The organism is Sphingobium anseongense (assembly GCF_037725245.1).
Lineage (GTDB): Bacteria > Pseudomonadota > Alphaproteobacteria > Sphingomonadales > Sphingomonadaceae > Sphingobium.
Window position 1 is genome coordinate 285,009 of the sequence record NZ_JBBJUL010000001.1, and the last position, 54,077, is coordinate 339,085.

At 66.3% G+C, this 54,077-nt stretch carries 59 protein-coding genes and 1 tRNA gene (2 of these 60 cut by a window edge); 31 read left to right on the plus strand and 29 right to left on the minus strand.

All coding sequences use genetic code 11. The annotated features are described in order from the left end of the window. The 3 genes in view from WG908_RS01380 to WG908_RS01390 are tightly spaced (each overlapping or abutting the next) and all read left to right on the plus strand, a layout consistent with a single transcriptional unit that may run on beyond the window. Positions 1-53, plus strand: partial view of a TPM domain-containing protein gene (locus WG908_RS01380; RefSeq protein ID WP_340184754.1) — the end only. 736 nt of this gene lie to the left of the window's left edge; 53 of the gene's 789 nt are visible here — the last part of the coding sequence; the start codon falls outside the window, past its left edge; its stop codon occupies positions 51-53. Next, the gene (locus WG908_RS01385) at positions 53-736 is read left to right on the plus strand and encodes a TPM domain-containing protein (RefSeq protein ID WP_340184755.1); all 684 of its coding nucleotides are present in this window, start codon (positions 53-55) and stop codon (positions 734-736) included. Before WG908_RS01380 ends, WG908_RS01385 begins: the two co-directional genes overlap by 1 nt. Then, complete coding sequence (locus WG908_RS01390; protein WP_340184756.1) at positions 733-1,278, plus strand: NUDIX hydrolase; 546 nt, start codon at positions 733-735, stop codon at positions 1,276-1,278. The genes WG908_RS01385 and WG908_RS01390 overlap by 4 nt, the downstream gene beginning before the upstream one ends. Before the next feature lie 56 nt (positions 1,279-1,334). Here the strand turns inward: WG908_RS01390 and WG908_RS01395 are convergent, their stop codons facing one another. Continuing rightward, positions 1,335-1,805, minus strand: a complete 471-nt coding sequence (locus WG908_RS01395; protein WP_340184757.1) for a DUF6456 domain-containing protein — start codon at positions 1,803-1,805, stop codon at positions 1,335-1,337. A gap of 91 nt (positions 1,806-1,896) precedes the next feature. On the opposite strand from WG908_RS01395, the gene WG908_RS01400 reads away from it, so the two are divergent. Together WG908_RS01400 and WG908_RS01405 are read left to right on the plus strand one after the other, a co-directional pair. Then, complete coding sequence (locus tag WG908_RS01400; RefSeq protein ID WP_340184758.1) at positions 1,897-2,460, plus strand: helix-turn-helix domain-containing protein; 564 nt, start codon at positions 1,897-1,899, stop codon at positions 2,458-2,460. A 44-nt stretch (positions 2,461-2,504) separates the two neighbouring features. Then, positions 2,505-3,677: a glycosyltransferase gene (locus WG908_RS01405; protein ID WP_340184759.1), complete on the plus strand. Its 1,173-nt coding sequence runs from the start codon at positions 2,505-2,507 to the stop codon at positions 3,675-3,677. Between the two features lie 73 nt (positions 3,678-3,750). Here WG908_RS01405 and cobA read toward each other — a convergent pair whose 3' ends face one another. The 8 genes from cobA to WG908_RS01445 all read right to left on the minus strand — a co-directional run bounded on the left by cobA (position 3,751) and on the right by WG908_RS01445 (position 14,306). Further along, on the minus strand, positions 3,751-4,542 hold the full coding sequence (cobA, locus tag WG908_RS01410; protein WP_340184760.1) for a uroporphyrinogen-III C-methyltransferase: 792 nt from the start codon (positions 4,540-4,542) through the stop codon (positions 3,751-3,753). Further along, on the minus strand, positions 4,535-7,141 hold the full coding sequence (locus WG908_RS01415) for a molybdopterin-dependent oxidoreductase (protein ID WP_340184761.1): 2,607 nt from the start codon (positions 7,139-7,141) through the stop codon (positions 4,535-4,537). The genes cobA and WG908_RS01415 overlap by 8 nt, the downstream gene beginning before the upstream one ends. A gap of 1 nt (position 7,142) precedes the next feature. Then, entirely contained in the window at positions 7,143-7,499 is a 357-nt protein-coding gene (gene nirD / locus WG908_RS01420; RefSeq protein WP_340184762.1) for a nitrite reductase small subunit NirD, read from the minus strand. Continuing rightward, positions 7,496-9,961, minus strand: a complete 2,466-nt coding sequence (nirB, locus tag WG908_RS01425) for a nitrite reductase large subunit NirB (RefSeq protein WP_340184763.1) — start codon at positions 9,959-9,961, stop codon at positions 7,496-7,498. Before nirB ends, nirD begins: the two co-directional genes overlap by 4 nt. A 35-nt stretch (positions 9,962-9,996) precedes the next feature. Further along, a complete protein-coding gene (locus WG908_RS01430; protein WP_340184764.1) occupies positions 9,997-11,205 on the minus strand; it encodes a nitrate/nitrite transporter in 1,209 nt (402 codons plus the stop codon). A 441-nt stretch (positions 11,206-11,646) separates the two neighbouring features. Continuing rightward, complete coding sequence (locus tag WG908_RS01435; RefSeq protein WP_340184765.1) at positions 11,647-12,879, minus strand: ABC transporter substrate-binding protein; 1,233 nt, start codon at positions 12,877-12,879, stop codon at positions 11,647-11,649. Next, positions 12,876-13,457: an ANTAR domain-containing response regulator gene (locus tag WG908_RS01440; protein ID WP_340184973.1), complete on the minus strand. Its 582-nt coding sequence runs from the start codon at positions 13,455-13,457 to the stop codon at positions 12,876-12,878. Before WG908_RS01440 ends, WG908_RS01435 begins: the two co-directional genes overlap by 4 nt. Positions 13,458-13,559: 102 nt before the next feature. Beyond that, a complete protein-coding gene (locus WG908_RS01445) occupies positions 13,560-14,306 on the minus strand; it encodes an HAD-IIB family hydrolase (protein ID WP_340184766.1) in 747 nt (248 codons plus the stop codon). A 184-nt stretch (positions 14,307-14,490) separates the two neighbouring features. Here WG908_RS01445 and modA point away from each other — a divergent pair, with 184 nt between their 5' ends. Genes modA through WG908_RS01460 form a run of 3 tightly spaced genes read left to right on the plus strand, consistent with a single transcriptional unit; the run spans position 14,491 to position 16,560 of the window. Further along, a complete protein-coding gene (gene modA / locus WG908_RS01450; protein ID WP_340184767.1) occupies positions 14,491-15,249 on the plus strand; it encodes a molybdate ABC transporter substrate-binding protein in 759 nt (252 codons plus the stop codon). Positions 15,250-15,251: 2 nt separating this feature from the next. Next, positions 15,252-15,953, plus strand: coding sequence for a molybdate ABC transporter permease subunit (gene modB, locus WG908_RS01455; protein WP_340184974.1), 702 nt, complete (start codon positions 15,252-15,254; stop codon positions 15,951-15,953). Next, a complete protein-coding gene (locus tag WG908_RS01460; protein WP_340184975.1) occupies positions 15,943-16,560 on the plus strand; it encodes a molybdenum ABC transporter ATP-binding protein in 618 nt (205 codons plus the stop codon). The genes modB and WG908_RS01460 overlap by 11 nt, the downstream gene beginning before the upstream one ends. Here the strand turns inward: WG908_RS01460 and WG908_RS01465 are convergent. Then, entirely contained in the window at positions 16,541-17,410 is an 870-nt protein-coding gene (locus WG908_RS01465; protein WP_340184768.1) for a metallophosphoesterase family protein, read from the minus strand. The two genes, WG908_RS01460 and WG908_RS01465, sit on opposite strands and share 20 nt — an antisense overlap. Before the next feature lie 89 nt (positions 17,411-17,499). Between WG908_RS01465 and WG908_RS01470 the strand changes: the two genes are divergently transcribed. Continuing rightward, a complete protein-coding gene (locus tag WG908_RS01470; protein ID WP_340184769.1) occupies positions 17,500-18,393 on the plus strand; it encodes a diacylglycerol/lipid kinase family protein in 894 nt (297 codons plus the stop codon). A 6-nt stretch (positions 18,394-18,399) separates the two neighbouring features. Here the strand turns inward: WG908_RS01470 and WG908_RS01475 are convergent, their stop codons facing one another. The 7 genes from WG908_RS01475 to WG908_RS01505 form a co-directional block, all read right to left on the minus strand. Beyond that, on the minus strand, positions 18,400-19,596 hold the full coding sequence (locus tag WG908_RS01475; protein ID WP_340184770.1) for a polysaccharide biosynthesis/export family protein: 1,197 nt from the start codon (positions 19,594-19,596) through the stop codon (positions 18,400-18,402). Then, the gene (locus WG908_RS01480; RefSeq protein WP_340184771.1) at positions 19,593-20,927 is read right to left on the minus strand and encodes a glycosyltransferase family 4 protein; all 1,335 of its coding nucleotides are present in this window, start codon (positions 20,925-20,927) and stop codon (positions 19,593-19,595) included. Before WG908_RS01480 ends, WG908_RS01475 begins: the two co-directional genes overlap by 4 nt. Continuing rightward, positions 20,924-22,114, minus strand: a complete 1,191-nt coding sequence (locus tag WG908_RS01485; protein ID WP_340184772.1) for a glycosyltransferase family 4 protein — start codon at positions 22,112-22,114, stop codon at positions 20,924-20,926. The genes WG908_RS01480 and WG908_RS01485 overlap by 4 nt, the downstream gene beginning before the upstream one ends. After that, entirely contained in the window at positions 22,111-22,704 is a 594-nt protein-coding gene (cofC, locus tag WG908_RS01490) for a 2-phospho-L-lactate guanylyltransferase (RefSeq protein ID WP_340184773.1), read from the minus strand. Before cofC ends, WG908_RS01485 begins: the two co-directional genes overlap by 4 nt. Beyond that, positions 22,701-23,627: a 2-phospho-L-lactate transferase gene (cofD, locus tag WG908_RS01495; protein ID WP_340184774.1), complete on the minus strand. Its 927-nt coding sequence runs from the start codon at positions 23,625-23,627 to the stop codon at positions 22,701-22,703. The genes cofC and cofD overlap by 4 nt, the downstream gene beginning before the upstream one ends. Then, positions 23,624-24,361 (minus strand): coenzyme F420-0:L-glutamate ligase, encoded by a 738-nt coding sequence (gene cofE, locus WG908_RS01500; protein WP_340184775.1) that lies wholly within the window; start codon positions 24,359-24,361, stop codon positions 23,624-23,626. The genes cofD and cofE overlap by 4 nt, the downstream gene beginning before the upstream one ends. A gap of 83 nt (positions 24,362-24,444) precedes the next feature. Next, a complete protein-coding gene (locus WG908_RS01505) occupies positions 24,445-25,842 on the minus strand; it encodes a helix-turn-helix domain-containing protein (RefSeq protein ID WP_340184776.1) in 1,398 nt (465 codons plus the stop codon). Positions 25,843-25,978: 136 nt separating this feature from the next. Between WG908_RS01505 and WG908_RS01510 the strand changes: the two genes are divergently transcribed. Continuing rightward, a complete protein-coding gene (locus tag WG908_RS01510) occupies positions 25,979-27,574 on the plus strand; it encodes an isocitrate lyase (protein WP_340184777.1) in 1,596 nt (531 codons plus the stop codon). A 154-nt stretch (positions 27,575-27,728) separates the two neighbouring features. Here the strand turns inward: WG908_RS01510 and WG908_RS01515 are convergent, their stop codons facing one another. Next, positions 27,729-28,517 (minus strand): NTP transferase domain-containing protein, encoded by a 789-nt coding sequence (locus WG908_RS01515; protein WP_340184778.1) that lies wholly within the window; start codon positions 28,515-28,517, stop codon positions 27,729-27,731. 42 nt (positions 28,518-28,559) lie between these two features. Next, positions 28,560-30,083, minus strand: coding sequence for a M23 family metallopeptidase (locus tag WG908_RS01520; protein WP_445326641.1), 1,524 nt, complete (start codon positions 30,081-30,083; stop codon positions 28,560-28,562). A gap of 215 nt (positions 30,084-30,298) precedes the next feature. Here WG908_RS01520 and WG908_RS01525 point away from each other — a divergent pair, with 215 nt between their 5' ends. The 4 genes from WG908_RS01525 (at position 30,299) to WG908_RS01540 (ending at position 34,361) form a co-directional block, all read left to right on the plus strand. After that, a complete protein-coding gene (locus tag WG908_RS01525) occupies positions 30,299-32,863 on the plus strand; it encodes a helicase-related protein (RefSeq protein ID WP_340184779.1) in 2,565 nt (854 codons plus the stop codon). Then, a complete protein-coding gene (locus WG908_RS01530; protein WP_340184780.1) occupies positions 32,856-33,143 on the plus strand; it encodes an RNA-binding S4 domain-containing protein in 288 nt (95 codons plus the stop codon). The genes WG908_RS01525 and WG908_RS01530 overlap by 8 nt, the downstream gene beginning before the upstream one ends. A 105-nt stretch (positions 33,144-33,248) precedes the next feature. Next, a complete protein-coding gene (gene fdxA / locus WG908_RS01535) occupies positions 33,249-33,587 on the plus strand; it encodes a ferredoxin FdxA (protein WP_340184781.1) in 339 nt (112 codons plus the stop codon). Positions 33,588-33,833: 246 nt separating this feature from the next. Next, positions 33,834-34,361, plus strand: coding sequence for a CarD family transcriptional regulator (locus tag WG908_RS01540; protein ID WP_340184782.1), 528 nt, complete (start codon positions 33,834-33,836; stop codon positions 34,359-34,361). 73 nt (positions 34,362-34,434) lie between these two features. On the opposite strand, the gene WG908_RS01545 is transcribed toward WG908_RS01540, so the two are convergent. Further along, positions 34,435-35,082, minus strand: a complete 648-nt coding sequence (locus WG908_RS01545) for an FMN-dependent NADH-azoreductase (protein WP_340184783.1) — start codon at positions 35,080-35,082, stop codon at positions 34,435-34,437. A 4-nt stretch (positions 35,083-35,086) separates the two neighbouring features. Beyond that, complete coding sequence (locus WG908_RS01550; protein WP_340184784.1) at positions 35,087-35,635, minus strand: RrF2 family transcriptional regulator; 549 nt, start codon at positions 35,633-35,635, stop codon at positions 35,087-35,089. A gap of 316 nt (positions 35,636-35,951) precedes the next feature. On the opposite strand from WG908_RS01550, the gene WG908_RS01555 reads away from it, so the two are divergent. From WG908_RS01555 to WG908_RS01580, 6 genes are all read left to right on the plus strand, one after another. Continuing rightward, a tRNA-Trp gene (locus WG908_RS01555) sits at positions 35,952-36,027 on the plus strand. 170 nt (positions 36,028-36,197) lie between these two features. Next, the gene (gene secE, locus WG908_RS01560) at positions 36,198-36,404 is read left to right on the plus strand and encodes a preprotein translocase subunit SecE (protein WP_340184785.1); all 207 of its coding nucleotides are present in this window, start codon (positions 36,198-36,200) and stop codon (positions 36,402-36,404) included. Between the two features lie 26 nt (positions 36,405-36,430). After that, positions 36,431-36,967: a transcription termination/antitermination protein NusG gene (gene nusG / locus WG908_RS01565; RefSeq protein WP_340184786.1), complete on the plus strand. Its 537-nt coding sequence runs from the start codon at positions 36,431-36,433 to the stop codon at positions 36,965-36,967. 182 nt (positions 36,968-37,149) lie between these two features. After that, positions 37,150-37,581: a 50S ribosomal protein L11 gene (gene rplK, locus WG908_RS01570; protein ID WP_340184787.1), complete on the plus strand. Its 432-nt coding sequence runs from the start codon at positions 37,150-37,152 to the stop codon at positions 37,579-37,581. A 4-nt stretch (positions 37,582-37,585) separates the two neighbouring features. Then, the gene (gene rplA, locus WG908_RS01575; protein WP_340184788.1) at positions 37,586-38,284 is read left to right on the plus strand and encodes a 50S ribosomal protein L1; all 699 of its coding nucleotides are present in this window, start codon (positions 37,586-37,588) and stop codon (positions 38,282-38,284) included. Between the two features lie 240 nt (positions 38,285-38,524). Continuing rightward, complete coding sequence (locus WG908_RS01580; protein WP_340184789.1) at positions 38,525-38,845, plus strand: hypothetical protein; 321 nt, start codon at positions 38,525-38,527, stop codon at positions 38,843-38,845. Positions 38,846-38,896: 51 nt separating this feature from the next. On the opposite strand, the gene WG908_RS01585 is transcribed toward WG908_RS01580, so the two are convergent. Both WG908_RS01585 and WG908_RS01590 read right to left on the minus strand, forming a co-directional pair. Beyond that, positions 38,897-40,528: a cation:proton antiporter domain-containing protein gene (locus tag WG908_RS01585; protein ID WP_340184790.1), complete on the minus strand. Its 1,632-nt coding sequence runs from the start codon at positions 40,526-40,528 to the stop codon at positions 38,897-38,899. A gap of 376 nt (positions 40,529-40,904) precedes the next feature. Next, a complete protein-coding gene (locus WG908_RS01590; RefSeq protein ID WP_340184791.1) occupies positions 40,905-41,288 on the minus strand; it encodes a hypothetical protein in 384 nt (127 codons plus the stop codon). 275 nt (positions 41,289-41,563) lie between these two features. Between WG908_RS01590 and WG908_RS01595 the strand changes: the two genes are divergently transcribed. From WG908_RS01595 to WG908_RS01625, 7 genes are all read left to right on the plus strand, one after another. Next, a complete protein-coding gene (locus WG908_RS01595; RefSeq protein ID WP_340184792.1) occupies positions 41,564-42,661 on the plus strand; it encodes a hypothetical protein in 1,098 nt (365 codons plus the stop codon). Positions 42,662-42,793: 132 nt separating this feature from the next. Beyond that, positions 42,794-43,147 carry a 50S ribosomal protein L21 gene (gene rplU, locus WG908_RS01600; RefSeq protein ID WP_340184793.1) on the plus strand — a complete coding sequence of 118 codons (354 nt, stop codon included), beginning with the start codon at positions 42,794-42,796 and terminating at the stop codon, positions 43,145-43,147. Between the two features lie 32 nt (positions 43,148-43,179). Further along, on the plus strand, positions 43,180-43,449 hold the full coding sequence (gene rpmA / locus WG908_RS01605; RefSeq protein ID WP_340184794.1) for a 50S ribosomal protein L27: 270 nt from the start codon (positions 43,180-43,182) through the stop codon (positions 43,447-43,449). 260 nt (positions 43,450-43,709) lie between these two features. Then, a complete protein-coding gene (locus tag WG908_RS01610; protein WP_340184795.1) occupies positions 43,710-44,282 on the plus strand; it encodes a GNAT family N-acetyltransferase in 573 nt (190 codons plus the stop codon). A gap of 101 nt (positions 44,283-44,383) precedes the next feature. After that, positions 44,384-45,478: a GTPase ObgE gene (gene obgE, locus WG908_RS01615; RefSeq protein WP_340184796.1), complete on the plus strand. Its 1,095-nt coding sequence runs from the start codon at positions 44,384-44,386 to the stop codon at positions 45,476-45,478. Between the two features lie 121 nt (positions 45,479-45,599). Next, positions 45,600-46,721, plus strand: a complete 1,122-nt coding sequence (gene proB / locus WG908_RS01620) for a glutamate 5-kinase (RefSeq protein WP_340184797.1) — start codon at positions 45,600-45,602, stop codon at positions 46,719-46,721. A 4-nt stretch (positions 46,722-46,725) separates the two neighbouring features. Next, the gene (locus WG908_RS01625; protein WP_340184798.1) at positions 46,726-47,640 is read left to right on the plus strand and encodes an SDR family oxidoreductase; all 915 of its coding nucleotides are present in this window, start codon (positions 46,726-46,728) and stop codon (positions 47,638-47,640) included. A gap of 89 nt (positions 47,641-47,729) precedes the next feature. On the opposite strand, the gene WG908_RS01630 is transcribed toward WG908_RS01625, so the two are convergent. Continuing rightward, positions 47,730-48,074 carry a DUF2794 domain-containing protein gene (locus WG908_RS01630; protein ID WP_340184799.1) on the minus strand — a complete coding sequence of 115 codons (345 nt, stop codon included), beginning with the start codon at positions 48,072-48,074 and terminating at the stop codon, positions 47,730-47,732. Continuing rightward, positions 48,074-48,781: a serine O-acetyltransferase EpsC gene (epsC, locus tag WG908_RS01635; RefSeq protein WP_340184800.1), complete on the minus strand. Its 708-nt coding sequence runs from the start codon at positions 48,779-48,781 to the stop codon at positions 48,074-48,076. Before epsC ends, WG908_RS01630 begins: the two co-directional genes overlap by 1 nt. A gap of 171 nt (positions 48,782-48,952) precedes the next feature. Here epsC and WG908_RS01640 point away from each other — a divergent pair, with 171 nt between their 5' ends. After that, positions 48,953-49,726: a sulfite exporter TauE/SafE family protein gene (locus WG908_RS01640; protein WP_340184801.1), complete on the plus strand. Its 774-nt coding sequence runs from the start codon at positions 48,953-48,955 to the stop codon at positions 49,724-49,726. 39 nt (positions 49,727-49,765) lie between these two features. Continuing rightward, positions 49,766-50,695, plus strand: coding sequence for a hydrogen peroxide-inducible genes activator (locus WG908_RS01645; RefSeq protein WP_340184802.1), 930 nt, complete (start codon positions 49,766-49,768; stop codon positions 50,693-50,695). Here the strand turns inward: WG908_RS01645 and WG908_RS01650 are convergent, their stop codons facing one another. Genes WG908_RS01650 through pgsA form a run of 3 tightly spaced genes read right to left on the minus strand, consistent with a single transcriptional unit; the run spans position 50,696 to position 51,966 of the window. Next, entirely contained in the window at positions 50,696-51,139 is a 444-nt protein-coding gene (locus tag WG908_RS01650; RefSeq protein ID WP_340184803.1) for a molybdenum cofactor biosynthesis protein MoaE, read from the minus strand. Then, positions 51,136-51,396, minus strand: coding sequence for a MoaD/ThiS family protein (locus WG908_RS01655; protein ID WP_340184804.1), 261 nt, complete (start codon positions 51,394-51,396; stop codon positions 51,136-51,138). Before WG908_RS01655 ends, WG908_RS01650 begins: the two co-directional genes overlap by 4 nt. 6 nt (positions 51,397-51,402) lie before the next feature. Further along, entirely contained in the window at positions 51,403-51,966 is a 564-nt protein-coding gene (pgsA, locus tag WG908_RS01660; RefSeq protein WP_340184805.1) for a CDP-diacylglycerol--glycerol-3-phosphate 3-phosphatidyltransferase, read from the minus strand. Positions 51,967-52,092: 126 nt separating this feature from the next. Here pgsA and WG908_RS01665 point away from each other — a divergent pair, with 126 nt between their 5' ends. Next, positions 52,093-53,388 (plus strand): MFS transporter, encoded by a 1,296-nt coding sequence (locus tag WG908_RS01665; protein ID WP_340184806.1) that lies wholly within the window; start codon positions 52,093-52,095, stop codon positions 53,386-53,388. 6 nt (positions 53,389-53,394) lie between these two features. Here the strand turns inward: WG908_RS01665 and WG908_RS01670 are convergent, their stop codons facing one another. Next, the gene (locus WG908_RS01670) at positions 53,395-53,601 is read right to left on the minus strand and encodes a hypothetical protein (RefSeq protein ID WP_340184807.1); all 207 of its coding nucleotides are present in this window, start codon (positions 53,599-53,601) and stop codon (positions 53,395-53,397) included. Between the two features lie 110 nt (positions 53,602-53,711). On the opposite strand from WG908_RS01670, the gene WG908_RS01675 reads away from it, so the two are divergent. Then, on the plus strand, positions 53,712-54,077 hold the 5' portion of the coding sequence (locus tag WG908_RS01675; RefSeq protein ID WP_445326642.1) for a transglycosylase domain-containing protein. It continues 1,689 nt past the right edge of the window; only the first 366 of its 2,055 coding nucleotides appear in the window; its start codon is at positions 53,712-53,714; its stop codon lies off the right edge, out of view.

The window sequence follows — 54,077 nt, forward strand, 5'->3', positions numbered from 1 at the left end:
TTTCGGGCGGCGGCGGCAGCTTCGGCGGCGGTGGCGCGTCGGGAGACTGGTGATGGCGCATATCCGATCCTTGAGCGAAGCCGATCATGCGCTGGTCACCGCCGCGGTGTCGCAGGCCGAGCGCCAGACCGACGGCGAAATCGTCACCATCGTCGCACAGAATAGCGACGCCTATCATGATGCCGGGCTGCACTGGGCGATCGGCGCGGTCTTCCTCGCGCTCTCCATCGTCGCGGTTTTCCCCGGCCACTTTCGCAATGCCTTCGCCCATCTGATCGGCAGCTGGGACCATCATATCGAAGACTGGACGTTCCTGACGCTGCTGCTGGGGCTGCTGATCGTCAAGTTCCTGGCCGTCCGCTACGCGTTGGCGTGGCGCCCCTTGCGCATGGCGCTGACGCCCCGGTCGACCAAGCGGCGGCGCGCGCGACGCCGGGCGATCCTGCTGTTCCGCGCCATGGCGCAGGGCCGCACCCGCGGGCGAACCGCCGTGCTGATCTATGTCTCGATCGATGAACATCATGCCGAACTGGTCGCCGACAGCGCGATCAATGAAAAGGTCGCGCCCGTGATATGGGGCGAAGCGATGGCGGCGCTGATCGACGGCGTACGGGCGGGCGAAGCGGGACGCGGCATGGCCGATGCCGTGGCCAAGGTGGGCGAGGTGCTGGCGCTTCACTTCCCGCGCAGCGCCGACGACAGCAACGAACTGCCCGACCGGCTGATCGAATTATGACCGACGGCCATGGCGCCGACGCGCCCGAAGAGATCATGTGGGAAGGCCGCTTCATCACCGCCAAGCGGCGTGGACGATGGGAATATGTCGGGCGTGCGCGCGGCATCCGCGCAGCCGTGATCCTGGCGATCGACGATGGCGCGGGCGATCCTCACGTCATCCTGGTCGACCAGTATCGCGTGCCGCTGGGCAAGCGCTGCATCGAACTGCCTGCCGGCCTGGTCGGCGACGATAGCGCGGATGAGGGGGCCGAAACCGCCGCCGCGCGCGAACTGGAGGAAGAAACCGGCTATCGCGCGGGCCGCATGGACAGTGCCGGCGAATATTTCAGTTCGCCCGGCATGGTGTCGGAAAGCTTCACCCTGTTCCGCGCCCATGACCTGGTGCGCGTCAGCGATGGCGGCGGCGTCGAGGGCGAAGACATCGCCGTCCACCGCGTGCCGCTGGCCTCGCTGGCGGATCGGGTCGCGCGCTGGCGGGACGAGGGCTACGCCATCGACGTGAAGCTCCTCCTGCTGCTTGGCGGCGGGCTACTGGCCTAGCCTTCGCTTCGGTCACGCCGCATCGGCCCGCGCCGCATCCGGCATGGCGGAAAGCGCTAAACCAGCCGATACCAGGTCGCGACCCGGTCGAGCGCCAGCGTCAGCACCAGCTTGCCCGCGCGCGATGGCCAGCCGAGCGACCTTTCCGCCGCGATCAGCCCCTCGCCCGCGCACGCCACCCGCCACAATATATCGGCCAGTCCCGGCCCCGCCGCGCCGATCGCGCCGTCGAAGCGTTCGCGCGCCGAAAGCTGCGCCGCGCTGGGATCGGGAGCTCGCGACGCGCCGCCGCGCCGACTGCCGCCCGTCGGCGATGCGTCCCATCGCATCGTCACCCGCGCGCCCAGGCCCGCTTTCTCCCAATCCTGGCGCAATTGCTCGCCGGCGCGATAATGGCGCTCGCTCAAGCGCCCGCGCGCATGCAGCCACGCCAGCGGCGATTCGCCCAGATTGACCATCACCTCCCGCACCGTCCCCTGCGGATCCTCGATATGCTGACGGATGAAGGTCTCGCTCCGTGACGTCATGGTCGCTCCTGTGCCCGATATTGGTCAAAACACTTGCCACGACGTCCAAATTGTAGGAAAGAAGAAAAACCATATAGGTTACTTATTCGCCATGATCACTCGCATTCGCGATGTCCGCCGTGCCAAAGGCCTGACTCTGGAACAGGTCGGTGCGCTATGCGACCCGCCTACCACCGCGCAAACGATCGGGCGGCTGGAAACGGGCACGCGCACCGTATCGGTAAATTGGCTGAACCGGATCGCGGCGGCGCTGGGCGTGACCAGCGCCGAACTCGTCGATCTTCCGGGGCAGGCGATGATGCCCGTCGCGGCGTTGCTCGGTCCTGATGGCGCGCGTGCCCCCACTCGCCCGCTGGCCTTCGCGCCCATGGTCGCGTCCGACGCCATGGTGGGGGTACAGGTCGTGGGCAGCGTTGGCGACTATCGCAGCGGCGACCAGCTATGGTGCCAACGCATCGAACCATCGGGATTTGCCGACGCGCTGAACCGCGATATCCTCGCGCCCCGCCCCTCCGGCCGCTTCGCCTTTGGCCGGCTGATCGGATGCGACGATAGCCGATTGCTGATCCTGCCGCCCGGACCAGGCAACCGTCAGCAGGTGATCGGCAATGCGCCATGGATCGCGTTGGCCGCCCAGCTCATCCGAAATCTGTGAACGGGCCTAACGCTCGGTTAACCCTGGCGTTATAGGGGATAGTGATGGCGCTCAAGGTCCTGATGCTTTCCACTTTGTTTCCCGACATCAGCCGGCCCAATTTCGGCGTCTTCGTCGAACGGCAGGCTCGTGAATTGGCCAGTCGCAGCGAAGCGCATGTCACGGTGATCGCACCCGTCGGCATTCCGCCATGGCCACTGTCGCGCGCCGCCCCCTATGCCGCGCTGCGCGCCCTGCCCCGGCATGAACGTTGGCAGAACCTGACCGTCCATCGCCCGCGCTTTCCGATCATTCCCAAGTTCGGCGGCCGCACCAATGTCACCACCATGACCCGCGCCATCCTGCCGCTGGTCCGCCGCCTGCATGGCGAACGCCCTTTCGACGTGATCGACGCCAGCTTCTTCTTTCCCGACGGCCCCGTGGCGCAGCGTCTGTCGAAAGCGATCGGCGTGCCCTATTCGGTCAAGGCCCGGGGCGCCGACATCCATTATTGGGGCAAGCGCAGGGGCACGCGGAAACTGGTCCTGGGGGCGGCCGAGGGCGCCGCCGGGCTGCTGGCGGTATCGGCGGCGATGCGACGGTCGATGATCGACATGGGGGTCGATGGCGACAAGATCCGCGTCCATTATACCGGCGTGGATCTCGACCGGTTCCAGATTTCGGATCGCGATGCGGCCAAGGCGGCGCTCGGCTTTGCCGGCAAGCCGGCGATTTTGAGCGTCGGCGCGCTGATCCCGCGCAAGGGGCAGGATCTGCTCATCCGCGCCCTGCCCGCCATTCCCGACGCAGTGCTGCTGCTGGCGGGGCATGGGCCGGACCGCACGGCGCTCGAACGACTGGGCGCGGAGCTTGGCGTCGACGACAGGCTGGGGATGCTGGGCGCGGTCGCGCATGCCGATCTGCCAGGACTCTATGCCGCCGCTGACGTGATGGCGCTGCCGTCAGCGTCCGAGGGTCTCGCCAATGCCTGGGTCGAAGCGCTGGCATGCGGTACACCCGTCGTCATCAGCGACGTTGGCGGCGCCCGCGAACTGGTCGACCGGCCCGAAGCGGGGCAGATCGTTGACCGAACGCCCGAAGCCATTGCCGATGCGATACGCACCATCCTCGCCGCCCCGCCGCCTAGGGAAGCCGTGCGCGAAACGGCGCTGCGCTTCACCTGGACCGCGAATGGCGACACGCTGCTCGACCACCTGCAACGGATCGCCGGGAAATAGACGCGACAGTCCATCGGCGTGGCCCGCAACAGCTACGGTGACGATGCAACCAGCCAAGTCCGCCGGTGCGCTGTCAGGCCGACGGACAGTCCTGTGCATCGATCCGCGCGGACTGCGGGCGATGGAGCCGGGCGCCGATGGCTTGCCCGATCAGGATCAGCGTCGGCTTGCCGTCGGCAAGCGCCTGCGCCGTCAGCGGGAGCAGATCGAGACGGGTGTGGACGAGCCGCTCCGTCGGCAGGCTGACATCGCTGGCGATCAGCACCGGCGTCGTGGGCGACAGGCCATGGGCGACCAGCATCGCGCTGATTTCGCTGGCGGCGGCGCGACCCATGTAGAAGGCCAATGTGCTTTGCGCGTCGGCGAGCGCCGCCCAGTCGAGATCGAGCGGCGTGCCGGCCATCGCGTGCGCGGTCACGAACTGCACCCGGCGGGCAAATCCCCGCAGCGACAGCGACAATGTGGCCGAAGCGGCGGCGGCGCTGGCGGCGGTGATGCCGGGGCAGATGCGCGCGCTCACGCCATGATCGGCCAGCGCGTCGACCTCTTCGGCCGAACGACCGAAGATCGACGGATCGCCGCCCTTGAGCCGCACGACCCGCTCGCCCGCCAGCGCGGCGGCGACGAGCAGGTCGTTGATGTCGTCCTGCGCCTTGCTGTGACGGCCCGACCGCTTGCCGACCGCGACCCGGCGGATATGCGCGGGGATCAGGTCAAGCACGCCTTGCCCCACCAGCGCGTCATAGAAGATGACCGTCGCGGCGCGCATCAGCTTTTCCGCCTTGCGCGTCAAAAGGTCGGGATCGCCCGGCCCCGCGCCTACCAGCCACACTTCGCCCGGTCCGATCAGGTCCTCGTCACGCATTGGCCAACTCCGCGATCTCGCCGATCATTTTGGCGATGGCGGGACGACATGACCCGCAATTGGTGCCCGCCGACAGCGCCCGGCCGACTTCGTCCACGCTGGTCAGCCGCCCGTCGCGGATCGTTTCCAGGATCGTCGTCATCCCCACGTCGAAACAGATGCAGACGATCGGCCCGCGATCGACCTGCGGCGCGGCGGGGCGGCCAGCCAACAGCTCCATCACCGGGGCGACGCTCGCTGCGGAAAGCTGGGCGACCAGCCATTCGCGCGCCGGCAGCATCGCCGCCGTACTGGAAACATAGAGCGCCGCCTGGATCCGCCCCTCGCCCACGACGGCGGCGCGCAACGTCCCGCGCGCGGGATCGCTGCTTTCGATGCGGTCGCCCCTGGGCAACAGCGCCTTGGCGAACTGGACGGGGTCGCCGGCACCTGCAATCTCGACCAGCCAGCCCTGCGGCACCCGCACCTTGGTGGCATAGAGCGCGTCGATGGCGTCGGGCGCCTCGCGCAGGATGGCAAAGCCCCGCCATTGCGCGTCCAGCTTTTCAACGCGCGCGGGGGTCGATTTGAAACCGGGCTGGCCCGAATGCGGATCGACCAGCGGCCTTGGCAACAGGCCGGTACGCCCCCCGGTCGACTGCCGGTCGGTCCAATGGATCGGGGTGAAGATTTCGCCGCGTCGCTGGCCGTCGTTGATGCTGACCCGAAAGGCGCTGTCGCCCTGCGGCGTCGCAACGCGGGCGATATCGCCATCTTCCAGGGCCAGCGCGGCGGCATCGGCCGGATGCATATCGACCAGCGGCTCCTGCCGGTGCGCCGACAGCTTCGCCGACAGGCCGGTCCGCGTCATCGTGTGCCACTGGTCGCGATAGCGGCCGGTGTTGAGCGTCATCGGCCATTGCGCCAGCGCGCCCTGCAGGTCGATCTGGCTGGCCGTGACCAGCCGGGCCTTGCCATCGGCGGTGGGAAAGCGGCCATCGTCGAACGGCACATTGCCCCAGCGCCACGGCGTCAGTTCGTCATAGGCGGGATTGGAGATGGACGAATGGCGCTTCAGGTCGAACAGCCGCTGGCCGTCATTCTGATATGCCGACAGCCGCGCATGTTCGCGATAGATATCGACCGGCCGGTCATAGGCGAATGCCTCGCGCCAGCCCATCGCGCGCGCCACTTCGGTGACGATCCACCAGTCGGGCTTCACCTCTGCGGGCAGCGGAAATATGGCGCGCTGGCGGCTGATCAGCCGGTCGGAATTGGTGACCGTGCCGTCCTTTTCGCCCCATCCGGCGGCGGGCAGCTTCACATGGGCAAAGCGCGCGGTGTCGGTATCGGCGATACAGTCCGACACCACCACGAACGGACATTTGCCGAGCGCGGCGCGCACCATGTTCGCATCGGGCAGCGACACGGCGGGATTGGTCGCCATCACCCACAGCGCCTTGACGCGGCCCTCGTCGATCTGGCGAAACAGGTCGACGGCCTTCAGCCCCGGCTTGGTCGCCATGTTGGGCGCGGCCCAGAAGCGGCCGACGCGCGCGACATTGTCCGGCGCGAAATCCATGTGCGCGGCAAGCGTGCTCGCAAGCCCGCCCACTTCGCGGCCACCCATCGCATTGGGCTGGCCGGTGATCGAAAAGGGCGCGGCGCCCGGCTTGCCGATGCGGCCGGTGGCGAGATGGACATTGATGATCGCGTTGACCTGGTCGGTGCCGCGGATCGACTGGTTGATGCCCTGGCTGAACATGGTGACCGTGCGCGGCGTGCCGACGAACATTTCGTAGAACTGCTTGAGCAGCGTGGGCGACACGTCGCAAATGCGCGCCACCGACCAGATATCATGTCCGGTGCGGATATGCTCCCAAAAGCCCTCGGGCGCATTGACGCTGTCGCGAAGGAAGGTCGGATCGGTTGCGCCCACCTGTTCGCAATAGGCGAGCAGCCCGTTCATCAGCGCGACGTCGCTGCCCGGCCGGATCGGCAGGTGCAGATCGGCTTCCTCGCAGGTTTCGGTGCGGCGCGGGTCGATGACCACCAGCCGCGTGCCGCGTGTCGCACGCGCCGCCATGATCCGCTGATACACGATGGGATGGCACCAGGCCGTGTTGGACCCTACCAGCACGATCAGGTCGGCCCGGTCCAAATCCTCATAGGTGGCGGGAACGACATCCTCGCCAAAGGCGCGTATGTGCCCCGCAACCGCGCTCGACATGCACAGCCGGCTGTTCGTGTCGATATTGGCCGATCCGATGAAGCCCTTCATCAGCTTGTTGGCGACATAATAGTCTTCGGTCAGCAGTTGCCCCGAAACATAGAAGGCAACGCTGTCCGGCCCGTGCCTGGCGATGGTGTCGCGAAAGCGCTTGGCGACGAGGCCGATCGCCTTGTCCCAGCTCGCGCGCTTGCCGCCGATCTCAGGATAAAGCAGCCGCCCCTCCATCCCCACCGTCTCGCCCAGATGGGTGCCCTTGGAACAGAGCCGGCCCTGGCTGGCGGGATGAGTTTTGTCTCCCTCGATCTGGACGCTGCGTTCGCCGGTCGGCGTCGCGCGGATGCCGCAGCCGACGCCGCAATAGGCGCAGGTAGTGCGGATCGCGCTCATCTCAGGCCGCGATCCTCAGTGTGGACTGGCGGCAGATCAGGACGCGGCCACCGCTGATCTTGACCGGAATGGTCGGCGTGCAGCCCTTGTCCTGGCCCTGCGCCTCCCCCGTTTCCAGGCTGATGACCCAGTTGTGCAGCGGGCACGCGACGCTGTTGCCATGGACGATGCCCTGGCTCAGCGGCCCCTTCTTGTGCGGACAGCTGTTGACCAGCGCATAGACATGGTCGCCGCTGGTGCGGAACACGGCGATCTCGCCCGCGCCCGCGACCGGCACGGTTCGCGCACCGCGCAGCGGTATGTCGGTGACAGGCCCGATGTCCAGCCATTCGGGGGCGATATGGTCGAGGGCGCTCATGCAAATGCTCCGGCAAGGGGACGGACCTGGGCAAGCGGCTGATGCAGTTCGCTTTCCGCGCCTTGTGCTCTTTCCGCCCACGGATCGTCCTGGCTGAAGCTCTGGCTGAACCAGAAGCGTGTCGCCAGCGCGTCGCGTCCTTCGGCATCCTCTAGCAGCCGAGCCTTGAGATAGTCCATACCCACCCGCTCGATCCATGGCGCGGTGCGCTCAAGATAGCGGGCTTCCTCGCGATAGAGCTGCACGAAGGCGGCGGCATGATGCATCGCTTCCTTCTCCGTGCCGACCTTGCACAACAGGTCGGTGGCGCGGACGTGGATGCCGCCATTGCCCCCGACATGCAGTTCATAGCCTGAATCGACGCAAACGACGCCGAAATCCTTGATCGTGGCTTCGGCGCAATTGCGCGGACAGCCCGATACCGCCATCTTGAACTTGTGGGGCATCCAGCTGCCCCAGAAGCCCTGTTCCAGCTTGACGCCAAGCCCGGTCGAATCCTGCGTACCGAAACGGCACCATTCGGAACCGACGCAGGTCTTCACCGTGCGCAGCGCCTTGCCATAGGCATGGCCCGACACCATGCCCGCGGCGTTGAGGTCGGCCCAGACGGCGGGCAGGTCCTCGCCCTTGATGCCGAAGATGTCGAGCCGCTGGCCACCGGTGACCTTGACCATCGGCGCGTCATATTTCTCGACCACGTCGGCGATCGCGCGCAGTTCCTGCGGCGTTGTCAGGCCGCCCCACATGCGCGGCACCACCGAATAGGTGCCGTCCTTCTGGATGTTGGCGTGCATCCGTTCATTGACGAAACGGCTCTGCTGATCGTCGACATATTCTCCCGGCCAGGCGCACAGCAGATAGTAATTGAGCGCGGGCCGGCAGGATGAGCAGCCGTCGGGCGTGGCCCAATGCAGTTCCTGCATCACCTGCGGAATGGCCTTCAGGCTCTTTTCCAAGATCAGCTTGCGAACATCGTCATGGCCAAAGCTGGTGCATTTGCACATCGTCTTCGGCCCGGCCTCAACCTCTTGGCCCAGCGTCAGCGCCAGCAGCGTTTCGACAAGGCCGGTGCACGATCCGCACGATGCGGACGCCTTGCATGCCCCCCGCACCGCGTCCAGGCTGGCCGCGCCGCCGGCGATGCAGGAAACCACCTGGCCCTTGCTGACGCCGTTGCAGCCGCAAATCTCGGCATCGTCCGAGAGCGCCGCAACGGCTGCCTTAGGGTCCGATTGCCCCCCTCCCGAGGCGAAAGCCTGGCCGAAGATCAGGGCGTCGCGGACATCGCTGATGTCCACCCCCTTCTTGAGCAGGTCGAAATACCAGTTGCCGTCACCCGTATCGCCATAGAGCACGGCGCCGACGATGCGGTTCTCCTTGACGATGACGCGCTTGTAGACGCCGCGCGATGCATCGCGCAGGACGATGTCCTCGCACCCTTCGCCGCCCGAAAAGTCGCCGGCGGAAAAGACGTCGATGCCGGACACCTTCAGCTTGGTCGACGTGACCGATCCCTTGTACGGACTGGGCGTCGCCACCAGCGCGTCGGCAAGGCTGCGGCACATGTCCCAGATCGGCGCGACCAGGCCATAGACATTGCCGTCATGTTCCACGCATTCGCCGACCGCCAATATGTCCGCGTCGCTTGTCACCATGTCGTCATCGACCAAGATGGCGCGATTGACCGCAAGCCCCGCCTGTTGCGCCAGCGCGACATTGGGGCGGATACCCGCCGACATGACGACCAGGCTGGCCGGGATATCCCTGCCGTCTTTCAGGCGGATACCCTCGACCTTGCCCTCTCCGTAAATCTCCGCGGTGTTGGCGCCGGTCAGGATGGTCTGCCCGCGCCCTTCCAGCGCGCTTTTGAGCAGCCAGCCGGCGCTTTCGTCCAGCTGCCGCTCCATCAGCGTGTCCATCAGGTGAATGACGGTGACCTTCATGCCCCTTAAGGACAGCCCGTGGGCCGCCTCCAGGCCAAGAAGGCCACCGCCGATCACGACGGCATCCCCCCCCAGGGACGCCGCGCGAACCATATGATCGACATCCGCCATGTCGCGGAAGGAAATGACGCCGGGCAGGTCGTGGCCCGGCACGGGGATGATGAAGGGGTTGGACCCGGTGGCGATCAGCAGCTTGTCATAACCCACGGTCGCGCCCGAACGGCTGGTGACGGTCTTGGCCGCACGGTCGATCGCGACCACCGGGTCCGACACGACCAGGTCGATGCCATGGTCGAGATACCAGCTGCGATCGTTGATGACGATCTGCTCGAAGCTCTTTTCCCCCGCCAGCACCGGCGAAAGCATGATGCGGTTGTAATTGACGTGCGGTTCCGCGCCGAAGATCGTGATCTTGTAGCGATGGGGATCGCGGGTCAGAATTTCCTCGACCGCCCGGCAACCGGCCATGCCGTTGCCGATCACGACCAGATGCTCTCTCGTGTTGATGCTGGGGGACATCGATTACCCTTTCTCTATTGTCTTTTAAGCGCCGGTCAGATCCGCGCGCCTTCCAGCGCGGTGGTCCAGGTGGCGCGCCAGCGTGCCTTGACCCCGACCATCGAGAAGAAGGCGACAAGGGCAAGGCCGGCGAAGATCAGGAAGCCCAGCTGCGGACTGCCGGTCCACTGCTTGGCAAGGCCCAGCGAAGAGGCGAGATAGAAGCCGCCGACGCCGCCGGCGAAGCCGACGAGGCCGGTCATCACGCCCATTTCCTCCTTGAACCGCTGGGGCACGAGCTGGAACACCGCGCCATTGCCGACGCCCAGCGCCAGCATGGCAAGGACGAACAGGCCGAGCGCCATGGCCACCGTGGTCGGACCGGTGCTGATCGCAATCAGCATGGCGGCAGCGAACAGATAGACACCCATCAGCGTCTTGGTCCCGCCGATCCGGTCGGCCAGCGCGCCGCCCATCGGCCGCACCAGCGATCCGGCGAACACGCAGGCCGCCGTGCAATAGCCGGCGATGACCGGGGTCAGCGCGAACTGGTCGGTGAAATAGATCGAGAGCGAAGCGGCCAGGCCGACGAAGCCGCCGAAGGTGACGCTGTAGAACAGCATGAACCACCAGGCGTCAGCCTTTTTGAGCACCGACATATAGTTGGCGAGGCTCTTGGGCGCGGGCGGATTGGGCGCATCCTTGGCCATCGCCATATAGATGACGAACACGATGGCGAGCGGGATCACGGCAAGGCCCAGCACCGCGTTCCAGCCGAACGCCTTGGCGAGCAGCGGCGCGAACAGCGACGCGAGCACGGTGCCCGAATTGCCCATGCCGGCGATGCCGTTGGCCGTCCCCTGATGTTCCGGGCCATACCAGCGGCTCGCTAGCGGCAGTGCGACGGCGAAGCTCGCCCCGGCAAAGCCCAGCACCACGCCGAGCGCGATCGTCGCGCCAAAGCTGTGCACGCCCAGCATCCAGGCGACGGTCAGGCCGACCATCACGATGACCTGGCCGATCGCGCCGGTCAGCTTGGGACCGATGCGGTCGACCAGCAGCCCGTTGACGATCCGCAGCACCGCGCCGGCCAGCGTCGGCACCGCGACCATCAACCCCTTTTGCGCGGCGTTGAGGTCCAGATCCTTGGCGATCATCGGCGCGAGCGGGCCAAGCAGCACCCACACCATGAAAGCGAGGTCGAAATAGAGGAAAGCGGCAAACAGCGTCGGGCGATGGCCCGCGCTCCAGAAACCCTTGTTCATTGAAATCCCTGACATGCGAATGGACGGAACAGGGGAACGCGACGCCCTCTTGCAACGGATGCAGGGGGGAGAAGGCTGGCGGTCCGACGGCGGTTGGAAGGCAGGCGATCCATTGCGGCGGCCATGGCGCGGCGATGGGCGAACGATGCCGCCCCCTTCGCTTCAACCATGATGCCGTTGCGTCCGCACATTGATCGCGATCCCTTCGAGCACAAAAAAAAGCCGCCAGAAACGCGATCCACGAGGATCGGTTCGGGCGGCGTCGTTGCCTGGTGCCACACACGTCCGGCTGGACGAGCGGGCGATGCGGACGGCCCGTCATTGGACCGATTGCATCTATGGATAGCCGGACTTCATCGCCCGACTGTCCTTAAACTGTCATTCTTGCAGGCAGTTGGCAAGGCCGAATTTTTCGCAATGCAGCATTTGCAATCGGCGTTGCTAAACTATTGGAATGGCGCGGGCGGTGGCTGCAAGCTGCTGCGCGGCATAGTCCATCGCCCGGTCGGGATCGAACAGCATCCCGTCGAAGAATCGATCCGGCCCCATGATGAGTCGACCGCTGACCGACGACGCCCCCAGCGGCCGGTCGATTGCGCCTTCGACCTTGGCGCTGGCATTGGGCAGGATCGCGCCGGTTCCCGCGAGCGCGGCGCGATAGACGTCCGGCCGGAACACGCTCACGGCGGCCTCGAACCCGGCGGCATCGAGCGGCGCGTGGCCCCATCGCACCATCTGCGAATAGAGCCACATCGCCTGGCTGCGCCACGGGAAGTTGGCCGCCTCGCGATGGAGGACCAGGAAATCGCGAATATGACGGACCGGCGCATCCCTGCGCGGCACCAGCCGGCCGGACAGGGCGCGCGCGATGATGTCGGCGGGCAGGCCGATATATTCCTCGCGCGCCAGCAATTTGGCGACGTCCCCCTGCTGCCCGCGATCGATGGCGAGCGCGCCGGCGGCATGCAGCGCGCGAATCAGCGCTTCCACCTCGGCGCGGCGTTCGTCCAGCAACGGCGCGCGAAAGGCGAGCAGCTTTTCGACGCCACGGTTCCATATGCCGCTGGTCGACGCCAGGATCACGCCGTCGCCCCGGTCCACCGCCACGCTGTTCCACGGCTCACCCACGCAGGACCCGTCAATGTCCCCCGCCGCCAGCGCATCGGCAACGGCGGGCGGCGGCACGACGATGATTTCGACATCATGGTCGGGGTGGCACCCACAGGCGGCCAGCCAGTAACGCAGCATGTAATTATGGCTCGAATAGCGATGGACGACACCAAAGCGCAGCTTGCGACCCTGGGCGGCGCGGCTGTGCGCGAGCGCGGCCAGCCGGTGCCCGATCGCGCCGACATCATCCCAGTCATCCTCGCCCAGCAGGTCGGCGATGGCGGTCGACACCGTTACCGTATTGCCGTTCAGGCCCAGCATGAACGGCGCGGCCAGCGGCACGGCGGGACGATCCAGCCCGAGCGAGGTCGCGATGGCGAGCGGCGCCACCAGATGCGCGGCGTCGGTGATGCCATAGGTCAGCCGGTCGCGCACCGCCGCCCAGGTGCGGTCGCGATGCAGCTCGATCCTCAGCCCCTCCTGCTTGGCCAGACCATATTCGTGCGCGATGATCGGCAGCGCGGCATCGACCAGGGGCAGGAACCCGATGCGGAACAGGCTCATCCTTCCCCTCCTAACAATGTCTCGGCCGTCACGAGCGCATCGGCAACCTCGGCCAGCCGTCGCCCACTGTCCATCGCCTGCTTGCGCAGCAGCGCATAGGCGGCGGGTTCATCGATGCCGCGGCGCTTCATCAACACCGCCTTGGCCTTGTCGATCGCGCGGCGGTCAGCCAGCGCCGACCTCGCTTCATGCAATTCGTTCTGCAACCGGGCAAAGGCGTTGAAGCGCCGCACCGCCAGCTCCAGCACCGGCTTGATCCGGTCCTTGCGCAGCCCGTCGACGACATAGGCGGAAATGCCCGCATCGACTGCCTCGGCGATCGAGCGTTCGTCCGACTGATCCACGAACATCGCGATCGGGCGCGACAGCGCGCGCGACAGCGCGAAGCTTTCCTCCAGCACGTCGCGGCCGGGATTTTCCAGGTTCATCAGCACGACGTCGGGCGACAGTTCGTGCAGCCGGCGGACCAGCCCGGTGCGCTCGACCAGCACAGTGACATCGGTCAGGCCCACTTCACGCAGGCCCTCCTCGATCACCGCAGCGCGCGCCGCGCTTTCATCGACCACCGCGATCTTCAGAAAACATCCCTCCTGGCGATTCGCCCCGGCATGGAGCGGCTCCGCATGAGCTTTGGAACAAGGCCGCGCTCCGGGGGGATGAGCGCATTCCCGCCGATAGCGCTATTTCTGGCAGGCGACAATCGCCGCGATCACGGCCAGCGTTTCCTGCGGATCGCGCACCCGCACCGTGTCCAGCCCCAATTGCTTGGCGGGATAGTCGTTGCCGCCCGGAAAGATCGCGTCGCCGATGAACATCATCGCGTCGAGCGCGATGCCGCTCGCGTCGCGCAGCTTCTTGAGGCCATAGGCCTTGTCGACGCCTTCGCGCGTGATGTCGATCGACGTCGCGCCGCCCATGTTGATCGACAGGCCCGGCAGGCGCGTGCGCAGGTCCGCCTGGATCACCTTGCGCTTGGCGAAATCGGGGTCCCAATGCTCCTTGGCCTCGATCGGCGCCTGCTGGCCGAGGGCCGAAAAGGTGATCTGGCTGCCGCGATCCTCGATCCGTTCGCCCCAGGTCTGCTCGGGCACGAACCCCGTCGCCTCCAGCGACGCATCGAACGCGGCGAAAATCGCCTGCTTCTGCGCCGCGTCGAACAGCTCGGCGAACACCGGCGACCAGGCGCCGTCGCGATGCGTGTATAATTTGGTCCCCGTGGTCGGCATCAGCCACAGCCGGGCGCGGTCCGCACGCTCGGGCAACCGGCTCGCCACCTGCTTTTCGAACTGTGGCCAGTCGCCGCCGGAAATCACCGCGACATGCGCGACGGCGAGCAGGTCGGCCAGCGCCTCGCCCATGTCCGTGCCCAACGGCTGCTTGCTTTCGGCCAGCGTGCCGTCGAGATCGAAGGCGACCAGTTCTTTCATCGGGAAACTCCACAATATCCGGCGACCAGCCGGCAGGATCAGATGGTTAGCCCCGGTCCCTAGCCATCGCGCCGACCGCAGACAAGCCGAGATTCCGTCCTGAATTCCGGCCGAAACTCCAGTGCGAACACCGTAGACGCAACCGCCTTGTGCGGGACCGGGCAAGTACGGCACAAGAGCCGCGATGATCCGATTCCTGTTGACCCTGCTGCTTGTCGCCCTGTCGTTCGCCCCTGCCAGCGCCGCCGAGCGTGGACCGCTGGTGCTGGCGGCGGCAAGCATGCAGGAAGCGATGAATGCCGCCGCCGACGCCTGGGCCGCGCAAGGCCATCCCCGCCCGATCCTGTCGTTTGCCGCCTCCTCCGCGCTCGCACGCCAGATTCAGGCCGGCGCGCCCGCGGACCTTTTCATTTCGGCCGATGAAGACTGGATGAGCGCGGTGGAAAAGGCCGGAGCGATTCGGCGGGGCACGCGCGCGAACCTGGTCGGCAACCGGCTGGTGCTGGTCGCGCCGGCGGATCGGCCGGTGCGCCTTGCCATCGCGCCCGGTTTCCCGCTCGCCCGCGCACTGGGTCAATCGCGTATCGCCATGGCCGATCCCGACACCGTGCCTGCGGGCCGCTATGGCAAGGCGGCGCTCGAACGTCTGGGGGTATGGCGGGCAGTCGCGCCAAAGGTCGCGCGCGCCGAAAATGTGCGTGCGGCGCTGGCGCTGGTCGAACGCGGCGAAACCCCGCTGGGCATCGTCTATGCGACCGACGCGCGCGCGTCGGCAAAGGTGCGGCTGGTCGGCTTCTTCCCTGCCCGAAGCCATCCCCCGATCCGCTATCCCGTCGCGCGACTGGCGCGCGGCCGCCATGCCGATGCCGAACCCTTTCGCCGCTTCCTGCTGTCGCGCACCGCTCGCGCGATATTCCTGGGCCACGGCTTCACCGCGCCTTGACCATTTTCGACCTGACGACCGACGACTGGGGCGTGATCGCGCTGTCGCTCAAGGTCAGCCTGGTCGCGGTGGGCGCCATGCTGCCGCTTGCCTTCGCGCTCGCCTGGGCACTGGCGCGCGGGCGCTTTCCCGGCAAACTGCTGCTCGATGCGCTGGTTCACCTGCCGTTGGTGGTGCCGCCGGTGGTGACCGGCTGGCTGCTGCTGCTGCTGTTCGGCGCGCGCGGGCCGGCGGGCGCCTGGCTGGAAAGCTGGTTCGGCGTCAGCGTCATGTTCCGCTGGACCGGCGCGGCGCTCGCCGCCGCGATCATGGCGATGCCATTGATGGTGCGCGCCATGCGTCTGTCGATCGAGGCGGTCGACCGCCGGCTGGAGGACGCCGCGCTGACGCTGGGCGCGGGGCGATGGCGCGCCTTCCTGACCATCACACTGCCCTTGTCGGTTCCCGGCATCGCGGCGGGCACCGTGCTCGGCTTTGCCCGGTCGATCGGCGAATTCGGCGCGACCATCACCTTCGTATCCAACATTCCCGGCGAAACCCGCACTCTCCCGCTCGCCATCTATGGCGCGTTGCAGGTGCCCGGCGGCGAAGGCGCGGTCGCCCGGCTGGCGATCATATCCATCCTGCTGTCGCTCGGTGCATTGCTGGCGTCGGAAATATTGGCGCGGCGCATGGGTGGGGGCCATGGCCGCCATGTCCTTTGAAATCAGCCTCATCCGACGCATGGGCGATCGGCGGATCGCGGTGGAGGTCCACGCCGGCCCCGGCGTGACCGCGCTGTTCGGCCCGTCGGGCGCGGGCAAGACCAGCGTCCTCAACATGGTCGCCGGGCTGTTGCGGCCCGACAGGGGGCGAATCGCCGTCGCCGGCGAAACCCTGTTCGACAGCACGGCGGGGATCGACCTGCCCCCTGCCCGGCGTCGCATCGGCTATATCTTTCAGGATGCCCGGCTTTTTCCCCACATGCGGGTGCGCGCCAACCTGACTTACGGATCGCACGGCCGCACCAGCTTGCTTTCGCTCGATGAAGCCGTTGATCTGCTAGGCATCGCGCCCTTGCTCGACCGCTGGCCAGCGACCCTGTCGGGCGGCGAGGCGCAGCGCGTCGCGATCGGGCGGGCGCTGCTCAGCGGCCCGCGCTGCCTGCTGATGGACGAACCGCTGACCTCGCTGGACGCCGCCCGGCGCGAAGAGATATTGACCCTGATCGAACGGGTGCGCGATCGCACCGCCCTGCCCATCCTCTATATCAGCCACGACCGCGCCGAAGTGGACCGACTGGCCGCGCACGTCATCGCGATGCCGCTTTAGCGGACGGCGAGTCATGCCCCACGGGTACGCCCCGCCATTCCCGCCCGTCAAAGCCGTAGCGGATATGATTGCCCCGCTGAAAGCTTTCGCCGGTCCAGGCGATGACCTGAAGCTCGACGTCATTGTTGCGATGGACATGCAGCCAGTTGAAGCTCTGCCGCTCATCGTTGCGAAACCGCGTCGATGTCGCGGTTCCCGCCTGCATCACCAGCGCCGGCCCCGCATGTTCCACCATCTTGCGCGCGGCCTGGGCATAGGTCTGGTGGAAATGCCCGGCCAGCGCGACATGAACGCCCGCGCCCGCCATCGCCATCACCGCGTCGTCATGCCGACCGACCGCTTCGCTCAGTTCCCCGCCCTTGCCGATCGGCATGGAGAAGAGCGGATGGTGCGTGACAAGGATGCGGGTCTTGTCCGGCGCCACATGAGCGAACCGGTCTTCGATCATGCGCATCTGGTCGTCGTTGATCCGCCCGTCCTTGAACGTCAGCGACCGGGCGGTGTTGATGCCGAGCACCGCCACCGACGCACTTTCGAACCAGGGGCAAAGGTCGTTGTCGATGAACCGCCGGTAGCGTCCCAGCGGCGACAGGAAGCGGCGCGCCACATTCCACAGCGGCACGTCATGATTGCCCGGCACGCACAGCAAGGGAAAGCCCATCGCCCGGATACGGTTCACATAGGCCGCCGCTTCGCGAAACTGCGCCACCCGCGCGCGCTGGGTCAGGTCGCCGCTGATGATGACAAGGTCGGGCTGGTGCTTGAGCAGCCACGCTTCGGTCGCGGCCACGACGCGCGGATCGTTGGCGCCGAAATGAATGTCGGAAAGATGGGCTATTCGCGCTGTCATGCCGGTTGAACGAGCAGGACCCACCACGGTTTCACGCCGCCGCGCAAGAAAGGCGGGACCCAAGGGGCCGGCACGGTGTTTGTTGGGACATGGAAACAAAACCCCTGCCGCGGCAAGCCGTCCTGATCGTCAACGCGCGCTCGCGCCGTGGGGAAGCGCTGTTCGAACAGGCCCGCGACAAGCTGGGGGCGGCCGGCATCACCCTTATCGCCGCGCATGGCGTCAAGGACCCGAACCGGATGGCGCCCACCGTCCGCGACGCGATCGCATCGGGCGCGCCGATGGTGATCGTGGGCGGTGGCGACGGATCGCTGTCGGGCACGGTCGATGAACTGGTGGGCAAGCCCTGCGTCTTTGCGGTGCTGCCGCTCGGCACCGCCAACAGCTTCGCGCGGACGCTCGGCCTGCCGCTCGACCTTGACCGGGCGGTCGCGGCGATCGCCACCGGCCGCCGGCGACGGATCGACCTTGGCATGATCAACGGCGATTATTTCGTCAATGCGGCCTCCATCGGCCTGTCACCGATGATCGGCGAGACGGTGCCGCACAATCTCAAAAAATATCTCGGCCGCATCGGCTATCTTGCATGGGCCGCCAAATGTTTCTTCAGCCTGCGCCCCTTCCGCCTTTCGATCAGCGACGAAACGGGCGAAAAGCGGATGTGGGCGACCGAGGTACGCATCCTCAACGGACGTTTCCATGGCGGCGTGGAATTGTCCGATGACGCCGATGTCCAGACCGGCGACATCATGATTCAGGCCGTGACGGGCCGCAGCCTGCTGCGCCTGTCGGCCGACTGGTACGCCAAATTCTTCAGGCTTCGTTCGCGCGACGCGCACACGGTCGAATTCACCGGCCGGGAATTCCGGCTCGACACACGGCCGCACCTGCCCATTTCGATCGACGGCGAAGTGCTGGCGCGCACCCCTGTAACCGTGAAGGTCGCGGCTGCGGCCATCGAAGTGGCCGTGCCGCGCGCCTGAACCGCCCTATCGTCTCGCCACCGCGCGCGCCTGAAGGATGGGCGAGAACAGCATGTTCATGACTTCCACCATCTTGCGGGTCTGGTTGAAGCGCGCATTGGCGACATACAGCACATCCTTGTCGCGCATCATGAAACGCTGCGACAGGAAATAGCTCGACGGCTTCATCAGGTCGATGCGGTAGATGACCGGGCGCTCGCCATTGGGTGCCGTGGCATCGGGCACGAACCGGAATATGAAGACGCCGGTCGGGTCCGCCGATTGTTCGCTGGGGCCACCGGCTCTCGCGACGGCGTCGGACAGCGATACATTCTCGGTCCGAAACGGCACTTCGGACACGGCGCCCGCCGCACCGAATACGGTGAAGCTTCGCTCCATATGGATGATATCGATGCGATCGCCGGGCAGCAATTGCAGGTCCGCAGCCGATCCTGGCGCGATCTTGTTGTAATAGGCTTCGGCGGTCTTGCCGTCGCGGGTGAAGCGGACCACCGCATTCTGCCAGCTTGCGGGATCCTTCAGGCCGCCCGCGCCGGCGATCGCGTCGAGCAACCGCTCGCGACCCAGCGACAGGCGCTGCCGCCCCGGTTCGGCCACCAGCCCGCCGATCAACACGGTGTTGGTGACATTCTCGACGACGCTGACCAATGCCTGCGGCGCCTGCGACTTGCCCGCCAGGCCGCGCACGACCTGCTGGCGCACCTGCTCCGTCGTCCGGCCGGCCGCGCGGATCCTGCCGATATAGGGCAGCGAAATATAGCCATCGTCGCCAACGATCACGCCCTGCATCTGCTGGCTGCGCGCGGTCGGATCGAACGTCGTGGCCTCGCTCGCCTCGCCGATGCTGGCGGCGCCGCCGAACAGCGAAACCCCGACCTCGAAAATGCTGACCTGAAGCACGTCGCCCGGCCCCAGCAGGTCGACGCGGCCAGGACGGGCCAGCGCCTCGATCGGCGCGGTCGAAACCAGCGCGGCGCGTTCCGACTCAGGGATGGTGTCGGCGGTCACGTCGATCAGGGTGAAACCCAGCGCGTTGGCCTGCTCGCGCTCGCCCTTGACGACCTGATTGGCGGTCGGACCGCTGGCGGGGAGCGAAGCGCATGCGCCCAGCGGCGCCAGCAACGCAACCGCAGCAATAGCGCGCCATGAAACGCGCCCGTCGCGTCGTGCAGCCTTCCGGGGAGCGGGGAGCATATTCTTCATCTGCTGTCTTTATCCTCAAGCAAACGCCGGTAATATTGGTCGATCCGCTGTTCAAAGCGCGGCGCCGAAAAAGCGTCCGCCCGACTGCGACCTAGAACAGCATGGTCGTGCCGCAAAGCGGAATCTCCATCCATGCGACGGATCGCACTCGCCATCGCGTCGGTGTCATAGGGGTCGACCAGCATGGCCGCATCGCCCACCAGTTCGGGCAGCGAGCTGCTGTTCGACGTGATCACCGGCGCGCCCAGCGTCATCGCTTCCAGCACCGGCAGGCCAAACCCCTCGTAAAGCGACGGAAACACCACGCTCCGCGCACCCCGGATCAACCGCATCAGCGCGGCGCGGGGCAGATAATCGACGCGCCGGATGCGCGACGCACCCTCCAGCGTCGCGCCATGCCCACCGCGCAGCAGCCGCAATTCGGCATCCGCCCGCCATCCTTCGCGCCCGACGATCACCAGCGGCGTTTCCACGCCCGACTGGAGATAGGCTTCGATCAGCCGCCCGACATTCTTCTTCGGCTCGATCGCGCCTGCGAACAGGAAATAGCCCTGATGCTCCAGCGCGAACACGGCGCGCAGCCACGTCGCCAGCGCCTCGTCGCTTTCATCAGGCCGCGCCGCGGCCATGTCCGCCGCCTGATACAGGTTGGCGATGCTGTCGGGCGCGACGCCGAACAGCCGCACGATATCCGCCTTCGACGCTTCGGACACGGTGCAGATGCCGTCGGCATGGTCGAGCAGCCAGCGGATGAGCGCCGCATAATAGCCCTTATCCTCAAGGCTGGCATAAGGCATGACCAGCGGGACCAGGTCATGCAGCGTATAGACGTTGAGCGCGCCTTCCATCTCGACCGGCACCGGATAGGTCCAGTGCATGATCGCCGGCGGATCGGGGATGCGAATGCGCAGCGGCCTGCCGTAACGGCGGAAATGCCGCACCGCCGTATCGAACAGGCCCGACCGGGTGAACAGCCGCTCGGCCGGCGGAATTTGCCCCGCAAAGTCGCGCGCGATCACCTTGCCGTCGATAGGCACGCGCAACGGCTTGCGCACCGTCGGCAACATCGTCGCGCGCACCAGCCGGCGCTTGAAGGTCATGCGCGGCTTTTCACCCAGCGCCAATTGATGCCCCAGCGCGGAATAAAAAAGCGATTCGCGCATCTGCGGCGGCGTACCGCCCGGCACCCCGACACCATAGACAAGGTCCAGCCCATGACCCAATCCGTCGATCGCGCGGCACAGCGCGCGGGCATAGCTCGCCACCCCGGTCCCGGCCGGGATAGCCAGATTATAGCCATCGACGCCTATTCTCAGTCGGTTCGCTGTCACAAGCCCTTGCCACTGGCCGATCGCGGATGACGCTCCACATCGGCATAGATCCGTTGCAACCGCTCATAATAGGCTGCGGGCGCATAGTCGACTGCTTTAGCCCAGCCTTGCTGTTGCAGCGCGGCACGCAGCCCGTCATCCTCATCCAGCCGGCGGATGGCGCGCGCCATCGCGTCGATGTCGAGCGGATCGACCAGCAGCGCCGCGCCGCCCGCCACCTCGCGCAGCGCCGGCAGGTTCGATGTCATGACCGGCGTGCCCAGCGTCATCGCTTCGGCGACCGGCAGCCCGAACCCTTCGGCCAGCGAAGGGAAAAGCAGCGCGCGCGCCCGCGCCATCAGCTCCAGCAACGCGGCGCGCCCCTGGAACGGCATGAAACGGATGCCCGCCACCGCGCCGATCGCCGCGCGCACGTCATCGGCGCGCCACCCATCCTCCCCCACGATCAGCAAGGGCCGGGCGCTGCCGCTGCGCCGATAGGCTTGCGCCAGCCGCTCCAGATTCTTGCGCGGCTCGATCGACCCGCAAAAGATGAAAGGAGCGTCGGCGCCCAGCGGCGCGCCATCGGCGGGCCTTTCGCAATCGACCGATTGCAGGCTGTTGACCACCAGCGCCGGGGGGCAGCCGAACGCGGCGATCACCTCGTCCCGCACGGCGTCGGTGACAGTGACGATCCGGTCGGCACGGCGGGCGATGGCCGCGATCAACCGGCCGATGCGCGCCGGCCTGACCGGCGACAGGCTCGCCTCCTGCAACGGGATGAGGTCATGGACGGTATAGACGTTGCGCCATCCGCGCATGATGAGGGGCACCGGATAGGTCCAGTGCATGATGCCTGGCGCACGGTCGCAGCGCACCGGCATCAACCGGCCGGTGAACTTGAAATGCAGATAGGCTTCGCGGAACAGATCGCTGCCGATCAGGCGCTCGCCGTGGGGGGTCAGGACCGTGCGCGCGAAGCGCGGCCAGGGCCGCAGCGCGTGCAACACCCGGCGCGGGTCGGACCCGCGCGCCGACGCGATCGATCCTGCCGGGGCCTGCGAATCCAGTTGCAACGGCGGTGATCCGTAGCGGGTCAGCGTGCCCGCCAGCCGGGCGGCATAATGGGACACACCCGATCGCGCCTCGTGCAACAGCCGTCCGTCGATGCAGATGGTTGACACCGGGGCGGATGCGGACACGGTCATGACCGCGTATCGTCCTCCCGCGCGCCCGCCGCGACAACGCCCGCGCGCCGCGCCTCGGCCAGGTCCTCGGCCGTATCGAGATCGCGCGCGAGGCCCGGTCGCCGGACGATGGCGGCGTCAGGCAACAGTCGCATATGCCTGGCGAAACTGTCCTCGCCAAAGGCGAACGCCACCGGCGGATCGCCCGTCAGCGCCAGCGCGTTGGTGCCCCGCCCGTGGCGGTCGGGCGCGATCGCCGCGCCCGCATCCCGCGCCGCCGCCAGCAGCGCTGAAACATCTGCCGGCGTCAGGTGGGGAAGGTCGGCATGAATGATCAGCAACGGGCCTTTTATCGTGGCGTGCGCGCGGGCCAGTTCCGCGTTCAGCCCCGCGCCTCCGTCGGCCAGCCACGCCGTGTCCAGCCCGGCTTCCGGCGCCGGTGCGAGCAGATGGACATCGCCTATCGCCTCGACATCGCGCAGGCAGTCCAGCACATGCGCGACCATCGCGTGCGCCAGCGCGACCCGCGCCGGCAGGTCGATCGCCCCCGCCAGCCGCGACTTCGTGTCCGCGCCCTGTTTCATGGGGACCAGTGCGGTCCACTGCGTCAAGGCCGCAGCCCCTCCGCCAGCGCCAGCGCCGCCCGCGCCACCCGCACCTTGTCATCCAGGCTCGACATCAGCGTGGGACAGCGCCCGATCGCCAGTCCGGCGACGCCGCAATCGTCGCCGCTGTCGATCAGCAGGCCGTCGATCACGCCGGCATAATGGCGCGCGATGGCGTCATTATCGACCGCAATGCCCAATTCGCCCATCAGCTTGGCGGTCGGTCCCTTGACCGCCTGCCCGCCGACCAGCGGCGACACCGCCACCACCGGCGCGGCCGTGCGCGCCAGCGCCGCGCGGATGGCGGGCACCGCCAGCAGCGGATCGACGCTCAGGAAGGGATTGGACGGCGCGACGATCACCGCATCGGCGGCCAGTATCGCTTCCTCGACCCCCCCGGCCGGCACGGCGGAGGACGCCCCGGCAAAATCGATGGCACTGACTGCCGGGGCGCAGCGCCGCTCGACGAAATAGCGCTGGAACGCCAGCCTGCCCTCGTCGGTGTCCAGCATCGTCGCCACCGGGTCGTCGCTCATCGGCAATATGCGCGTGCCGATTCCCCATCGCGCCGCAAAGCCCGCCGTGATCTGCGACAATGTTTCGCCCCGCGCCAGCGCGTCGCTCCGCAGCACATGCAGCGCCAGGTCGCCATCGCCCAGCAGGAACCAGTCCTCGCCGCCCAATTCGCGCAGCGCCTCCATGAACGCCCAGCTTTCGCCCTCGCGTCCCCAGCCCTGCTGCGCATTGGCCTTGCCCGACAGGGTGTAGAGCAGCGTGTCGATATCGGGCGACACATGCAGCCCCAGGTGCCGGAAATCATCGCCGGTATTGACGATCGCGGTCAGGTCCGCGCCCGCAACGATATGCGACAGGCCCAGCACCAGCTTGGCGCCGCCGACGCCGCCGGTCAGCACGACGACCTTGCTCACCGGAACAGGTCCTCGTGACCGGGCCGCACCAGATCGGCGGCGGGGCGCGAAGGACCGTCGAGCGGGCATCCGCGCAGCAGCGCGGCGGGGATGCCCTCTGCCCCTTCGCCGGTGGCGAGGCAGGCGGCGGTGGCGACGATGTCGGCCAGCGCCACCTGCGTGACTTCCAGTATCCGCCCGTCGCGGTCCATCTCGCCCCGCCGGTCGTGCAGCGCGGGCAGACCGGCCGCGCCGATCGCCACCGCCACCACGCCCATGCGCCAGGGCCTGCCGAAACTGTCGGAAATAACCACGGGAAAGCCCAGTTCGGCATGGAGCCTCGCCGCGCTCGCGTCGGGATCGACCGGCAGCAGCAGCGCCCGGTCTTCATCGCCCGCGCCGATATTGGACCGGTCGATGCCGGCATTGGCCATGACATGGCCCAACCGATGGCGCGCAATCAACACATGCGGAACGGCGCGCACGATGTCGCTGGATTCGTCCAGCACCAGTTGCACCAGCTGCGGGTCCTTGCGCGTGATATCGGCCAGCCTCAGCGCTTCCTCGCCCGGCGCCACCGCGCCCAGCGCAACGAAGCGGCCTTCCGCCTTGGACACGATCTTCTGCGTCACCACCAGCACGTCGCCCGCACGGCGGGTCAGGTCCGCGCGCTCCAGCGCCATGCGCAGCGTCGCGGCCAGATCGTCGCCCGGCTGGACTTCGCCTATGCCTGTCAGCGGAACAATCTCGATCATTGCAGGGGAAAACCTCATTGCCTCGGCGAAACGTCCCCCTGTGATAGGAATGCCTATGCCGTCAACCCTTCCGCGCGACCGGTTCAACTATCGCTGAACCCGAACGGCGCGTGCGTCCGGCGAAAATCGTCGGGCAGCATTTCGCGTCCGATCGGCGGGGCCGCGCGCGCCATGCACCGGGTGCGATGGCACAGCCGGCACGTCACCCCGATCGGCGTGGGTTCGGAACGCGCCATCCCCTGCGTATAGATCAGCCGGTCGGCATGTTCGGCGGCACAGCACAGCGCGATCGCGCGGTCGATCCGTTCGGCCCCCCAACCGCCGCCGCCCGCCGTCACCGTGCGCGCGATCGAAAAGAAGCGCTGGCCGTCGGGCAGCTCCAGCCATTGCGTCACCACCTCGCGCGGCCGTTCGAACACGCGATGCACCGACCATAGCGGGCATGACCCGCCATGGCGCGCGAACGGGAACCCCGCCCCGTCCAGCCGCTTGCTGACATTGCCCGCCGGATCGACCCGGATAAAGAAGAACGGCACCCGCTCCTGCCCCGGCTTTTGCAGCGTGGTCAGCCGATGCGCGGTCTGTTCGAAACTCGTGCCGAACTGCCGCGCCAGCGCCTCGACATCATAGCGACGCGCCTCGACGGCCTTGGCGAACGGCGAATAGGGCATCAGGATCGCCGCCGCGCCATAGCCGGCAAGAGCGCGCCGCGTCAGCCGCCGCCCGCTCTCGCTGGCGAACTGCCCCTCTTTGAGAATCGCGTCGAAATTCTTGCGCAACTCCAGATAGGCGATCTGCAAGGCGAGCTGGAACTGCGCGCTCGCGCCATCGAGCGCATCGTCGAGCAACACCGAGTCGCGGTGCCGGTCCAGCCGCCGCATCGACCCCGCCATCACCTCCGACGGCAGGCGGCGCACGCGCAGATTGTGCCGCGCCTTGAACCATCCGGTCAGTCCGCCCTGCGCCTCGGCTTCCGCCGCCAGCCTTTCGGCCGCTTCGTCCAGCAGCGGAAAGCTGTTGCGCCGCGCCGCGATGAAGCGGCGCGATTCGGCCACCGGGTCGGGCGCATCGGCCGGCCCCTCGCGCTCCGCGCCCCGATCGGCGAGCGCCAGATGCTCCTCGCGATAGGCGGTATGGAGCCGCAGCAGCGCTTCGGTGATGCCGGGATAATTGATCGCCACGTCGCCGGTCGCCAGTTGGGGCAGGTCGATGTCGACGAACATCGGATCTTTCAGCACCGCGTGCAGCCGCGCCGCCTGCTCCGCACCGCCGTCGCCGGCAATTTCGGCCATATCCATGCGATAGGCACGCGCCAGCCGCAACAGCATATCGGCGGTCAACGGGCGCTGGTTGCGCTCCAGCAGCGCCACATAGCTTGCCGAAATTTCCAGGTCCGCCGCCATGTCGGCCTGGGTCAGGCCCAGCTCGCGCCGCAACCGCCGCAAACGCGGCCCCATATAGACGGGACGATCCTTGGCCATATCCGCGATTCCTGTACAGTCTTTACAACTTTACACCAGATAATTGTAAAGATCGACAACTGGACTTTACAGGCCCTGCCATCCTGTCAAGCGCCGGATTAGGGCGCGGCATCACATCATGTCGAAGGAAACGCCCATGTCCTACCAGGAAACCATCGCCAAGGCGCAATCGCTGATCGGCAGCCATCCCGGCACCTGGGACGGCATCAACGCCGAGTCGGTCGCGCGCATGAAGCTCCAGAACCGCTTCAACACCGGTCTCGACATCGCCAAATATACCGCCGGCATCATGCGCCGCGACATGGCGGCCTATGACCTTGATCCCGCCAACTACACCCAGTCGCTCGGTTGCTGGCACGGCTTTATCGGCCAGCAGAAGCTGATCGCGATCAAGAAGCATTTCGGCACGACCAAGCAGAAGTACCTGTACCTGTCGGGCTGGATGGTCGCCGCGCTGCGTTCCGACTTCGGCCCGCTGCCCGACCAGTCGATGCATGAAAAGACCAGCGTTCCCGCGCTGATCGAGGAACTCTACACCTTCCTCAAGCAGGCCGACGCCCGCGAACTGGGCCTGATGTTCAAGGAACTCGACGCTGCCCGCGATGCCGGCAACGCGGTCGAAGTCGCGCGCATCACCCACGCGATCGACAATTATGAAACCCATGTCGTTCCCATCATCGCCGACATCGACGCCGGCTTTGGCAATGCCGAAGCGACCTATCTGCTCGCCAAGAAGATGATCGAAGCGGGCGCCTGCGCGCTCCAGATCGAAAATCAGGTTTCGGACGAAAAGCAGTGCGGTCATCAGGACGGCAAGGTCACCGTCCCGCATGAGGACTTCCTCGCCAAGATCCGCGCCTGCCGCTACGCCTTCCTCGAACTGGGCATCGACGACGGCATCATCGTCAGCCGCACCGACTCGCTCGGCGCCGGCCTCACCAAGCAGATCGCCTATTCCAAGACGCCCGGCGACATCGGCGACCAGTATAACAGCTTCCTCGACTGCGAAGAGATCACCGACATCGCCCAGGCCAATGGCGACGTGATCATCAACCGCGGTGGCAAGCTGCTGCGGCCTAAGCGCCTGCCGTCGAACCTGTTCCAGTTCCGCGAAGGCACCGGCGCGGACCGCTGCGTCCTCGACTGCATCACCTCGCTTCAGAACGGCGCGGACCTTTTGTGGATCGAAACCGAAAAGCCGCACATCGAACAGATCGCCTCGATGGTCGACCGCATCCGCGACGTCATCCCCAACGCCAAGCTCGTCTATAACAACTCGCCCAGCTTCAACTGGACGCTGAACTTCCGCCAGCAAGTCTATGATGCATGGGTCGAAGCGGGCAAGGATGTCAGCGCCTATGACCGCGCGAAGCTGATGAGCGTCGATTATGACGATAGCGATCTGGGCCGCGAAGCCGACGACAGGATCCGCACCTTCCAGCGCGACGCCGCTGCGCGCGCGGGCATCTTCCATCACCTGATCACCTTGCCGACCTACCACACGGCGGCGCTCAGCACCGACAATCTCGCCAAGGAATATTTCGGCGACGCCGGCATGCTGGGCTATGTCGAGGGCGTCCAGCGCAAGGAAATCCGCCAGGGCATCGCCTGCGTCAAGCATCAGAATATGTCGGGCAGCGACATTGGTGACGACCACAAGGATTATTTCGCCGGTGAAGCCGCGCTCAAGGCCGGCGGCGCCCACAACACGATGAACCAGTTCGCGGCCTAAAGGCCGCAGGGGAACCAGTTCGCGGCCTAAAGGCCGCAGGGGAACCAGTTCGCGGCCTAAAGGCCTCGAAAAAGCCGGCTCGCCGGGGCGTTAAGCCCCGCGATACGGGATGGAAAACTGAACAGCCCGGTGCACCAAGCACCGGGCTGCTTTTTTATCTTTCGCGTAATATCCGCTCGATCAGGACGATGTCGTCGGGCTTGTCGGCGTCGATGCATGCCTCCGCCCGCGCCATCGCCACCAGCCGGGCGGTCAGGCCCAGCCGCCGGCCCATCCGCGCGATCCCGCCGCGCAGGCTGCTGATCCGCAACAGCGCGCCAAGCAGCGCCAGCGGCCCGAAGGCGGCCAATATCTTCCACCCCTTCTTGCGGTCCTGCTCGACCTCCTGCCACAGCGCGATCGCCGGTCGCGCCTTCGCGCTGCCGAACCAGAAGAGATTGGCCCCCGACCACGCGCCGTCGCGAAATTTGAGCCACGTCCGGCGCGACCCCGGATAGGACGCCAGCAAGGCGCGCCGCTCGACCATGGCGACGGCGATGTCCGCGCCCCGCGCCTCGGCTACGAACTGGTCGAGCATCGCCTCGTCCAGCAGCACATGATCGGCTGTCGTGACCAGCAGGGGAAAGCGCATGTCGGGCCGGTCGATCAGGGCGAGCAGGCTGCTCGCGATCCCGCTGCCGCTGCCGATGAAGGTGACGCGCGGATCATGCGCCAACCATGCCGTGCCCGCATCCCTGGCGAACATCCCCGCATCCTGCGTCAAGACCACCAGCCGTTCGATCGCGCGATGGGCGAGCAGCGCGCGTGCGGGCCGGTTGATCATCGCTTCGCCCGCAACCGGGATCAGCGTCTTGAGCGGCACGCCTGCCGCCTGCGCCAGCGGATCGACGCCGGGCCTGACGCCCGCTAGCAATATGGCGGTAACGCCGCTCTGATCTGTCATGCTCGCGCGGTTAGCCCAAAGCGCGTGTCCCGCAAAGCCGCTTTACTTGCCGCGCGCCGCCGCGCCGCTCGCCGCCGCCGCGCTGTCCTGCCCGCCGATCCGCACGCCCTTGAGCTGCGCCAGCCGCGCGCGGAACGCGGCGAGGTCCGCCCCGGCCAGTTGCGACGTGGTGGTAAAGCTGATCGAACCGGGATCGACCGTCGCGCCATTGCGATAAAGTTCATAATGAAGGTGCGGACCTGTCGACAGCCCGCTCGACCCGACATAGCCGATCACCTGCCCGCGTCGCACCCTCTGGCCCGGCACCGCCGCGATCCGGCTCATATGCGCATAGCCGGTGGCCAGCGCGCCGCTATGCTGGATCTTGACATAATTGCCATGCCCGCCATGCCGCCCGGCATAGGCGACGATGCCGTCGGTCACCGCATAGATCGGCGAACCGTAGCGCGCGGCGAAATCGATACCGGCATGCATCCGCCGATATCCAAGGATCGGGTGCCGCCGCATCCCGTATCCCGACGAACGCCGGCCCGCGACCGGCTGCGCCAGCACGCCGCGCCGCTCGCCCACGCCCGACGCCTCGAACCATTCGGTCCGCCCGCCGATCGTCCATTTGAGCATGTCCACCGCCTTGCCCCGCGCCCGGCGGAAACCGGCATAGAGCAGGTCGCCGACCTCGACGTCGCCCGTCTCGGCGCGGCGATGCTCGACGATGATGTCGTAACGGTCGCCTGCCCCGATCGACCCCAGGTCGACCTGTTGGGTGATGACGCGCAGAAACGCCTGGATCGCCTTGGCCGGCGCCCCCGCCGCGCGCGCGGACCGATAGATGCTGTCGCCGATGACGCCCTGCACCCGCAGCGGGGTGTTGTCGACATGGATCGGAATGCGCCTGACCTGCAACGCTCCGCCCGCCCGGTCGATTTCGACCGCCAGGTCGAGCCGCGCGCGAAAAGCCAGATGGTCCAGCGGTCGGGGCCGGTCGCGGCTGGCGCGACGGCCCAGCACGATGTCGAGCCGGGTGCCGGGCTTGACCCCGCCCGCAATGTCGCCGCCGACCAGATCCATGACCGTCGCGGTATCGGCGCTGCTGATGCCCGCGCGCGAAAGGGCGCGGCTCAAACTGTCGCTGCTGCCCACCTGTGCGCTAAGCTCGATCTGCGGTCGCTCGGGCGTTTCGCGCAGCGGCTGCACCGCGTCGGTCGCGCCCATATGATGTCCGCTGTCGGCGCCCAGCGCCAGCGGCGTGATCATCTGGCTGCGCACCTCGTCGAACTGCGCGTCGCTCATCAGCGGCGTCGGCGCACCGGGCACGGCCTGGAAACCGGGGGACATGTAAAGGACGCTGGCGATCAGGCCGAAACAGGTGGCGAGGCCGCGAAACCAGGTGCGGCTGCCGATCTGCTGGCCAAGGTCGGGTGTCAGGTCGACGTCGTTGGCCCATTCGCTGATGCGCGTGCGCCAGTCGGTTGGCGCGGGCTGGCGGGGACGGGCAAGCGCGTCGGTCATCCACAGGGATACGGCCGCACCGCCCTGCTGGCTGTCGAACTGGCTTTCCTGGAACAAGACCGGCGACCCCCCGGAACCCACAATCTGGCAAGACGCCACGGCCCCCGCGCCGCGCGATGCCGCCCCTGTTGTGGATGAACAGGGTTAAAGTCAAACTAATGACTGCGCGCGCCCGATGGCCCTGCGGTGAAGCGTTCCGCGTGACGGATGACGCGCAAGGACACCGATCGCCCCTTGCGGATGCCCGGCCGCTGCCCGACATAGGACAGGTCATGGTCCAGTTCGCGCGATCGCCCATCACCGCCGTGCTCGGGCCAACAAATACCGGCAAGACCCATCTCGCGGTCGAGCGGATGTGCGGCCATTCCAGCGGCATGATGGGCTTTCCCCTGCGGCTGCTGGCCCGCGAGGTCTATGATCGTGTGGTGGTGATCAAGGGCCGCGATCAGGTCGCGCTGATCACCGGCGAGGAAAAGATCGCCCCGCCCAACGCTCGCTATGTCCTGTGCACCGCCGAATCGATGCCCGTCGATGGAGATTATGCCTTCGTCGCGCTCGACGAAGCGCAACTCGCCGCCGACCCGGAGCGCGGCCATATCTTCACCGACCGCCTGCTGCGCGCGCGCGGGCGCGAGGAAACCATGATCCTGGGATCCGCCAGCATCAGCCGTCTGGTCCGCAGGCTGGTGCCCGAAGCCGAAATCATCGGCCGCCCGCGCTTCTCGACCCTTTCCTACGCCGGCGCGAAAAAGCTTTCCCGCCTGCCGCGCCGCTCGGCGGTCGTCGCCTTTTCGGCCGAGGAAGTCTATGCCGTGGCCGAAATGCTGCGGCGCTTTCGCGGCGGCGCGGCAGTGGTGATGGGCGCGCTCTCGCCCAGCACTCGCAATGCCCAGGTCCAGATGTTCCTCAATGGCGATGTCGATTATCTGGTCGCCACCGACGCCATCGGCATGGGTCTCAATCTGGACGTCGCCCATGTCGCCTTCGCCTCGCTGCACAAGTTCGACGGTCATCGCACCCGCCGCCTGACGGTGGCGGAAATGGCGCAGATCGCGGGGCGCGCCGGGCGGCATCATCGCGACGGCACCTTCGGCAGCCTGGGCGGCGATGACAGCGGCGCCACCTTCACGCCAGAGGAAATCGAGGCGATCGAAGGCCATCGCTTTCCTCCGCTAGACTTTCTCTACTGGCGCGACGGCACGCCGCGCTGCGACAGCATCGACCTGCTGATCGCCGACCTGGAGGAAAAGCCCGACCGCCCCGAACTGCGCGCCGCGCCGCAAGCGATCGACCTGGCGGTGCTGCGCAAGCTCGCCGCCGATCCGCTGGTCGTCGAGCGCGGCCAAAGGCAGGTCGCACGGCTGTGGGCGGCCTGCGGTCTCCCCGATTTCCAGAAGCTGGGCGCGGACCATCACGCCCGCATGGTGTCGCGCATCTGGCGCTTCCTGTCGGAAGGCGACGGCCATATCCCGCGCGACTGGTTCGCGAGCCATGTCGCCCGACTCGATTCGATCCAGGGCGACATCGCCACTCTGTCGGGTCGCATCGCCGCCGCGCGCACCTGGTCCTATATCGCTCATCGCCCCGACTGGCTCGCCTTTCCCGCCGAAATGGCCGAGCGCACGCGGGCGCTGGAAGAAAAGCTGTCCGATGCGCTTCATGCGGCGCTGCGCCAGCGTTTCGTCGACCGGCGCACATCGGTCCTGCTGCGCGACATCGGCCAGAATGCGTCGGCGCTGCCGGTCGACGTCCAGCCTGACGGCCAGGTCGCGGTCGACGGCGAATCGATCGGACGGCTTGACGGATTTCGATTCTCGGTCGATCCCGATGCCCGCGCGCAGGACCGCAAAATGCTGCTGGCCGCTGCCGAACGCCATTTGGGGAGGATATTGCGGGTGAAGGCTGACGAGTTACTGAAGGCGCCGGACACGGAATTCACCCTGCGCGACCTGCCGGGCGAAGCGCCGGGCATCGCCTGGGGCGATCATGTCGTCGCCACGCTGCTGGCCGGCCCTTCGCTGCTCGCGCCTGCGATCCGCCTCGACCGTGCGCTGATGGAGCTTGGCCAGGATCAGCAGAAGCAGATCGTCACGCGCCTGTCCGCCTGGGCCGACGCGCAAAAACAGCGCCACCTGCTGCCGCTCGTCAAGATGGCGCAAAGCGCGGCGGACCCGGCCGTGCCGCCGGTGGTTCGCGCCGTCTTCGCGCAATTGGGCGAACAGGGCGGCCTGGTCGCGCGCACCGATCTCGATTCGGCTCTCGCCCATCTCGACAAGGACCAGCGCCACCTGCTGCGCCGCGCCGGCATCGATATCGGCGTGCTCGACATCTATCATCCGGGGCTGTTGAAGCCGGGCGCGGCGCGCTGGCGCTCGGCGCTGCTGGCCGCACGCCTCGCCAAGCCCTGCCTGCCCCTGCCCCTGCCCGGCCTCACCCTGCTGCCTGCGGGGGAACGTACGGACCAGATGGGCGCGCGCATCGCCGGCTTTCGCGGCTTTGGCCCACAGATGCTGCGCGTCGACATGGCCGAACGCATGGCGCGCGCCGCGCATGAGGCGATCGCCAAGGGTGAGGCTTTTACCGCACTCAGCCCGCAGATCGTGTCGCTCGGGCTTGGCGAACCAGCGTTTCTACAGCTGATGCGCGATGCGGGCTTCCGGGCCGTCGATCCGGCGGCGGAAGGTGCGGCCAACTGGGCGTTTCGCGGGCGGCAAAAGGCGCGCCCGCGCCCCGCGCCCCGCCAGCAGCGCGCGACGCCCGCCCCCGCCGCGCCCGCCGCACCCGCCACCCACGGGGCCTTTGCCGGCCTCGCCGACCTGCTTGGACGCAATGGCTGATCCGGGCGGTGCCGCGCCGTCCCAGCGCATCGACAAGTTCCTGTGGTTCACGCACCTCGCCAAAAGCCGGTCGGCGGCGCAGAAGCTGGCGCAGGACGGGCATATCCGCCTCAACGGCCGCCGCATCGAACGCGCCCATGCGGCGGTGCGCACCGGCGATCTCGTCACCTTTCCCCATTCGCTTGGCGTCCGCGTGGTGCGGATCGTGGCGCTGCCCGCGCGGCGCGGCCCCGCCCTCGAAGCGCGGGACTGCTATGAGGAATTGAAGACCGGGCATTGATGCGCGGACTTTGTCCGACCCAACAATATCCTCATTGACCTTGGGCGGGGCCGGGCATAGCAGGAGCGCCGCCGCACCACCTTCGCAACTTAAGAGTGCCTGACAATGACCTATGTCGTGACCGACGCCTGCATCCGCTGCAAATATATGGATTGCGTCGAGGTCTGCCCCGTGGACTGTTTCTACGAGGGCGAGAATATGCTGGTCATCAATCCGTCCGAATGCATTGATTGCGGCGTGTGCGAACCCGAATGCCCGGCCGAGGCGATCCTGCCGGACACCGAAAACGGGCTTGAACAGTGGCTCGAACTCAACGCGAAATATTCGGCTGAATGGCCCAATATCACGGTCAAGGGCGATGCGCCGGCGGATGCCGACGACATGAAGGGCGTGGAAGGCAAGCTGGAGAAGTATTTCTCCCCCGAACCCGGCTCCGGCAACTAGCTCGCGGGCGCAGCAAAGCGCGCTTTTCCGCGCCACACCGGGGTTTCGGACGGGCCTTTATGTCCGGGGCTGGCAATTTTGTTACGAATCTGCTAAAGAAGCCGGCAGCTGGTGCGTATGATCCGCGCCTCTGGAGGTTTCGTTTCATGATTTTGCGGTGACGCCGCGGCCCTGACCTTATGCAACCCCCTATTGCATATGCACCGCGACGCAACCGTTCCCCGGTTGATTTTGGAAAGGTATCAAATGGCTGCCAAGGCGCTGTCCTTTGACGTTGGCGATTATGTCGTTTACCCCAAGCACGGCGTCGGCCGTGTGGTCGAGCTCCAGAAGGAGCAGATCGCGGGCATGGATCTGGAGCTGTACGTGCTCCGTTTCGAAAAGGAGCGCATGACGCTCCGCGTCCCCACCAACAAGGCCGAAGGCGTGGGCATGCGGAAGCTGTCGTCCAACAAGACGCTCGAAGAAGCGATGGAAACGCTCAAGGGCAAGCCCAAGGTCAAGCGCACCATGTGGTCGCGCCGCGCGCAGGAATATGAAGCGAAGATCAATTCGGGCGACCTGGTGTCGATCGCCGAAGTGACCCGCGACCTGTTCCGCGCCGACGACCAGCCCGAACAAAGCTATTCCGAACGCCAGATCTTCGAGGCCGCATCCAGCCGCCTGGCGCGCGAACTGGCGGCGATGGAAGAAACCGACGAGCCGAGCGCGCTCCAGAAGATCCTGCGCATCCTCAACGAGGCCGCGCCCAAATATAACCGCACCGAAGCCTGATTTCCGGTGACGTGACGTAAAGAAGGGGCGCCGGCGACGGCGCCCCTTTTTCGTCGCCTGGCGGCGGTCGGCGTCAGGCGGCTTCGCTCATCACGTCCGCGGCCCAGCGGTCCGCCACCATCGCCAGTTCGGCCTGCGCCCGCGCCAGCCCGGCGGCGCGTTCCTCGGGCTGCGCGAACTGAAGCGGCTGCGCATCCACGAACCACGGGTCGCGCACCCCGATGAACCCGAATCCGTGGGTCAGCGCCGGGGTCAGCGCGTCCATGCCGGCAAAGGGCGACCCGTCCCGCAGGTCAGCGCCCCTGGTCGTCAGGAACAGCACCTTGTGCCGGGCCAGTTGCCCCGCATAGCCGTCCGGCCCGGCGATATAGGTGACGCCCCCCCGCACGATCAGGTCAAGGAACGCCTTGAAGCTGGACGGCATGCTCCAATTATACATGGGCATCGCGAACAGCAGCGCGTCGGCCGCCAGCACGCGGCGACACATCGCATCGGACGGCTCCAGCAGCGCGCGCATCTGCGGCGTCCGCTCCTCCTCTGGCGTATAGATGGCGCGCGCGAAATCGCCCGACACATGCGGCGGCGGGTCCTGCGCCAGGTCGAGATAGTCGACCGACAGGGCGGGAATCCGTTCGCGCAGCATCTCGACGAACTGCCCGCTCAGCATCCGCGAATTGGACTTGGCGCCCTTGGGGCTGGCATCGACGTGCATCAATTTCATGGGACTACTCCTGCTTGTCCAACGGGCGCGTGGGGCGCCCCGGTTTCCTGCGCGCGGCGCGATCCGACAACCATTGCGCCGCCATCGTGCCCAGTTCGACCGGCGCGTTGGCCGCGACCCGGCCGGCGATATCGGCCAGGCTGTGCGCGGCGAGCGCCGCCTTCGCCTTGCGTTCCGCCTCGATCATCACCGCATGGATCGAACAGGTGCCGCGCGTCGCCCATGCCGGGGGCGCATCGCCGAACAGCGCGCAACGCCCGCGAATTTCCTGACAGTCGAAAAAGGCCCGGTCGCCGTCGATCGCCACGACCACATCCAGCACGCTGATGTCCGCCGCCGCCCGCGCCAGCCGCACGCCGCCCATCGCGCCTTCGCGACTGACGATCAGGTCCGCCTGCTGCAGCCGCGTGAACAACTTGGCCAGATAGTCGGCCGAAACGCCCTGCAATACCGCCAGGTCCCGCGTGCTTGGCGGGGTCGCGCCGTCCGGCTGGTCGATCAGGAACAGCAGGCAGTGCAGCGCATATTCCACCCCTGTGCTGATATAGCTCATATTAACTCCGACTCACTTGATCCTAGATATAATGGATCGTGGATGATGGCAATGGTGCAGGAAATTCCCGGACCTCTTTTGCGGTCTTGCGGAAATTTCCCCGACGCCGGGCGCGCGTCGTCGCGAGGGCTGGCAGGGGGACTATGTGGTTACTACCGCCGCCCGGCCGATCCATGCCGAAGCGGAACGAGCGCCGCCGCCGCCATGCGGGCCGACGAGCGGCTCGACCGCTGACCCGCCCCACGGCTTAATCCCCTTGCCCTCCCCCTTGGCCCACGCTAAAGCGCCCTCCTTCGCGGGCCACAGGCCAATGCACAGGAGTGTAGCTCAGCTGGTAGAGCGTCGGTCTCCAAAACCGAATGCCGGGGGTTCGAATCCCTCCACTCCTGCCATCCGCCACCGCGCCCGAGCTTGCCTCAGGCGCGTGGCGCGTATATGGGCCGCGCAGGATTTGGGTCGCGGAGCGGCGGCCGCACCCCGGGACGCCGACATGGCGGGGTCCGGAGGGCGGACTGTTGCTTCGCGGTTTGGCGTTTGATTTATTTAGGTTGAGCAGGAAAAGATGGCCAAGACATCCCCTGGCGAATTCGTCAACCAGGTGAAGACCGAAGCGAACAAGATCGTTTGGCCCACCGGCCGCGAAACGATGATGACCGCTGTCATGGTGCTCATCATGACATCGCTTCTGGGCATGTTCTTCTTCGGCATCGACACCTTCTTCGGCGCCATCGTCCGCTGGCTCCTCGCCTTCGCGGCGGGTCAGTCATAAGTATTAACGGAGTTAGAAACGGCAACATGGCGCGCTGGTATATCATCCACGCCTATTCGGGCTTCGAAAACAAGGTGCGCGATTCGATCGTGGCCGAAGCCGATCGCATGGGCCTCTCGCAACTCGTCGAATCGGTCGAAGTGCCGACCGAAACCGTGACCGAGGTTCGTCGCGGCAAGAAGGTGCAGTCGGAACGGAAATTCTTCCCCGGCTATGTCCTGGCAAAGCTGGCGATGAACGACGACGTCTATCACCTCGTCAAGAACACGCCCAAGGTCACCGGTTTCCTGGGGTCGATGGGCAAGCCCCAGGCGATCAGCGAAGCCGAAGCCGCGCGCATCCTCAACACCAAGGAAGAAGCCGCCGCCGCGCCCAAGCACAAGATCAGCATCGATTACGAGATCGGCGACGCGGTCAAGGTGCTCGACGGCCCCTTTGCCAGCTTCAACGGCACGGTCGAGGAACTGGATTTCGAAAAGAACCGGGTCAAGGTGTCGGTGTCGATCTTCGGCCGCGCCACCCCGGTCGAACTGGATTTCGAACAGGTCGAACTGTCGAAGTGATTGCGTCATTCCGGCGAAGGCCGGGATCGCGTGGCTCAAGCCGTTCCCTTGCGGCCTGAGACGCCAGCCTTGGCTGGCATGACGACAAGGGATGAGTGCGGGAGGAGGCCTTGCCTTCGCTTGAACCGCTAAACTTGAACCGGGCGCGCCTCACCGCACGCCCAGCAACAGAGTGAGTAACAATGGCCAAGAAAATTACGGGCTATATCAAGCTCCAGGTGCCCGCCGGAGCCGCCAACCCCTCGCCGCCGATCGGCCCTGCCCTGGGTCAGCGCGGCGTCAACATCATGGAATTCTGCAAGGCGTTCAACGCGTCGACCGACAAGGTCGAAAAGGGCACCCCGCTGCCCACGATCATCACCGTCTATGCCGACCGCAGCTTTTCCTTCACCACCAAGCAGCCGCCGGCGACCTATCTGATCAAGAAGGCGGTGGGCCTCAAGGCGGGTTCCAAGGAACCCGGCAAGGTCGTCGCCGGCAAGATCACCCGCGCCCAGCTCGCCGAAATCGCGCAGGCCAAGATGGCCGATCTGAACGCGAACGACATCGACGCTGCAACGAAGATTATCGAAGGCTCCGCTCGCGCGATGGGCCTCGAAGTGGTGGAGGGCTGATATCATGGCAAAGCTGACCAAGAAGGCAAAGGCGCTCGCAACCGCCATCGACCGCGAAAAGCTGCATGGCGTCGATGAAGCGCTGGCGCTGATCAAGGCCCACGCCACCGCCAAGTTCGACGAAAGCGTCGAAGTCGCGATCAATCTGGGCGTCGATCCGCGTCACGCAGACCAGATGGTCCGTGGCGTCGTCACCCTGCCCGCCGGCACCGGCAAGGACGTTCGCGTCGCCGTGTTCGCTCGCGGCGACAAGGCCGAAGCCGCAACCGCCGCCGGCGCCGACATCGTGGGCGCCGAGGATCTGCTCGAAAGCATCCAGGCCGGCAATATCGACTTCCAGCGCGTCATCGCCACGCCCGACATGATGGGCCTCGTCGGCCGTCTGGGCAAGGTGCTGGGTCCCAAGGGCCTGATGCCCAACCCCAAGCTGGGCACCGTGACCCCCAATGTCGCCGAAGCCGTGAAGGCCGCCAAGGGCGGACAGATCGAATTCCGCGTCGAAAAGGCCGGCATCATCCATGCGGGCCTGGGCAAGTCGAGCTTCAGCCAGGAAGATCTGCGCCGCAACTTCGACGCCTTTGTCGATGCGATCGTCAAGGCCAAGCCGTCGGGTTCGAAGGGCAAATATGTCCGCAAGATCGCCCTGTCCTCCTCGATGGGTCCGGGCGTGAAGGTCGACGTGGCGCAGGTCGCCGCCGTCTGAACCCCCTGACATCTTGAAAAAAGGCCCGCCCCGGCAACTGGGCGGGCCTTTTTGTTTCCCCGATCAAGGCCGCTCATCCAAAGCCTGCACTGCCGCCGACGGGCCGGAGCATGCGCGGACATGCGGACACCCGCTTTCCGCCGACTATGACGCGATAGAAAAAGGGCCCGATCGCACCAGGTGTCGGAATGCACGCAGCGCGCTCTGGCTTGCTGCCCCGAACATGCTATGCCCGCCGCCATGCTTCATTCCCCCAGCCATGCCGGAACCGTCGATGTCGACGGCCTTACATATGACTGGGAACTTCGGCGTGAACCGCAGTGGAGCGATGTCGACGGCTGGCAGGGCATGACCGTGTCGTTGATGCGGAAAGATACGCAGCGCGGCGCACTGATCGAATTTCCTCCGCCCAGGCGCCTGATGAAAGGCATGCAACGCGGCCGCCTCCAGATCAACGACGCCATCGTCGCCAGGGGCGTTCGCGCAGCGTTGCTGGCGGGCTGGGAACCCTCGTCACGCGGCAGGCCAATGGTGTTCACGGTCGACGCCGACGGCAATTGACGATCGCTTCCCGGCAAGCCGATACCGCGTTTCACTCAAGGGGCCGCCGCCCTATCGCCCCCCGCACAGCTCCAGCATCCGCGCCGCCAGGGCCCGCTCGCCCATGACGATATGCGGCACGCTCAGCCGCTCCAGATATTCGACTTCGGCATCGCTATGCGCGCGCGCGATCACCGATATGGCCGGATTGAGCGCCCGCGCATGTTCGAAGATCGCGCCGCACTCGAACCCCTCGGGCACCGCGATCAGCATCCGGCCGGCACATTCGATGCCGGCGGCGATCAGATAGCGGTCGTTCAGCGCGTTGCCGCGCACGACCTTGAGGCCCGCCGCTTCCGCTTGCCCCGCGCGCTCCGCGTCGCCTTCGATGATGACCAGCGGCTTGGCCAGAATCGCCAGTTCCCCGGCGATCAGCTTGCCGACCCGGCCATAGCCGATCAGGATGATGTGCCCCGCCGGTGACATCGACGTCGCGTGCGGCTCGGCCGCGACATCGTTCCGCTTGTCGCGCCGGACCGCCATATTGAACAGGAAGGGATTGAGGAAGATCGACACGATCGCGCCCGCCAGGATCAGGTCGCGCCCCTCGGCCGGCAACACGCCCAGCCCGGTGCCGAGCGACGCCAGGATGAAGGAAAATTCGCCGATCTGCGCCAGGCTGGCGGCGATGGTCAGCGCGGTATCGGCGGGATGGCGAAACGCACGCACGATCAGGAAAGCCGCGATCGACTTGCCGACGACGATGATCGCCACCGTCGCCAGCAACGGCAACGGCTGGTCGATCAGCACGCGCGGATTGAACAACATCCCCACCGACACGAAGAACAGCACCGCAAAGGCGTCGCGCAACGGCAGCGTTTCTTCGGTCGCGCGGCGGCTGAGCGGCGTTTCGCCCAGGATCATGCCGGCGAAAAAGGCGCCCAGCGCGAACGATACGTCGAACGCCACCGCCGCACCGAACGCGACACCCAGCGCAATCGCGAGCACCGCCAGCCGGAACAGCTCGCGCGACCCGCTATGGACGACCCAGTGCAGCGCCCATGGGATCACCCGCCGCCCGACGATCAGCATCAGCGCGACGAACCCCGCCACCTTGAGCAATGTGCCAAGCAGCGGTGCCAGCATCGCGCTTGCGCCGCCCGGCCCGTCAGCGGTGTTCATGACCCCCGCCAGCGCGGGCAGCAGGACGAGCGCCAGCACCATCACCAGGTCCTCGACGATCAACCAGCCGACCGCGATCCGCCCGCGCTGCGTCTCGACCAGACCATGGCCCTCCAGCGCGCGCAGCAGCACCACCGTGCTCGCCACCGACAACGCCAGCCCGAACACCAGCCCGCCCAGCAAAGGCCAGCCCATCCAATGCGCCAGCGCCATGCCCAGCACCGTCGCCACGCTGATCTGGACGATCGCGCCCGGCACCGCGATCGCCCTGACCGACAGCAGGTCTTTCAGCGAAAAATGCAGGCCGACCCCGAACATCAGCAGGATGACGCCGATTTCGGCCAGTTCGTTCGCCAGGCTCGCGTCGGCGACGAAGCCGGGGGTGAAGGGGCCGACGATGATTCCCGCGAGCAGATAGCCCACCAGCGGCGACAATTTCAGGCGATGGGCGATGGCGCCCATCGCGAATGCGACGACCAGGCCAGCGACGATGGTGCCGATCAGCGGCGTATGATGGAGCATAGGCGTTGCTGTTCCTTATGAGGGTGAGCGCACGAGCGTCGGACGATCCTCGCCCGCGCGCCGATAGGGTTTGAACCTGATGATGTGGTGGATCTGAAATCCATGAACCACATCAAAATCAGATGGTTGCTGGTGGTCCTTGAGAATCTGAAGTTCGTTCGGCGCCTGCACAATGGCATGACGAACTTCAGATCCGGGCCATCAGGCCGCGCTTTTGAGCACGGCGGACATCAGGATGACGGCGCCGCCCAGGCCCGCCATCACCGCCGGCATGAACCACCAGGGCGGCCGCCGGCGCGATTTTCCACGTCTGCGCATGGATGCTCTCCTTGTCGTGTCGGCCGCGCGACAGGCGTCGGCCGCTGTCAAAGGCGGGTCAATCCATCAAGGCGGGCGGCGCGCGGGCGCGGCGGGACCGGACCAGCGCCGAACCGGGCACGCGAGCCGGACCCGAACCGCGCAACGGCACGAGAGCGATCAGCAGGACGATCAAGGCGAGACTTGGGACCGTCGCGACCGCCGCTGGCGGATCGGCGGGCGGTGGGACAATGCGCATATACATGACGACAGGGACGGCGGCGCGCGCCTTTATCGCCACGGCGGTCGTCGCGGGACTGAATGCGGACCCCGTCGTCCGGCTGGCGGGAGGCCCCAGCGGCATCAGCGCGCTCAGCATGACCACGGCCAGGATCAGCCACAGGACCGGAATGAAGGGGCGCCGCTGCGCCCGATGGCTGCCAGTGTTTCCTTGGGCGGTCATGCGAACACCCTATCGCAATCGTCACAGCGGCGCAAAGCCCGACTTCACCCTTGCCAACGGGCAAAAGCCTGTCGGCGTCCCGGCCGCGCATCCGCCCGGCCTCTTTCTTTTCTATGGGGACGCAGCTATCTGACGCCCCTGTCGTTCAGCATAGGCTGTATCGCAGCGGGTCGGCGCGCATGTCGATCGCATCGTCGCAAGGGGCGTGCAAAGATCGCTTGCGACCAGCGAAACGGGCATTTTGCACATGCCGATTTTGAGGATCAGGGGCCTTCATGCAGGTTACTTTCATTCAGACGTCCGATGCGCTGTTCTACTATCCGATGCTGCTCGAAACATCCAAGACCGTGCGGGAATTCTGCATCCGCAACGGCATTTCCTATCAACAGTTCGTGGGCACCAAACGCGGCCACATGCCCTGGCATTCGACCTATAACCGCATCTACATGCTCAAGGAGATGCTCGATCGCGGTTACGAAGGCTGGGTCTTCTACATGGATGCCGACGCCTATATCGTCGACCTCGATTTCGACCTGCGCGCCTATCTGTCCGACAAGGGGCAATATGGCGGAATTTTCGCAGGTTATATCAATAACGTCATCCATGATATCAACGCCGGCGGGTTCGCCGTCAATCTGTCGCACCCCGCCGGCAAGGGTCTGGTGATCGACTATTTCAACGCGGTCGAAGCGATTGCCGACGCCGATTTCGACCGGTCGATCTACTGGGATGGCGAAATCCGCAACGACCAGCATCTGCTGATGGTGATCCTGGAAGACTATGCCCGCACCATCGACCTCGCCTCGACCTTCCTGTTCGAACGCACCAATCAAAGCCATGTGAACAACGGCCCGTTCATCCGCCAGCATCTGCGCACCATGCACGCCGATTTCGCCACGCGGGTCGGTTCCATCAGCGATGACGTCGCCACCGTCATGAACGGCGCCACGCCCCATTTCGCCGATGGCCCCGGCATCTACATCCCCGCGTCCCATCCCAGGGTGCTTGCGGGCGTCGGCGACAAGGGGCCGTTCGGCATCGTCAGCAGGGGCGAGGTGGGCGGGCTGATCTACGGCCCCTATATGCGGCTCGCTGCCGGGGACTATATCGTCCGCATCTACGGCGAAACGGGCGACAGCAAGAGGTACAAGATCACCAGCGACGTGTGCGCCGCCCGCGGCGAACGGGCTTTCTCCCGCTCCAAAACCGTTCTCCCCGCCCGGATGAAGGGGGTGCTCGCGGAACATCATGTCTCGCTGGACGAAGATGTGGACGACCTCGAAGTGAGGCTGTTCGATCAGGGTTCGGTGGATCTGCGCGTCCACGCCGTTCAGTTGATGAAGGTTTCGGGCGCCACCCCGCACCTCGCCTGAGCGTGTCCCGATCGGCCTTTCGCCGTTGACAGCCGCTGTTCATTCCACTAACGGGCCACTTTCCCGCGCGGGTCCAAAAGGCATGGCCTTGACGAACTGCGTAAAGCAGATTTGAACGAGAAGAGACAAGCCATGTTCGCTATCGTGCGCACGGGCGGCAAGCAGTATCGCGTTGCCGCAGGAGACAAGATCGTGATCGAGAAGATCGCTGGCGAAGCCGGCGACCAGATCACGCTGGACGACGTCCTGTTGGCGGGCGAAGGCAGCGAGCTCAAGGACACCGCGGGCCTCACCGTCGCGGCCGAGATCATCGCGCAGGCGAAGGGCGAAAAGGTCATCGTCTTCAAGAAGCGCCGCCGTCATAACTATCGCCGCAAGAACGGCCATCGCCAGCGCCACACCATTCTTCGCATTCTCGCCGTCGGCGGCGAAGCGAAGAAGGCCGCCAAGACACAAGACGCGGCGCCGGCCGCCGCCGAAGCCTGATCGCTTCGCAGAGCATTCGAGGAGTTTAGACAATGGCACATAAGAAAGCAGGCGGTTCGTCGCGCAACGGTCGCGATTCGGCCGGCCGTCGCCTTGGCGTCAAGAAGTTCGGCGGTCAGGAAGTGATCGGCGGCAACATCATCATTCGCCAGCGCGGCACCCGCGTCTATCCCGGCCGCAATGTCGGCATGGGCAAGGACCACACGCTGTTCGCCCTGATCGAAGGCCGCGTCGTGTTCCACGACGGCAAGCTTGGCCGCAAATATGTGTCGGTGGACATGGCGGCCCAGGCGGCCGAATAAACGGACGATCATGCACGGATCGTCCCTTGGGGCGATCCTCTCCTGCGGCGGCTGTCATGGCCGCCAACGGGGTTCGAGGGAAACGGGACGCCCCATCAGGGAGCGTCCCTTTTTTCTTGGGCGCTGCTCTCAACTATTTCCCTCAAGCCTCTGGAACCACAGCCTCTTTCGCGCGTCGTGCGGGCGGGCCTGATCCAAAAAAACTGTCGCCATGCCGTAACAGAAAGCGGTCATAGGCGCGTTCGAGAGAGGAGACACGCATGTTCGCCCGTACCCCCCGCCTGCTGCTGCGGCCCGGCTGGATCGAAGACGCCCCCGCGCTTGCCCGCGCGATCGGCGACCAGGGCATCGTGCGCAATCTGACGCGCGCGCCCTGGCCCTATGGCCCGGACGATGCGCAGGCGTTCCTCGCGAGCCGCGCCGGACAGTCCCTGCCCCATTGCCTTATCTTCACCCGCACGCTCGGCGCCCCTCGCCTTGTCGGCGGCTGCGGCCTGTCGGCGGACGCCGATGGCGCGCCCGAACTTGGCTACTGGATCGCGCGCGCCTATTGGGGCCTGGGTTTCGCCACCGAAGCCAGCCGCGCCTTGCTCCAGGCGGCGCGCGCTGCCGGCATCACCGGCATCGGCGCGATGCACTTTGCCGACAATCCCGCGTCCGGCAATGTCCTGCGCAAACTTGGCTTTCGCCCCACCGGCCGGACCGGTCAGCGCCACAGCGTCGCACGCGGCGGCATGGTCGATTGCCAGTTCTTCGAAGAGGGCGAGGAAGCGCGAATGCGTCCCGACAGCGCCTTTGAACTCTATGACGACGCCCCCCCGCTAGCCGCCTGAGCGGGATCGGGCAGGCGCGCGCGGCCCTCGCCGCCGCGCTTGCCCGTTCCCGGCCACCGCAACGGTTTAACTTTCCCCCATATGCCGCTATGGGCGGCCCCATGCATTTTCTCGATCAAGCCAAGATATATATCAAGTCCGGCTGGGGCGGCCCCGGCGCGGTCAGTTTTCGCCGCGAAAAATATGAAGAATATGGCGGTCCCGACGGCGGCAACGGCGGCAAGGGCGGCGACATCATCTTCGAAGCGGTGGCGGGCCTCAACACCCTCATCGACTTTCGCTATACCCAGCATTTCAAGGCGCAGCGCGGCACGCCCGGCATGGGCAAGAATCGCTATGGCGCCGGCGGCGAAGACCTGGTCATCAAGGTGCCGGTCGGCACGCAGATCCTGTCCGATCCCCTGCCGATCGACGGCAGCGAGGATGAGGACGGTGTGCCCGACTATGAGGAGCAGGAGATTCTCGCCGATTTCACCCAGGTCGGCCAGCGGATAACCTTTCTGCGCGGCGGCGACGGCGGCCGCGGCAACATGTCCTACAAAAGCAGCACGAACCGGGCGCCGCGGCAGCACGGCACCGGCTGGCCGGGCGAGGAACGCTGGGTCTGGCTGCGGCTCAAGCTGCTCGCCGATGTCGGGCTGGTGGGCATGCCCAACGCCGGCAAGTCGACGCTCATCAACCAGATCACCAATACCAAGGCCAAGGTCGGGGCCTATGCCTTCACCACCACCAAGCCGCAATTGGGCGTCGTGCTGCACAAGGGCCGTGAGTTCGTGCTGGCCGACATTCCGGGGCTGATCGAGGGCGCCGCCGAAGGCGCGGGCATCGGCGACCGTTTCCTTGGCCATATCGAACGGTGCCGCGTGCTGCTCCACCTGATCGACGCTACCGGCGACGATCCGGTCGCCGCATGGCGCATCGTTCAGGACGAACTGGCCAATTACGGCGCGGGGCTGGACGAAAAGCCGCAATTGCTGGCGCTCAACAAGGGCGACCTGCTGGGCGCGGAATTGATGGAGGACATCGCGTCGCAACTGCGCGCGGCGGGGGCGGAGGACATCTTCATCATTTCGGGCGCAACCGGCGAAGGCATGGGAAAACTGCTCGACGCGGTGATCCCGATGCTGAGCGATGCCGTGGCGGCGGAAAAGGCGGATGGCGGGGAAGAGGACGACGGAACATGGTCGCCGCTCTGATCGCCTCCTCGACCGGAGGATGGGGCCAAGACGCAGGCCGACGGTGCGGGCGCGCTGCTCGATCCATTTTACGCCTCCACAGCGCCGTGGCGGCGGCCCCCGCCATGCCGGGGATGATGTGATGCAGCCCGGCTTTCCCCCTTCCCAGATCCGCCGCCTGGTCATCAAGATCGGCTCGGCGCTGCTGGTCGACCCCGCCGGCCAGGTGCGCGAGGCGTGGCTGCGCACGCTCGTCGCCGACATTGCCGCGCGAAAGGCGGCGGGACAGCAGATCATCGTCGTGTCCTCAGGCGCGGTCGCACTCGGCGCGCGCCGGCTCAAACTGCCCAAGGGCGGGCGCGGCAGCCTGGAAGACGCGCAGGCCGCCGCCGCCACCGGACAGATCGCCCTGTCGCAATGCTGGGCGGGACTGCTGGCGGAACAGGGCATCATCGCCGCACAGATATTGGTGACGCTCGACGATCTCGAACATCGCCGCCGCTATCTCAATGCGTCGGCGACGCTCGATCGGCTGATGGCGCTGGGCGTGGTCCCGGTGGTGAATGAAAATGACAGCGTCGCCACCGCCGAAATTCGCTTCGGCGACAATGACCGGCTCGCCGCCCGCATCGGCCAGGCCGCTCGGGCTGACGCGACAGTGCTTCTGTCGGACGTGGACGGGCTTTACACCGCCAATCCGCACGCCGATGCGAACGCCATGCTGATACCGACGATCGAACGCATTGACGCCCGCATCATGGCCATGGCCGATGGCGGCTCCGCGTCCGGCATGGGGTCGGGCGGCATGACCTCCAAGATAGAGGCGGCCAGGATCGCGACCGGCGCGGGCGCGCACCTTGCCATCATTTCGGGCAAGGTCGATGCGCCGCTCACCCATTGGGAACGGGGCGGTCCAGGCTCCATCTTCCTTGCCGCGCCGGCAAAGCGCGCCCGCAAGGGCTGGTTGGCCGGTCGCCTGACCGTGCGGGGCCGAATCACCGTGGATGCGGGCGCGGAAAGGGCGCTGGGGCGCGGCAACAGCCTGCTGCCCGCCGGCGTCGCGCGGGTAGAGGGGCTGTTCGCGCGGGGCGACGTGATCGACATCGTCGCCGCCGATGGCCGCGTGATCGCGCGCGGCCTGTCCGAATATGACAGCGACGACGCTGCGAAGATCGCCGGTCGGCGCAGCGAGGACATCGCCGCGCTGCTTGGCACCATGCCCCGGTCGGTGCTGGTTCACCGCGACCATATGGCAATGGTCTGATCCCATGGCGATGAAGATTGCGATGACGGGCGCGACGGGTTTCGTCGGCGCGGAAGTGCTGGCGCAGGCGCTGGGCGCGGGGATGAGCGTCCAGGCACTCGCGCGCAAGGCCCGCCCGCCGCAGGCGCGGCTCAAATGGGTTCATGGCTCGCTGGAGGATGGCCGCGCGCTCGACCGGCTGGTGCGTGATGTCGACGCCGTGATCCACATCGCCGGCGTCGTCAACGCGCCCGATCGCGCGGGTTTCGAAGCGGGCAATGCGCTCGGCACGATGGCGCTGATCGACGCGATGCGCCGCCAGGGCGTGCGTCGGCTGGTCCATGTCTCGTCGCTGGCCGCGCGCGAACCGGCGCTATCGGACTATGGCTGGTCAAAGGAACTGGCCGAACGCCATGTCAAGGCCAGCGGCCTCGACTGGACCATCGTCCGCCCGCCCGCCATCTACGGCCCCGGCGACCGCGAGATGCTCGACCTGTTTCGCATGGCGCGGCGGGGCTTCATGCTGTTGCCGCCCGGCGGACGCCTGTCGGTCATCGAAGTCGGCGATCTCGCCAGGCTGCTGCTCGCGCTTGCCGATGACCGCCACGTCAGCCTGACCCAGATGTATGAAGTCGATGACGGCACGCCGGACGGCTGGGATCACCGGGATTTCGGGCTGGCTCTGGGCCAGGCGCTGGGACGGCGGGTCAAAACCTGGTCGATGCCGCGATGGCTGCTGAACATCGGCGCCACGCTCGATCGCACGATGCGGGGCAGGAACGCCAAGCTGACCCCGGACAGGGTTCGCTATTTCTGCCACCCCGACTGGGTCAGCACGCCGGCTGCTTTCCCGCCCGCGGACCTGTGGAAGCCCGGCGTCGCAACGGCGGCGGGCCTCAAAGCCACCGCCGCCGCCTATCGCAGAAATGGCTGGCTATAGTATCGGCTATGCCGCCGTGGCGACCGGAGCGATCGCCTTGCCAGCCGTCCCTGTCGACGCGCCGGGGGTCGTCGACCCCGGCGGCGACGTCATTCCTCGACGATCCGCAGCAGTTTGCGTTCGACCGGCGCCAGCACGCCGGCCAGGTCCTGCCCGCGCTTGAGCACCGCCCCGGCCTCGCCGATCAGCGCCCACATGCCCTGCCGCTGGCGCAGCGCCGGGCGCTTTTCGATGCGATATTCGGGTCGCTCGGCCGCACGGCGAAAGGCGGAGAATATGGCGGCGTCGCGGCCCAGGTCGATCGCATAATCGCGCCAATGGCCGGCCGACACCATCCGGCCGTACAGGTTCATGATCCTTTGCAGTTCCTGCCGCTCGAACCCGATCTGGTTGGGCCTGCCGCTACCGGCCGGGAACGGCGTGACGTTGTTCATCAGGCGCGGTCACGCTCCTCGAACGACAGCGACTCGGGGCCGGGCGTGGCGCGCTGCTCCAGCAGGCTCGTCAACCGGCGCTGCAACTGTTCGACCTCGGCCCGCAACGCTTCGATCTTCTGCTTTTCGGGGTCCGGGCATTCGCTGCACACCGTGCCATAGGGCAGGAATTCGCGCTGATAGGCGGTCACGTCGACCAGCATTTGCCGCGCGGGAATGCCCACCATCGTCGCCCCCTCGGGCACCGACTTGGTCACCACCGCATTCGCGCCGATCCTGGCCCTTGGCCCGACGACGATCGGACCCAGCACCTGCGCGCCCGACCCGACGATCACCCCGTCGCCCAGCGTCGGGTGACGCTTGCCCGCTATGCCATTGGCCGGATCGGTGCCGCCCAGGGTGACATTCTGGTACAGCGTCACATCGTCGCCGATCTCTGCGGTCTCGCCGATGACGGTAAAGCCATGATCGATAAAGAATCGCTTGCCGATCCTGGCGCCGGGATGAATGTCGTTGCCGGTAAGGAAACGCGAGAAATGATTGACCGCGCGCGCCAGGAAAAACAGCCGCAGGCGATACAGGCGGTGCGCGACGCGATGGAAGGCAAGCGACCAGACCCCAGGATAGATCAGGATTTCCGCGCGCGAACGGGGCGCGGGGTCGCGGGACTTGACCGAGTCCAGATAAGCAATGAGATTGCGCACCATAAACACCCTGAACTCTCGTGACGGCCCGAAGCCTCAGTTGCGATACATAGGGCAGAACCGCCCGAATTTCCAGATGGACGGTATTTCACCTTTCGAACGCCCAAAAGAAACTTTCCCGGTGCCCTGATAAATTCCTATTCAGACGATAGACAAATTAGCTAAGGCCGCTGCATGATCGACGTCCTGACCAACCATGCCGATGACATCTGGCCGTTCATCCTGATCGGCTTTGGCGCGCAGATCGTCGACGGCGCGTTGGGCATGGCCTATGGCGTGATCTCCAGCACCCTGCTGCTCGCGCTCGGCGTATCGCCCAGCCGCGCCTCGGCCAGCGTCCATGTTGCCGAAACCTTCACCACGGCGGTATCGGCGATCAGCCATATCCTGCACAAGAATGTCGACTGGCGGCTGTTTGCGCGGCTCATCATCCCCGGCGTCATCGGCGGCGTGGCGGGCGCCTATCTTCTTTCCAACATCGACGGGGCCGTCATCAAGCCGTTCGTCCAGATCTATCTGGCCTTGATCGGCGTCTATCTCATCTGGCGCGGCTTCCACCTGCCGCCCAAGGCGCGCGACCCCAAGCTGGTCGCGCCGCTGGGTCTGGTCGGCGGCTTCATGGATGCGTCGGGCGGCGGCGGCTGGGGGCCGATCGTAACCTCCAACCTGCTGTTGCAGGGCGCCAGTCCGCGCCACACCATCGGCACGGTCAACAGCGTCGAATTCTTCCTGACCCTTTCGATCAGCATCACCTTCCTGCTGCATCTGGGCTGGGAAGCGTTCACGGCCTACACGGCCGGGCTGCTGATCGGCGGCGTGGTGGCGGCGCCCTTTGGCGCGATGCTCGCTCGCCGCGTCGCGCCACGCATCCTGTTCACGGCGGTCGGCATCATCCTGACGCTGACGTCGCTGTTCGGCGTGGTCAAACAGCTTGGTTTCATCGGCTGATCCACTTATATAAGCGCTTCTGATCGAGGAAGCCGATATATGTCCAGCTATCTGCCAACGCTCAAACAGCTGCAATATCTGGTCGCGCTCAAGGAACATGGTCATTTCGGCCGTGCCGCCGAAAGCTGCTACGTCACGCAATCGACTTTGTCCGCCGGCATTCGCGAGCTTGAAACGCTGATCGGCGTCACCCTGGTCGAACGCACCCGGCGCGTGGTGCGGTTCACCGCGCTTGGCGACCAGATCGCGCAAAAGGCGCATCGCGTCCTGCGCGAGGCGGAGGAGCTGGCCGCCATTGCCCAGGCATCGGGCAAGCCGCTGACCGGCGCGTTGCGGATGAGCGTCATCCCCACCATCGCTCCGTTCCTGCTGCCGCGCCTGTTGCCCCGCCTGCGCCATGACCGCCCCGAACTCCAGCTCTATCTGCGCGAGGAAACGACGCCCGCCGCGCTCGATTCGCTGCGCCATGGCAATGTCGACTGCGTGCTGCTCGCCCTGCCCTATGCGACCGGCGATCTCGACAGCGAAACGCTGTTCCAGGACCGCATCCACGTCGCCTTCCCCAAGGACGATCCGGTCGACCTGCCCGCCTGGATCGCGCCGGACATGATCGACGAAAGCAGGCTATTGCTGCTGGAGGATGGCCATTGCCTCAAGGACCATGCGCTTGCCGCGTGCGACCGGCCGGGCCTGCGCCCCGAAACGGCGATGATGGGCACCTCGCTTCATACGCTGGTGCAGATGGTCGACAACGGCCTTGGCATCACGATGCTGCCTGAAATGGCGATCGCCAGTGGCATACTCGACCATACCGGCATCGCCACGCGCCCGCTGCGGTCGGACCATGCCTGGCGCGACATCGCCTTGCTATGGCGCCGCAACAGCCCGCGCGAAAAGGAATTCCGCCTGATGGCCGACATCCTGCGCGAAGGCGCGAAGTCGGGTTGCCAGCTTCCCCAGGCGGCCTGATCAGCTCTTCCACGCCTGCGCGCGCGCATCGTCCTCGGCGCGCGCCTCGACCCAGCGGCTCGCGCCATCGTCGAAATGCTCCTTCTTCCAGAAGGGCGCCTCGCTCTTGAGCCAGTCGATCAGGAAGGCACAGCTTGCGAGTGCGGCGGTGCGATGGCGCGATGCGGTGCCGACGAAGACGATGCGCGCGCCCGGCGCCAGCCGCCCGACCCGGTGGATCACCCGCGCCCCCAGCAACGGCCAGCGCGCGAACGCCTCGACGACGATCCGTTCGACCTGGGCCTGCGTCATCGCCGGATAATGGTCGAGCTGCATCGCCACCAGCCCGCCCTCGCCTCGCACCACGCCGGTAAAGGTGGCGACGCCGCCACCGCCCAATGCCTCCAGCGCGGCGCTCTCCACGCCGGGATCGAAATCGCCCGCCTGGATCGCGATATATTTCATCCGCCCGTCACCGGCGGAAAAATGGCCAGTTCGCGGGCCGCGCCGATGACCGTGTCCATGGCCGCGAACCTGTGGTCCAGCGCCGCGCGCAGCCGGGCCGGATCGCCCAGCCCCTCGGCATGGCCGCCCCCGCGCGCCGCCAGCGTCGCGATCACCTGGGCTATGCTCGCATCGGGCGCGGGCGCGTCGATCCGTTCCTCGTCGACCCCGACGGCTTCGCGTACCCAGGCGAAATAGAGAATGGTAAGACCGGCCATGACCCGTCAGTCCATATGCTTGAGGCCGACGCGCAGATAGTCCCAGCCCGTCACCAGCGTCAGCAGCGCGGCCGCCCACAATGTCACGATTCCCACCGCCTGGACAAAGGGAAAATGCGGCACCGCGCCCGCCAGGATCAGCGCGCCCAGCGCGATGATCTGACAGGTCGTCTTCCATTTGGCCAGCCGCGACACCGGCACCGACACCTGCAATCCCGCCAGAAATTCGCGCAGCCCCGACACCGCGATCTCGCGCAGCAAAATCACCATCGCGGCAATGATGTGCGGACCGGCGATGTCGCGGGTCGCGCTCAGCAACAGGATCACGGCGCCCACCATGATCTTGTCGGCGATCGGATCGAGGAAGATGCCCAGTTTGGACACCGTGCCCTTGGCCCGCGCCAGATAGCCGTCGAAATAATCGGTGACGCCCATCAGGCAATAGAGTGCGAAGGCCAGCGCATAGCCGGTGGTCCAGCGCGCGCCCTGTTCGGCGGGCCACAGCAACGCCACCAGCAACGGCACCGTGACGATCCGCGACAGGGTCAGCAGGTTGGGCAGCGTCAGCATCGCCGACGCCTGCCACAGAGTGGCGCAAGTCACAAGCCGGGCGGGCGCATCATGGCGTTGGACAGATGCCCATCGAGCGGCTAGATCGCGCTCAGCCACTTTCACAGCGAAAAGATACCATCGCTCATGCAAGCCTCCATCAGGCTCTTGAAAAAGCGGCGCTTCCTGCCTCTTTTCGTGACCCAGCTCCTCGGAGCGTTCAACGACAATCTGTTCAAGAACGCGATGGTGCTGTTCGTCGTCTATTCGGTCTATAACGACGAAACGTCGGAAACCTGGTTCAGCGCGGTCGCGACCGGGGTGTTCATCCTCCCCTTCTTTCTGCTGTCCGCGCTTTCGGGGCAATTGGCCGACCAGCGCGACAAGGCCGCCATCATCCGCATCGTCAAGACGGCGGAGATCGCGATCATGATGGTCGGCGCGATCGGCCTCGGCCTGATCTGGAGCGGCGTCGCGGTGCACAGCGTCGCCATCCCGCTGCTGCTGGTGGCGCTGTTCGCCATGGGGGTTCATTCGACGTTTTTCGGCCCGATCAAATATGCGATCCTGCCCCAGCACCTGCACGACGATGAAGTGCTGGGCGGCACCGGCCTTGTTGAGGCCGGCACCTATATCGCGATCCTCGCAGGCACGATCCTCGCCGGCATCATCCCTGTCGAGGCGGCGGCGGTCGGCGTCGTGCTCACCGCGCTCATCGGCTATGTCGCGGGGCGCCAGGTGCCCCCGGCGCCCTCGCTGATGGTGCCGCTGCCGATAGACTTCCATATCATCCGTTCGTCGATCGCGCTGGTGCGCGGCACCATGCACATCCGCCGCCTGTTCCTGGCGATCATGGCGATCAGCTTCTTCTGGTCGGTCGGCGCGGTGCTGTTCATCCAGTTCCCGCCGCTGGTCAAGAATGTGCTGACCGCCGACAAGGCGGTCGCCAGCCTGTTCCTCGCGATTTTCTCGATCGGCATCGCCATCGGCTCGATCGCCATCAACCGGCTGCTTGGCGGCCATGTGTCGGCCAGATACGCGCCCGCATCGGTGATCGGCATGGGCGGCTGCATCGTCGCCTTCCATCTCGTGTGCAGCTTCTGGACCCCCGCCCCTGGCGATCGGCTGCTGTCGCTGGGTGAATTTCTGGCGCACCCGATGGCCGGCTGGTTGTCCGCTTCGCTGCTGGGCGTCTCCACCTTCGGCGGCATGTTCGTCGTTCCGCTCTACGCCTTCCTCACCACGACGGTGGAAAAATGCGAAGCGGCACGCACCGTCGCGGCCAACAATATCGTCAATTCGGGCGCAATGGTCGCGGGGTCGGTGATGGCGCTGGGCCTTTCGGTCGCGGGCGTGCCGGTGATTCAGCAATTGCTGCTGGTGGCGGCGATGACCATTCCCTGCGCGTGGCTCGCGTGGAAACTCCATTGCGCGTGCGATTGACCGCGCTCAGGCGATGAAGCTGTAGAATGCCGTGAAGAAGGCGGAAAAGCTCAGGGCGAACAGCTTCCAGTCCTTGTCGTCGTCATAATAGCCGATTTTCGTAGGGCCGGGCCTGGGCGCATCGTCCACGACCCTCAGCACATGAGCGGGCAGGCGCTGGCGAAAGGGGTGGCGGGCCGATTCGGTGGTGGTGACGAGGGTTCGGTTTCGCATGATGGAAAGATTAACGCATTTTTTACCATTTCGACCACCGCCAATTAACGGTAATGCGGCGCTGTCCCGTCACGGGACAGGCTTGACTGTATGGTACATATAATACAGCTTTGGCGGGACAGATGACCGATCCACTTTCGCCCCCGTCTCCACCGCCTGCATCGGCGCCGGCTTTCGCCGGCCCGCCCAGCGCCTTCGCGCCGCCGATGCCGTGGAAGAAGAAGCTGCGGATCGTCGGCTATCTGTTCGCGGCGGCGCTGGCGTTGCTGATGATCGTGATCGCCTGGCTGGCGGTCACGGCGCCGCTGTCGCGCTCGCTGCGGCCGATCGCGCCGCCCAGCATCAGCCTGATGTCGGCCGACGGCCATCTGATCGCGCGGCGCGGCGCGGTGATCGACAAGCCGGTGGCCATCGCCGACCTGCCCGCCCATGTGCCCCAGGCGTTCATGGCGATCGAGGATCGGCGATTCCAGACC

What these genes read in the sequence shown, in the direction of transcription:
- WG908_RS01385 (WP_340184755.1), top strand. Translation starts at nt 53, where the DNA reads ATGGCGCATATCCGATCCTTGAGCGAAGCCGATCATGCGCTGGTCACC.
- WG908_RS01390 (WP_340184756.1), top strand. Translation starts at nt 733, where the DNA reads ATGACCGACGGCCATGGCGCCGACGCGCCCGAAGAGATCATGTGGGAA.
- WG908_RS01395 (WP_340184757.1), bottom strand. Translation starts at nt 1,805, where the DNA reads ATGACGTCACGGAGCGAGACCTTCATCCGTCAGCATATCGAGGATCCG.
- WG908_RS01400 (WP_340184758.1), top strand. Translation starts at nt 1,897, where the DNA reads ATGATCACTCGCATTCGCGATGTCCGCCGTGCCAAAGGCCTGACTCTG.
- WG908_RS01405 (WP_340184759.1), top strand. Translation starts at nt 2,505, where the DNA reads ATGGCGCTCAAGGTCCTGATGCTTTCCACTTTGTTTCCCGACATCAGC.
- cobA (WP_340184760.1), bottom strand. Translation starts at nt 4,542, where the DNA reads ATGCGTGACGAGGACCTGATCGGACCGGGCGAAGTGTGGCTGGTAGGC.
- WG908_RS01415 (WP_340184761.1), bottom strand. Translation starts at nt 7,141, where the DNA reads ATGAGCGCGATCCGCACTACCTGCGCCTATTGCGGCGTCGGCTGCGGC.
- nirD (WP_340184762.1), bottom strand. Translation starts at nt 7,499, where the DNA reads ATGAGCGCCCTCGACCATATCGCCCCCGAATGGCTGGACATCGGGCCT.
- nirB (WP_340184763.1), bottom strand. Translation starts at nt 9,961, where the DNA reads ATGTCCCCCAGCATCAACACGAGAGAGCATCTGGTCGTGATCGGCAAC.
- WG908_RS01430 (WP_340184764.1), bottom strand. Translation starts at nt 11,205, where the DNA reads ATGAACAAGGGTTTCTGGAGCGCGGGCCATCGCCCGACGCTGTTTGCC.
- WG908_RS01435 (WP_340184765.1), bottom strand. Translation starts at nt 12,879, where the DNA reads ATGAGCCTGTTCCGCATCGGGTTCCTGCCCCTGGTCGATGCCGCGCTG.
- WG908_RS01445 (WP_340184766.1), bottom strand. Translation starts at nt 14,306, where the DNA reads ATGAAAGAACTGGTCGCCTTCGATCTCGACGGCACGCTGGCCGAAAGC.
- modA (WP_340184767.1), top strand. Translation starts at nt 14,491, where the DNA reads ATGATCCGATTCCTGTTGACCCTGCTGCTTGTCGCCCTGTCGTTCGCC.
- WG908_RS01460 (WP_340184975.1), top strand. Translation starts at nt 15,943, where the DNA reads ATGTCCTTTGAAATCAGCCTCATCCGACGCATGGGCGATCGGCGGATC.
- WG908_RS01465 (WP_340184768.1), bottom strand. Translation starts at nt 17,410, where the DNA reads ATGACAGCGCGAATAGCCCATCTTTCCGACATTCATTTCGGCGCCAAC.
- WG908_RS01470 (WP_340184769.1), top strand. Translation starts at nt 17,500, where the DNA reads ATGGAAACAAAACCCCTGCCGCGGCAAGCCGTCCTGATCGTCAACGCG.
- WG908_RS01475 (WP_340184770.1), bottom strand. Translation starts at nt 19,596, where the DNA reads ATGAAGAATATGCTCCCCGCTCCCCGGAAGGCTGCACGACGCGACGGG.
- WG908_RS01485 (WP_340184772.1), bottom strand. Translation starts at nt 22,114, where the DNA reads ATGACCGTGTCCGCATCCGCCCCGGTGTCAACCATCTGCATCGACGGA.
- cofE (WP_340184775.1), bottom strand. Translation starts at nt 24,361, where the DNA reads ATGATCGAGATTGTTCCGCTGACAGGCATAGGCGAAGTCCAGCCGGGC.
- WG908_RS01505 (WP_340184776.1), bottom strand. Translation starts at nt 25,842, where the DNA reads ATGGCCAAGGATCGTCCCGTCTATATGGGGCCGCGTTTGCGGCGGTTG.
- WG908_RS01510 (WP_340184777.1), top strand. Translation starts at nt 25,979, where the DNA reads ATGTCCTACCAGGAAACCATCGCCAAGGCGCAATCGCTGATCGGCAGC.
- WG908_RS01515 (WP_340184778.1), bottom strand. Translation starts at nt 28,517, where the DNA reads ATGACAGATCAGAGCGGCGTTACCGCCATATTGCTAGCGGGCGTCAGG.
- WG908_RS01525 (WP_340184779.1), top strand. Translation starts at nt 30,299, where the DNA reads ATGGTCCAGTTCGCGCGATCGCCCATCACCGCCGTGCTCGGGCCAACA.
- WG908_RS01530 (WP_340184780.1), top strand. Translation starts at nt 32,856, where the DNA reads ATGGCTGATCCGGGCGGTGCCGCGCCGTCCCAGCGCATCGACAAGTTC.
- fdxA (WP_340184781.1), top strand. Translation starts at nt 33,249, where the DNA reads ATGACCTATGTCGTGACCGACGCCTGCATCCGCTGCAAATATATGGAT.
- WG908_RS01540 (WP_340184782.1), top strand. Translation starts at nt 33,834, where the DNA reads ATGGCTGCCAAGGCGCTGTCCTTTGACGTTGGCGATTATGTCGTTTAC.
- WG908_RS01545 (WP_340184783.1), bottom strand. Translation starts at nt 35,082, where the DNA reads ATGAAATTGATGCACGTCGATGCCAGCCCCAAGGGCGCCAAGTCCAAT.
- WG908_RS01550 (WP_340184784.1), bottom strand. Translation starts at nt 35,635, where the DNA reads ATGAGCTATATCAGCACAGGGGTGGAATATGCGCTGCACTGCCTGCTG.
- secE (WP_340184785.1), top strand. Translation starts at nt 36,198, where the DNA reads ATGGCCAAGACATCCCCTGGCGAATTCGTCAACCAGGTGAAGACCGAA.
- nusG (WP_340184786.1), top strand. Translation starts at nt 36,431, where the DNA reads ATGGCGCGCTGGTATATCATCCACGCCTATTCGGGCTTCGAAAACAAG.
- rplK (WP_340184787.1), top strand. Translation starts at nt 37,150, where the DNA reads ATGGCCAAGAAAATTACGGGCTATATCAAGCTCCAGGTGCCCGCCGGA.
- rplA (WP_340184788.1), top strand. Translation starts at nt 37,586, where the DNA reads ATGGCAAAGCTGACCAAGAAGGCAAAGGCGCTCGCAACCGCCATCGAC.
- WG908_RS01580 (WP_340184789.1), top strand. Translation starts at nt 38,525, where the DNA reads ATGCTTCATTCCCCCAGCCATGCCGGAACCGTCGATGTCGACGGCCTT.
- WG908_RS01585 (WP_340184790.1), bottom strand. Translation starts at nt 40,528, where the DNA reads ATGCTCCATCATACGCCGCTGATCGGCACCATCGTCGCTGGCCTGGTC.
- WG908_RS01590 (WP_340184791.1), bottom strand. Translation starts at nt 41,288, where the DNA reads ATGACCGCCCAAGGAAACACTGGCAGCCATCGGGCGCAGCGGCGCCCC.
- WG908_RS01595 (WP_340184792.1), top strand. Translation starts at nt 41,564, where the DNA reads ATGCAGGTTACTTTCATTCAGACGTCCGATGCGCTGTTCTACTATCCG.
- rplU (WP_340184793.1), top strand. Translation starts at nt 42,794, where the DNA reads ATGTTCGCTATCGTGCGCACGGGCGGCAAGCAGTATCGCGTTGCCGCA.
- rpmA (WP_340184794.1), top strand. Translation starts at nt 43,180, where the DNA reads ATGGCACATAAGAAAGCAGGCGGTTCGTCGCGCAACGGTCGCGATTCG.
- WG908_RS01610 (WP_340184795.1), top strand. Translation starts at nt 43,710, where the DNA reads ATGTTCGCCCGTACCCCCCGCCTGCTGCTGCGGCCCGGCTGGATCGAA.
- obgE (WP_340184796.1), top strand. Translation starts at nt 44,384, where the DNA reads ATGCATTTTCTCGATCAAGCCAAGATATATATCAAGTCCGGCTGGGGC.
- proB (WP_340184797.1), top strand. Translation starts at nt 45,600, where the DNA reads ATGCAGCCCGGCTTTCCCCCTTCCCAGATCCGCCGCCTGGTCATCAAG.
- WG908_RS01625 (WP_340184798.1), top strand. Translation starts at nt 46,726, where the DNA reads ATGGCGATGAAGATTGCGATGACGGGCGCGACGGGTTTCGTCGGCGCG.
- WG908_RS01630 (WP_340184799.1), bottom strand. Translation starts at nt 48,074, where the DNA reads ATGAACAACGTCACGCCGTTCCCGGCCGGTAGCGGCAGGCCCAACCAG.
- epsC (WP_340184800.1), bottom strand. Translation starts at nt 48,781, where the DNA reads ATGGTGCGCAATCTCATTGCTTATCTGGACTCGGTCAAGTCCCGCGAC.
- WG908_RS01640 (WP_340184801.1), top strand. Translation starts at nt 48,953, where the DNA reads ATGATCGACGTCCTGACCAACCATGCCGATGACATCTGGCCGTTCATC.
- WG908_RS01645 (WP_340184802.1), top strand. Translation starts at nt 49,766, where the DNA reads ATGTCCAGCTATCTGCCAACGCTCAAACAGCTGCAATATCTGGTCGCG.
- WG908_RS01650 (WP_340184803.1), bottom strand. Translation starts at nt 51,139, where the DNA reads ATGAAATATATCGCGATCCAGGCGGGCGATTTCGATCCCGGCGTGGAG.
- WG908_RS01655 (WP_340184804.1), bottom strand. Translation starts at nt 51,396, where the DNA reads ATGGCCGGTCTTACCATTCTCTATTTCGCCTGGGTACGCGAAGCCGTC.
- pgsA (WP_340184805.1), bottom strand. Translation starts at nt 51,966, where the DNA reads ATGCTGACGCTGCCCAACCTGCTGACCCTGTCGCGGATCGTCACGGTG.
- WG908_RS01665 (WP_340184806.1), top strand. Translation starts at nt 52,093, where the DNA reads ATGCAAGCCTCCATCAGGCTCTTGAAAAAGCGGCGCTTCCTGCCTCTT.
- WG908_RS01670 (WP_340184807.1), bottom strand. Translation starts at nt 53,601, where the DNA reads ATGCGAAACCGAACCCTCGTCACCACCACCGAATCGGCCCGCCACCCC.